Source organism: Schaedlerella sp. (assembly GCF_056796775.1).
Genome location: NZ_JBQIKP010000001.1, coordinates 115,343 through 173,013, shown reverse-complemented (window position 1 = coordinate 173,013; position 57,671 = coordinate 115,343). Strand labels below are relative to the sequence as shown.

Annotated in this window: 44 protein-coding genes, 1 pseudogene and 1 other annotated feature (2 of these 46 running past the window's edge); of the genes and pseudogenes, 38 read left to right on the top strand and 7 right to left on the bottom strand. The window is 50.6% G+C overall.

The annotated features are described in order from the left end of the window. From recN to ACTOY7_RS00700, 4 genes are all read left to right on the top strand, one after another. On the top strand, positions 1-1,205 hold the 3' portion of the coding sequence (gene recN, locus ACTOY7_RS00715; RefSeq protein WP_300884439.1) for a DNA repair protein RecN. It extends 454 nt beyond the left edge of the window; 1,205 of the gene's 1,659 nt are visible here — the last part of the coding sequence; its start codon lies beyond the left edge, outside the window; its stop codon occupies positions 1,203-1,205. Between the two features lies 1 nt (position 1,206). Then, on the top strand, positions 1,207-2,565 hold the full coding sequence (gene trkA / locus ACTOY7_RS00710) for a Trk system potassium transporter TrkA (protein WP_160281444.1): 1,359 nt from the start codon (positions 1,207-1,209) through the stop codon (positions 2,563-2,565). An 8-nt stretch (positions 2,566-2,573) separates the two neighbouring features. Further along, entirely contained in the window at positions 2,574-4,019 is a 1,446-nt protein-coding gene (locus tag ACTOY7_RS00705; RefSeq protein WP_300884438.1) for a TrkH family potassium uptake protein, read from the top strand. A 90-nt stretch (positions 4,020-4,109) separates the two neighbouring features. Then, positions 4,110-5,759, top strand: a complete 1,650-nt coding sequence (locus ACTOY7_RS00700; protein ID WP_482671372.1) for a CvpA family protein — start codon at positions 4,110-4,112, stop codon at positions 5,757-5,759. A gap of 172 nt (positions 5,760-5,931) precedes the next feature. Here ACTOY7_RS00700 and ACTOY7_RS00695 read toward each other — a convergent pair whose 3' ends face one another. Beyond that, complete coding sequence (locus tag ACTOY7_RS00695; protein WP_160281447.1) at positions 5,932-6,354, bottom strand: hypothetical protein; 423 nt, start codon at positions 6,352-6,354, stop codon at positions 5,932-5,934. 285 nt (positions 6,355-6,639) lie between these two features. Here ACTOY7_RS00695 and ACTOY7_RS00690 point away from each other — a divergent pair, with 285 nt between their 5' ends. From ACTOY7_RS00690 to ACTOY7_RS00640, 11 genes are all read left to right on the top strand, one after another. After that, complete coding sequence (locus tag ACTOY7_RS00690) at positions 6,640-7,239, top strand: DUF3793 family protein (RefSeq protein ID WP_160281495.1); 600 nt, start codon at positions 6,640-6,642, stop codon at positions 7,237-7,239. 88 nt (positions 7,240-7,327) lie between these two features. Further along, positions 7,328-8,146 (top strand): ZIP family metal transporter, encoded by an 819-nt coding sequence (locus tag ACTOY7_RS00685; RefSeq protein WP_160281448.1) that lies wholly within the window; start codon positions 7,328-7,330, stop codon positions 8,144-8,146. Positions 8,147-8,230: 84 nt separating this feature from the next. Beyond that, positions 8,231-8,573 (top strand) — a binding site (T-box leader). Between the two features lie 127 nt (positions 8,574-8,700). Continuing rightward, on the top strand, positions 8,701-11,133 hold the full coding sequence (leuS, locus tag ACTOY7_RS00680) for a leucine--tRNA ligase (RefSeq protein ID WP_160281449.1): 2,433 nt from the start codon (positions 8,701-8,703) through the stop codon (positions 11,131-11,133). Between the two features lie 540 nt (positions 11,134-11,673). After that, positions 11,674-13,005, top strand: a complete 1,332-nt coding sequence (locus tag ACTOY7_RS00675; RefSeq protein ID WP_482672409.1) for a putative DNA modification/repair radical SAM protein — start codon at positions 11,674-11,676, stop codon at positions 13,003-13,005. Between the two features lie 63 nt (positions 13,006-13,068). Continuing rightward, complete coding sequence (locus tag ACTOY7_RS00670) at positions 13,069-13,851, top strand: TIGR03915 family putative DNA repair protein (protein ID WP_160281450.1); 783 nt, start codon at positions 13,069-13,071, stop codon at positions 13,849-13,851. A 201-nt stretch (positions 13,852-14,052) separates the two neighbouring features. After that, positions 14,053-14,496, top strand: a complete 444-nt coding sequence (locus ACTOY7_RS00665; protein WP_160281451.1) for an NfeD family protein — start codon at positions 14,053-14,055, stop codon at positions 14,494-14,496. A 3-nt stretch (positions 14,497-14,499) separates the two neighbouring features. Continuing rightward, entirely contained in the window at positions 14,500-15,444 is a 945-nt protein-coding gene (locus ACTOY7_RS00660) for an SPFH domain-containing protein (RefSeq protein ID WP_160281452.1), read from the top strand. 8 nt (positions 15,445-15,452) lie between these two features. Next, positions 15,453-16,187, top strand: coding sequence for a LytR/AlgR family response regulator transcription factor (locus ACTOY7_RS00655; protein ID WP_160281453.1), 735 nt, complete (start codon positions 15,453-15,455; stop codon positions 16,185-16,187). Then, positions 16,168-17,019 carry a sensor histidine kinase gene (locus ACTOY7_RS00650; protein ID WP_160281454.1) on the top strand — a complete coding sequence of 284 codons (852 nt, stop codon included), beginning with the start codon at positions 16,168-16,170 and terminating at the stop codon, positions 17,017-17,019. Before ACTOY7_RS00655 ends, ACTOY7_RS00650 begins: the two co-directional genes overlap by 20 nt. Before the next feature lie 14 nt (positions 17,020-17,033). Next, positions 17,034-19,445, top strand: a complete 2,412-nt coding sequence (locus ACTOY7_RS00645) for an ATP-dependent DNA helicase (RefSeq protein ID WP_300884432.1) — start codon at positions 17,034-17,036, stop codon at positions 19,443-19,445. A gap of 101 nt (positions 19,446-19,546) precedes the next feature. Then, positions 19,547-20,182 carry a hypothetical protein gene (locus ACTOY7_RS00640; protein WP_160281456.1) on the top strand — a complete coding sequence of 212 codons (636 nt, stop codon included), beginning with the start codon at positions 19,547-19,549 and terminating at the stop codon, positions 20,180-20,182. Between the two features lie 265 nt (positions 20,183-20,447). On the opposite strand, the gene ACTOY7_RS00635 is transcribed toward ACTOY7_RS00640, so the two are convergent. Beyond that, positions 20,448-20,867, bottom strand: coding sequence for an Hsp20/alpha crystallin family protein (locus ACTOY7_RS00635; RefSeq protein ID WP_160281457.1), 420 nt, complete (start codon positions 20,865-20,867; stop codon positions 20,448-20,450). A 253-nt stretch (positions 20,868-21,120) separates the two neighbouring features. Between ACTOY7_RS00635 and ACTOY7_RS00630 the strand changes: the two genes are divergently transcribed. Next, positions 21,121-21,624: a GreA/GreB family elongation factor gene (locus tag ACTOY7_RS00630; protein ID WP_160281458.1), complete on the top strand. Its 504-nt coding sequence runs from the start codon at positions 21,121-21,123 to the stop codon at positions 21,622-21,624. A gap of 188 nt (positions 21,625-21,812) precedes the next feature. Here ACTOY7_RS00630 and ACTOY7_RS00625 read toward each other — a convergent pair whose 3' ends face one another. Next, positions 21,813-26,150, bottom strand: a complete 4,338-nt coding sequence (locus ACTOY7_RS00625) for an acyl-CoA dehydratase activase-related protein (RefSeq protein ID WP_482671870.1) — start codon at positions 26,148-26,150, stop codon at positions 21,813-21,815. A gap of 1,061 nt (positions 26,151-27,211) precedes the next feature. Here ACTOY7_RS00625 and ACTOY7_RS00620 point away from each other — a divergent pair. From ACTOY7_RS00620 to ACTOY7_RS00575, 10 genes are all read left to right on the top strand, one after another. Next, positions 27,212-28,369 (top strand): transposase, encoded by a 1,158-nt coding sequence (locus ACTOY7_RS00620; RefSeq protein WP_016298688.1) that lies wholly within the window; start codon positions 27,212-27,214, stop codon positions 28,367-28,369. Positions 28,370-28,690: 321 nt separating this feature from the next. Continuing rightward, positions 28,691-30,139, top strand: a complete 1,449-nt coding sequence (locus ACTOY7_RS00615) for a GBS Bsp-like repeat-containing protein (RefSeq protein ID WP_394682793.1) — start codon at positions 28,691-28,693, stop codon at positions 30,137-30,139. A gap of 38 nt (positions 30,140-30,177) precedes the next feature. Continuing rightward, positions 30,178-30,825: a hypothetical protein gene (locus tag ACTOY7_RS00610; RefSeq protein ID WP_482671081.1), complete on the top strand. Its 648-nt coding sequence runs from the start codon at positions 30,178-30,180 to the stop codon at positions 30,823-30,825. A gap of 157 nt (positions 30,826-30,982) precedes the next feature. Next, complete coding sequence (locus ACTOY7_RS00605) at positions 30,983-31,813, top strand: DUF1751 domain-containing protein (protein WP_160281462.1); 831 nt, start codon at positions 30,983-30,985, stop codon at positions 31,811-31,813. Between the two features lie 80 nt (positions 31,814-31,893). Further along, positions 31,894-33,297, top strand: a complete 1,404-nt coding sequence (locus tag ACTOY7_RS00600; RefSeq protein ID WP_160281463.1) for an MBOAT family O-acyltransferase — start codon at positions 31,894-31,896, stop codon at positions 33,295-33,297. A 24-nt stretch (positions 33,298-33,321) separates the two neighbouring features. Beyond that, complete coding sequence (locus ACTOY7_RS00595; protein ID WP_482671080.1) at positions 33,322-34,725, top strand: alginate O-acetyltransferase AlgX-related protein; 1,404 nt, start codon at positions 33,322-33,324, stop codon at positions 34,723-34,725. 64 nt (positions 34,726-34,789) lie between these two features. After that, positions 34,790-35,674, top strand: coding sequence for a hypothetical protein (locus tag ACTOY7_RS00590; protein ID WP_482671079.1), 885 nt, complete (start codon positions 34,790-34,792; stop codon positions 35,672-35,674). 149 nt (positions 35,675-35,823) lie between these two features. After that, complete coding sequence (gene pyk / locus ACTOY7_RS00585; RefSeq protein ID WP_160281466.1) at positions 35,824-37,260, top strand: pyruvate kinase; 1,437 nt, start codon at positions 35,824-35,826, stop codon at positions 37,258-37,260. Between the two features lie 164 nt (positions 37,261-37,424). Next, positions 37,425-38,162: a TIGR01906 family membrane protein gene (locus ACTOY7_RS00580; protein WP_160281467.1), complete on the top strand. Its 738-nt coding sequence runs from the start codon at positions 37,425-37,427 to the stop codon at positions 38,160-38,162. A 57-nt stretch (positions 38,163-38,219) separates the two neighbouring features. Beyond that, positions 38,220-41,978: a phosphoribosylformylglycinamidine synthase gene (locus ACTOY7_RS00575; protein ID WP_394684683.1), complete on the top strand. Its 3,759-nt coding sequence runs from the start codon at positions 38,220-38,222 to the stop codon at positions 41,976-41,978. Positions 41,979-42,106: 128 nt separating this feature from the next. On the opposite strand, the gene ACTOY7_RS00570 is transcribed toward ACTOY7_RS00575, so the two are convergent. From ACTOY7_RS00570 to ACTOY7_RS00560, 3 genes are all read right to left on the bottom strand, one after another. Continuing rightward, complete coding sequence (locus tag ACTOY7_RS00570) at positions 42,107-42,364, bottom strand: spore coat protein (RefSeq protein WP_160281469.1); 258 nt, start codon at positions 42,362-42,364, stop codon at positions 42,107-42,109. 80 nt (positions 42,365-42,444) lie between these two features. Then, complete coding sequence (locus tag ACTOY7_RS00565; protein ID WP_160281470.1) at positions 42,445-42,627, bottom strand: hypothetical protein; 183 nt, start codon at positions 42,625-42,627, stop codon at positions 42,445-42,447. A 132-nt stretch (positions 42,628-42,759) separates the two neighbouring features. Then, the gene (locus ACTOY7_RS00560) at positions 42,760-43,482 is read right to left on the bottom strand and encodes a gamma-glutamyl-gamma-aminobutyrate hydrolase family protein (RefSeq protein WP_160281471.1); all 723 of its coding nucleotides are present in this window, start codon (positions 43,480-43,482) and stop codon (positions 42,760-42,762) included. Positions 43,483-43,747: 265 nt separating this feature from the next. Here ACTOY7_RS00560 and ACTOY7_RS00555 point away from each other — a divergent pair, with 265 nt between their 5' ends. Then, positions 43,748-44,752 (top strand): dipeptidase, encoded by a 1,005-nt coding sequence (locus ACTOY7_RS00555; protein ID WP_160281497.1) that lies wholly within the window; start codon positions 43,748-43,750, stop codon positions 44,750-44,752. Positions 44,753-44,801: 49 nt separating this feature from the next. On the opposite strand, the gene ACTOY7_RS00550 is transcribed toward ACTOY7_RS00555, so the two are convergent. Beyond that, positions 44,802-46,022 carry an argininosuccinate synthase gene (locus tag ACTOY7_RS00550; RefSeq protein ID WP_482671078.1) on the bottom strand — a complete coding sequence of 407 codons (1,221 nt, stop codon included), beginning with the start codon at positions 46,020-46,022 and terminating at the stop codon, positions 44,802-44,804. 492 nt (positions 46,023-46,514) lie between these two features. Here ACTOY7_RS00550 and ACTOY7_RS00545 point away from each other — a divergent pair, with 492 nt between their 5' ends. From ACTOY7_RS00545 to ACTOY7_RS00495, 11 genes and pseudogenes are all read left to right on the top strand, one after another. Then, entirely contained in the window at positions 46,515-49,319 is a 2,805-nt protein-coding gene (locus tag ACTOY7_RS00545) for an NYN domain-containing protein (RefSeq protein ID WP_482671077.1), read from the top strand. 52 nt (positions 49,320-49,371) lie between these two features. Next, complete coding sequence (locus ACTOY7_RS00540) at positions 49,372-49,890, top strand: cysteine hydrolase family protein (protein ID WP_160281474.1); 519 nt, start codon at positions 49,372-49,374, stop codon at positions 49,888-49,890. A gap of 89 nt (positions 49,891-49,979) precedes the next feature. Further along, the gene (locus ACTOY7_RS00535; protein WP_300884423.1) at positions 49,980-51,158 is read left to right on the top strand and encodes an iron-containing alcohol dehydrogenase; all 1,179 of its coding nucleotides are present in this window, start codon (positions 49,980-49,982) and stop codon (positions 51,156-51,158) included. Positions 51,159-51,250: 92 nt separating this feature from the next. Continuing rightward, entirely contained in the window at positions 51,251-52,153 is a 903-nt protein-coding gene (gene proB / locus ACTOY7_RS00530) for a glutamate 5-kinase (protein ID WP_394684688.1), read from the top strand. Positions 52,154-52,251: 98 nt separating this feature from the next. Continuing rightward, positions 52,252-53,502: a glutamate-5-semialdehyde dehydrogenase gene (locus ACTOY7_RS00525; RefSeq protein WP_394684689.1), complete on the top strand. Its 1,251-nt coding sequence runs from the start codon at positions 52,252-52,254 to the stop codon at positions 53,500-53,502. A 116-nt stretch (positions 53,503-53,618) separates the two neighbouring features. Beyond that, entirely contained in the window at positions 53,619-54,974 is a 1,356-nt protein-coding gene (locus ACTOY7_RS00520; protein ID WP_482671076.1) for an ATP-binding protein, read from the top strand. An 83-nt stretch (positions 54,975-55,057) separates the two neighbouring features. Next, positions 55,058-55,189, top strand: a pseudogene (locus ACTOY7_RS00515) (helix-turn-helix domain-containing protein); the annotation flags it as partial. A 43-nt stretch (positions 55,190-55,232) separates the two neighbouring features. Continuing rightward, positions 55,233-55,622, top strand: coding sequence for a hypothetical protein (locus ACTOY7_RS00510; protein WP_482671075.1), 390 nt, complete (start codon positions 55,233-55,235; stop codon positions 55,620-55,622). Next, on the top strand, positions 55,588-56,721 hold the full coding sequence (locus ACTOY7_RS00505) for a zinc ribbon domain-containing protein (RefSeq protein ID WP_251494791.1): 1,134 nt from the start codon (positions 55,588-55,590) through the stop codon (positions 56,719-56,721). The genes ACTOY7_RS00510 and ACTOY7_RS00505 overlap by 35 nt, the downstream gene beginning before the upstream one ends. Further along, positions 56,705-56,929 (top strand): hypothetical protein, encoded by a 225-nt coding sequence (locus ACTOY7_RS00500; RefSeq protein WP_482671074.1) that lies wholly within the window; start codon positions 56,705-56,707, stop codon positions 56,927-56,929. Before ACTOY7_RS00505 ends, ACTOY7_RS00500 begins: the two co-directional genes overlap by 17 nt. 538 nt (positions 56,930-57,467) lie before the next feature. After that, a protein-coding gene (locus ACTOY7_RS00495; protein ID WP_300884421.1) for an MFS transporter crosses the window boundary here: on the top strand, positions 57,468-57,671 show its beginning. Its footprint extends 1,194 nt past the window's final position; 204 of the gene's 1,398 nt are visible here — the first part of the coding sequence; its start codon is at positions 57,468-57,470; the stop codon falls past the right edge of the window.

Here is a 57,671-nt window from a genome sequence, read left to right as displayed (position 1 = left end):
AGGTGGAAACACTAAAAAAAGAGACTGCAAAGGCATTCCGTACCTACCATGCATGTAGAAAAAAGCTGGATGAATCGGGGATGGATGAACGGGAGCGCCAGAAGGAGATCTCCCTGGCGGAATTCGAGGTGAATGAGATTGAGGAAGCGGGCCTGTCCGAGGGAGAGGATGAAGAGGTGGAGGCGCTTTACCGGAGGATGTCCGTCGGCAAAAAGGTGACGGAGCGGATCGCGGAGGCGTACCACTACACCAGCGAGGACGAGAGCGGCAATGCCAGCGAATTATTAAGCCGCGCCATCCATGCGCTCTCAGACGTAGAATCCGTGGATGAAGAGGGGGCCGGATTGTACAGCCAGCTGATCGAGATCGACAGCCTGCTCAACGATTTTAACCGGGAGCTGTCCGAGTATGCGAAGAGCCTGGAATTTTCCGAGGAAGAATTTTATGAGACGGAAAACCGGCTGAATGAACTGAACCATCTGAAAACAAAATACGGCAATACGATCACGGAAGTCGTGGAATATTGTGAAGAGAGAAAGCAAAGACTAAAGGAACTGGAAGATTATGAGCAGTATATGCAGGAATTGGAGGAGAACCTGAAACAATCCAGGCAGAATTATGAGAAGCAAGCCCTCTCCCTTAGAAAGGCAAGGAAAAAAGCGGCGGCTTCCTTTGTAAAGGAGATCAAAGAAGGACTTTCGGACATGAATTTCCTGGATGTCCGTTTTGAAATGCGGTTTGCAGAGCTGGAGGACTATACCGCAGACGGCATGGATGAAGCGGAATTTTATATTTCCACCAATCCGGGGGAGGCCCTGCGGCCCATGGGAAATGTGGCATCCGGGGGAGAACTTTCCAGGATCATGCTGGCCATCAAGACCGTGCTGGCCGACCAGGAGGATACGCCCACGCTGATCTTTGACGAGATTGATACGGGGATCAGCGGCATCACGGCAGGAAAGGTGGCCGAAAAGATGCATATCATCGGAGAATCCAGACAGGTTCTGTGCATCACTCATCTGGCCCAGATTGCAGCCCAGGCCGATGCGCATTATCTGATCCGGAAAAGCGCGAAGACAGGCGGAGCCCAGACGGAGATATTCAGCCTGGAGGAGGAGGCATCCGTGCAGGAGCTGGCAAGGCTTCTGGGCGGGGCGAAAGTGACTGCAAGTATATTAGAAAGTGCGAGGGAAATGAAGAGATAAAATGAAGATCGTGATTATTGGAGACGGCAAAGTCGGTTATAAGCTGACCAGACAGCTCTCCGCGGAAGATTATGATGTTGTTTTAATCGATAATAATGAGGAAAAGCTGAGAGACGCCATGAACCGCATGGACATTATCGGTGTGCACGGGGAGGGCGGCAATGTAGAGGTGCAGAAAAGCGCGGGGGTGCCGGAGGCGGATCTGGTCATCGCCTGCACCTCCACGGACGAATGCAATATGCTGAGCTGCCTGATTGCGAAACGGATCGGGGCGCTTCATACCATCGCCCGGGTACGGAACCCGATCTACTACAGGCAGATCGACATTTTAAAGGAGGATCTGCGCCTGAGTATGGCGGTCAATCCGGAGCTGACCATGGCGGAGGAGATCTCCCGGCTGGTTCTCTTTCCCAATGCAAGTAAGATCGAAACCTTTGTCAAGGGCAGGGTGGAGCTGATCGAATTTCCGGTATCAGGCGAGAGCAAGCTGCAGGGCATGTCGCTGGCTGAGATGTATAACCGCTTTCAGATCAAGGTTCTGGTCTGTGCCGCGGAACGGGGGGAAGACGTGGTAATCCCGGACGGGGATTACACCATACAGGCCGGGGACCGGCTGCACGTGGCGGCCTCCCACCAGGATATCAGCCGTTTTTTCAAGCTGCTGGGCTACCGGAAGATCAAGATGAAGAATGTGATGATCTGCGGCGGCGGGAGATCCAGCTTTTATCTGGCCCTCCAGCTGACGAACATCGGGATGCAGGTCAAGATCATTGAGAAGAATAAAGAAAAATGCGAAGGTCTCTGTGAGATGCTTCCCAAAGCAACGGTGATCAACGGCGACGCCACCAATCATGATCTGCTCATAGAAGAAGGGATCCAGGACGCGGATGCGTTTATCGCGCTGACGGGGATGGATGAAGAGAATATTATCATGTCCCTGTTCGCGAAAAGCCAGGGAGTATCCAAGATCATCCTGAAGGTGAATGAGGACCAGAGAGTGCGGATGATCGAGGACTTCGGCCTGGACAGTGTGGTGTCGGCAAAAACCGTCACTGCGGACGCCATATTGAGCTATGTGCGGGCGAGAAAAAATTCCCAGGGCAGCGCCAATGTGGAGACCATGTACCAGCTGGTGGACGAGCAGGTGGAAGCACTGGAATTTATTGTCAAAGCAAAGACAAGATATACGGATATCCCATTGAAGGAGTTGTCCCTGAAACCGAATAACCTGATCGCGTGTATCGCCAGGAAATGGCGGATCATCATTCCAAACGGGGATGACAGGATCCAGGTGGGGGATAATGTAATTGTGATCACAATGAAAAAACAGATTCAGGATATAGAGGATATTTTGTTGTAGGTGCGGACATGAATAATAGGATGACAGTGTTTATCATAAGTAAGATGCTGGGGGTAGAGGGCGTGCTTCTTTTGATCCCGGCTTTCGTGGCATTGCTTTATAAAGAAGAAAGCGCGCTGCATTTTGTGGTGGTCAGCGGGGTCCTTTTTCTGATTTTTCTGCTGGCGGGCAGAAAAAAGCCGGGAAACCGGAGGATCTATAAAAAAGAAGGGCTGCTCATTGTAGGCTCGGCCTGGATTTTGTGGTCTTTGTTCGGGGCGCTCCCGTTCTTCCTTTCGGGCAGTATCCCCAGCTATCTGGATGCTTTTTTCGAGACCGTATCCGGTTTTACGACCACCGGGTCTACGATCCTGACGGACATTGAGGCCCTGCCAAGGGGGATGGCCTTCTGGCGGAGCCTGACGCACTGGATCGGCGGAATGGGGGTGCTGGTATTTGTCATGATGCTGACATCCCTGGACGATGAAAACTCCATGCATCTGATGCGCGCGGAGGTACCCGGGCCGGAGGCGGACAAGCTGGTACCCCGTGCCAGGACTACGGCTCAGATCCTGTATGCCATGTATTTTGTACTGACGGCCGTGGAAGTGGTGCTGCTGCTGTTCGGAGGGATGAATTTTTATGACGCTCTCCTCCATGCGTTCAGTACGGCGGGAACCGGAGGCTTCTCCAATATGAATGCCAGTGTGGCACACTACGACAGTGCTTATATTGACGGCGTGATCACGGTATTTATGATTCTGTTCGGGGTGAACTTCAACCTGTATTTCCTGATCTGTCTGCGGAAATGGAAGGAAGCCTTCCAAAATGAGGAGCTGCATATCTACCTGGGGATTATCGCCGGGGCAGTGGCTGTGATCACCATAGATATCCTGCATCAGTACGGCAATGTGATGCGCGCCTTCCGATATGCCTCCTTCCAGGTGGCTGCCATCATTACCACCACGGGATTCTGTACGGCAGACTGGAACCTGTGGCCGGAGCTCTCCAAGACGGTCCTGCTCTCGCTGATGGTCGTAGGAGCCTGCGCAGGCTCCACCGGGGGCGGGATCAAGGTTTCCCGGCTGATGATCCTGCTCAAGAGCATCAAGCAGGAGACCAAGCGGATGCTGCACCCCAAGGCAGTGACGATCGTCAGGGTGAACGGGAGAAAGGTCAGCGGGGAGACCATGAACGGCGTCTACATTTATTTTATCTGCTATATCATGATCCTGCTGGGTTCGGTGCTCTTGGTGGCTTTCAACAATTTTGACTTCGGGACTACGTTCAGCGCGGTACTGACGACCTTGAACAATGTGGGGCCCGGGATCTCGCTGGTAGGGCCGGTGGAGAACTTTTCCCAGTTCTCGGGGCTGTCGAAGGCGGTCTTTTGCGTGGACATGCTGGTAGGCAGGCTGGAGATCTTCCCCTACCTGATGTTATTATCTCCGGAGCTGTGGCGGAGAAGGTTTTGAGGGGGATGCAGAAACGGATGACTATGACAGAGGTTCTGCATACGATAGTATAAACAGCCGCCGGAGACCGGCGGCGGATTGGAGAGATTTATGAAAAAAGCGAAACTGAAAGTGATGGCGGTCCTGGCCGTGCTGATCCTGGCGGCGGCGTATTATTATGCGGCGCTGCCTGCTCTGAACCTGCATTCCGCGGATATGTGGATGTTTCTGATCATGCTGGTGCTGGCCGCGGGCGCCGCCTATATCCTGAAAAAGCGGCCGACGCGCTTTGAGCTGAAAAAGCTGAAAGGCTTTAAGATCATTGAGGTGATCCTGCTGCTTCTGGTGGGTGCCTATGTGATCGGCTCCCTACTGTCCTCGCCCATCGTGAACGCAAAGAAGTACCAAAAGCTTCTGGACGTGCAGGACGGGGAGTTCATCAAGGATATCGAGGAACTTTCCTTTGACCAGATTCCCCTTCTGGACCGGGATTCCGCCCAGATCCTGGGGAATCGGAAGATGGGGAGCATGGTGGATATGGTGTCCCAGTTTGAGGTGGATGATCTGTACAGCCAGATCAATTACCAGGACCGGCCGGTTCGGGTGTCCCCGCTGCGCTATGCAAGCCTGATCAAATGGTTTACCAACCTGCGGGAGGGCATCCCGGCTTATATCAAGATCGATATGGCTACGCAGAACACGGAGCTTGTGAAATTAAGCGAAGGGATGAAGTATACCACCAGCGACCATTTTAACCGGAATATCTACCGGCATCTGCGTTTCCGGTATCCCACGTATATCTTCAATGAGCTGAGTTTTGAGATTGATGATGACGGGGTTCCCTACTGGATCTGCCCGGTGCGCAAGTACAATATCGGCCTGTTCGGCGGCATCACCGTGGGCAGAGTGATATTGTGCAACGCTATCACCGGCGAGACGCGGGACTATGCAATCGAAGAGGTGCCAGAGTGGATCGACCGGGCCTATTCCGCGGACCTGCTGGTAGAATTATATGATTATTACGGTACGCTCAAGCATGGATATTTCAACAGTGTGCTGGGACAAAAGGACTGCCTGATCACCACCAACGGCTATAACTATCTGGCCATCGACGACGATGTCTGGGTGTATACCGGCGTGACCTCGGTCAGCGGCGACCAGTCTAATGTGGGCTTTGTGCTGATGAACCAGAGGACCATGGAGACAAAATTTTATGCCATTGAGGGGGCAACTGAGACCTCGGCCATGTCCTCAGCGGAAGGACAGGTGCAGAACCTGAAATACCAGGCGACGTTCCCACTGCTCTTGAATATATCCGGGGAGCCCACGTATTTTATCGCATTGAAGGACGATGCCGGACTGGTGAAAAAATATGCCATGGTCAATGTACAGAAGTACCAGATCGTTGCCATCGGTGATACGGTCAGCTCCTGCGAGGCGTCCTATACGGATCTCATGTATGAGAACGGCATTAAGGCCGTGGCTGAGGATACCCGGGAGATCGAGACGGTGACCGCAAATATCAGCAGGATCGTCCAGGGTGTCATCGACGGAAATTCTCACTATTTCGTGATGCTCGAAGGCTCCGACGATATCTTTGATATTTCCATTGCGGAGTATATCAGCATCATCGGATTTGATGTGGGAGACAAAGTGACCATTGAATATAAGGCGGGAGAGGAGACCAACACGGTCCTTTCGCTGAACGGGAAAGAGAAGTCCCGCGTTCAAAAAGACGCGGACGACGGGACAGAAGAATAAATCCGTGAAAATAAGGAACTGCCATTTGCGTCCGGGGAGGCCGTGAATGGCAGTAATAGAAAGCAAAAAAGAAAACCTGCGGACTGCGGGTTTTCTTTTTTAAAAATACCAATGATGAAGCAACCGCGGGAACAGTCCCGAAAGAATCTGCAAACAGTCCGCAGGGCTTTTCTCAGTTGAGAACCTTGTAATCCGGGTTGTCGATATCCGGAATCTTCTCCTTCTCTAAGCTTACGCTGATATAAAATTCTATATTGTTATCCTTGGAGATTTTGTTGATCTTCTGCAAAAATACAGGCAGATTATCGACGGAAATATCAACCTGCTTCAATACGCCGTCTATGAAGATGGTCTCAATGTCGTGATTGCCTGCTACCATGCCGTATAAGAATCCGACCAGTTCCTCTAAAGTTGTGATATCGCTGTAATCAGCCATACAGATTGCGCGGATGTTAAAGTTGACGCTGGATGTGTCGCGGTGGCTTTTCTTGATCAGTACAACGTTTCCGTTGGTAGTCTTTACCTTTTCATTTGCAAGTTCAATGATCTGCTGAGTCTTTCCGCTGCCTTTCGGGCCTGTGATTAAGTATACCATGACGAATCTCTCCTTTATGTAGATGTATTTTTGAGTAATTGTCACTGCTCAAATGTCTTATACCCATTATACACTAAAGTAGGGAAAGGGACAACTAAAAAAAGGGTAAAAAAGCAAGAAAGCCAAAAAAGGGAAACTATGGGGGAGATCTGCCGCGTTTCCGGTGTATTTGCGTGATGTATAATGTGAAGAAAAACGAAAAAAATAGATACTGCGTGAGTATTGCGTCAGGCGGAATGAAAGAGTTTCCGAAAGTTTCTTAAATGTCGGGAGGTATGGAAAGTGATGATGCCTGCGGAGGTTGCGGCCTATTTTTTAAAGCACCAGAATTTGCGTCTGCGCCTGGAATTTCAGATCGTGCTCCAGTGCGCGCCGTTTCTGAAGGGCTTAAGGGCGGCAAGCCTGATCGCAATAGAGGAAAGGCTGTGTGCGGAGCTTCCGGAATTCTTCCGGGGGACGAAGGTGGTATGGAGGATCCTGGAAGTCAGAAAAGAGAAAGCGCTGGTTTTCTTTTACCGAAGGGAAGCGCTGGAGGAATCTGTGAACCGCCCCGGGATCCGGAGGATACTGGGCCGCTTCGGATACCGTGGGATGGGGCTGGAGGAGATGCTGGACACTCTGGCGGAGCGGATGGACGCGCCGGGTCGGGAGGAAAAGAGCTTCCCTCATGAGATCGGCGTGTTTCTGGGATATCCGGCCAGGGATGTGGAGGGCTTTATCCGGACAGGGGGCAGGCAGTACCTGGCGGTCGGCTATTGGAAGGTCTATCAGGATGCCATTTGCGCCGCAAGGACATTTCGGAGTTTTGATGACGCAAAAATATACGCGGTCAATGAATTTTTGTCCGGAAAATCTCTGCGGGAGATCGTGAGTGAGGGGGAGTAAGGAAGCAGGCCGGCCAGGTGGCAAAACCGCCGTTCGTGCATATCATAAAATGACGACAGATAGATACGAATGGGGGAAATATTCTGATATGGATTGTAATATACTGCTTGGAACGCTGATTCCGTTTGCCGGGACAACGCTGGGGGCAGCCATGGTCTTTTTTCTGCGGGGAGAAATGAATGAGCGCCTGCAAAAAGCTTTGCTTGGATTTGCGTCCGGAGTGATGATCGCGGCTTCGGTCTGGTCCCTTCTGATCCCGGCCATCGAGATGTCCGGGGAGCAGGGCGGGATCGCATGGGTTCCGGCAACAGTCGGATTTTTACTGGGAATGGGATTTTTACTTTTGCTGGATGCGCTGACACCGCATATCTACCAGGCGGAAGAAGAGGTCGAGGACGGATGCCGCTGTCCTGATCTGTGCAATCCCTGTGTCCGCGGCGGATGCCAAAAAAAAACAAACATGCTCGTCCTCGCTGTCACCCTGCATAATATCCCTGAGGGGATGGCGGTGGGAGTGACCTTCGCCGGCGTGCTCAATGAGAATGCGATGATCTCACTGGCAGGGGCACTGGTACTGGCCATTGGGATCGCGGTACAGAATTTTCCGGAGGGTGCTATCATCTCCATGCCTCTGCGGGCAGGAGGGATGTCAAGAAGGCGGGCATTTCTGTACGGAACCGCATCTGGGGCCGTGGAGCCGATCGCGGCGTGGATCACCATTTTGCTCACCCGCCTGGTGCTTCCGGTGTTGCCTTACCTGCTGGCATTTGCGGCAGGAGCCATGATCTATGTGGTGGTGGAAGAGCTGGTGCCCGAATCCCAGACAGGAAAGCATTCCAGCATCGGAACCATCGGGGTGGCCGCCGGGTTTGCGCTGATGATGATATTGGACGTGGCGTTGGGGTAAAAAGTTATGTTTCAAAGCCGCATAAAATAGGGAAAAGAGAAAAAATGACTTGACTTATTTTAACATTCTTCTTATAATAACATGGAAAAAGCGTTGAAGAGGAATAGTAAGAAACGGAAGCTTTTCAGAGAACTGCCGGCAGGTGCGAGGCAGGAAGCGGATCTTTCTGAACTCGCCTTGGAGTTCTTCTGCCGAAGCGCGGAATGAGGTACGATTGACACCCGGACGGCGTGGGCCGTGTGTCCGGATTCGGTTTATTGCTGAATCAATGTGCAAAGAGGGTGTCTGCAGTGATTGAGTACATGATTCCGTGTCAGTAAGCAGAAGCGGGTCTTCCCGTTACAGAAGCAATGAGTGCATCCGGCAGACTGTCTGCGGGGTGAATAAGAGTGGTACCACGGAAATTCAAAGCCCTTTCGTCTCTTAGGAGCTGTAGTAGTTATTTTCCTACAGATCTTTAGTGAAGATGAAAGGGCTTTTTTAGGGAGCTGTCAGGGAATGCCGTTGGATTCCGTGTCCGCCCCGGGTATTTCAAGGAAAGGAAGGAATTTTAAATGGCACAGAAAATTGTCTACAACCATAAGGCAATCGAAAAGAAATGGCAGGAAAAATGGGAAAAGGATCCGGTGAATCCGAAGATGGATGCTTCCGGCAATCCGAAGCAGAAGTATTACTGCCTGGACATGTTCCCCTATCCGTCCGGAAACGGGCTTCACGTAGGGCATTGGAGAGGCTATGTGATCTCTGACGTATGGAGCCGTTATAAGCTGCAGCAGGGACACTACATCGTACACCCTATGGGATGGGACGCATTCGGACTTCCGGCGGAGAACTATGCCATCAAGATGGGAATCCATCCAGCGGTGTCCACGGCGGAAAATGTGGCGAACATCAAGAAGCAGATCAACCAGATCGCAGCCCTCTATGACTGGGATATGGAGGTCAATACCACGGATCCGGACTTTTACAAATGGACCCAGTGGATCTTCGTAAAAATGTTCAAGGAAGGGTTGGCCTATGAGAAGGAATTTCCCATCAACTGGTGTCCGTCCTGCAAGACCGGCCTTGCCAACGAGGAAGTGGTGAACGGAAAATGCGAGCGCTGCGGCGCGGAGGTGACGAAGAAGAACCTGCGCCAGTGGATGCTTAAGATCACGGCCTATGCGGACCGCCTTTTGAATGACCTGGACAAGCTGGACTGGCCGGAAAAGGTTAAGAAGATGCAGAGCGACTGGATCGGAAAGTCCTACGGCGCGGAAGTGGATTTCCCGGTGGACGGACGGGAGGAAAAGATCACGGTCTATACCACGCGTCCGGATACCCTCTACGGAGCGACTTTTATGGTACTGGCGCCGGAGCACGCCCTGGCGGCGGAGCTTGCTACACCGGAGACGAAGGAAGCGGTGGAAAAATACATTTACGACGCGTCCATGAAGTCCAATGTGGACCGTCTGCAGGATAAGGAGAAAACCGGTGTGTTTACCGGGAGTTATGCCATCAATCCGCTGAACGGGGCAAAGACACCGATCTGGCTCTCCGATTATGTACTGGCGGATTATGGTACGGGAGCCATTATGTGTGTACCGGCCCACGACGACCGCGACTTTGAATTTGCGAAGAAATTTGACATCCCGATCGTCCAGGTCATTGCGAAGGACGGAAAAGAAATTGAAAATATGACTGAGGCTTATACCGAGGCTGCCGGAACTATGATCAATTCCGGGGAATGGAACGGCATGGAGTCTGCGGTGCTGAAAAAGGAAGCTCCCCATATCATCGAGAAGAGGGGCATCGGGAAGGCGACCGTGAACTTCAAGCTGCGTGACTGGGTATTCTCCCGTCAGCGTTACTGGGGCGAGCCGATCCCGATCATCCACTGTCCGGACTGCGGAAATGTGCCGGTGCCGGAGGAAGAGCTTCCGCTGACTCTGCCCGAGGTGGAATCCTACGAACCCACAGGAACCGGAGAATCCCCGCTTGCAGGCATTGAGGAATGGGTGAACTGCACCTGCCCGGTCTGCGGAAAGGCAGCGAAGCGGGAGACCAACACCATGCCTCAGTGGGCAGGCTCCTCTTGGTATTTCCTGCGCTATGTGGACAATCACAACGATCAGGAGCTGGTATCCAGGGAGAAGGCGGACGAGATGCTTCCGGTGGATATGTATATCGGTGGTGTGGAGCATGCTGTACTGCATCTGTTGTATTCCCGGTTCTATACCAAGTTCCTGCATGATATCGGAGTGGTGGACTTTGACGAGCCGTTTCAGAAGCTGTTCAACCAGGGGATGATCACCGGAAAGAACGGGATCAAGATGAGCAAGTCCAAGGGAAATGTGGTATCACCGGACGATTTGGTGCGGGATTACGGCTGTGATTCCCTGCGGATGTACGAGTTGTTCGTAGGACCTCCGGAGCTGGATGCGGAGTGGGACGACCGTGGGATTGACGGGGTAAACCGTTACTTAAAGCGTCTCTGGAATCTGGTGATGGACAGCAAGGATGCGGATGTCAAGCCGACGAAGGAAATGCTCAAGCTGCGGAATAGGATGGTGTATGACATCACCACGCGTCTGGAGAGTTTCAGCCTGAATACGGTGATCTCCGGTTTCATGGAGTACAACAACAAGTTTATCGAGCTGGCAAAGAAAAACGGCGGGATCGACAAGGAGACCTTGGAGGCAGTTGCGGTACTCTTATCTCCGTTTGCGCCGCATTTTGCGGAAGAGATGTGGGAGCAGCTGGGGCACAGTGAGACCGTGTTTACGGCGGGCTGGCCGAGCTACGATGAGTCACAGATGAAGGACGACGAGATTGAGATCCCGGTTCAGGTGAACGGGAAGACGAAGGTGGTTGTGTCCATTCCGGCGGATGCGGATAAGGACGCTGCCATTGCGGCAGGGAAGGAAGCTCTGGGAGATAAACTGAGCGGGAATATTGTGAAGGAGATTTATGTTCCGGGGAAGATCATTAATATTGTAGCGAAGTGATCGGAAAAAGTTGATATAAAGAATATTGTGTTTGGAGATATGGAAAAGTTCGCTGTAGATTGCGGAATACGACCATAAAAAGGGGCTGCCGGAAAATGGCATTTCTGCACAATACTTTGCTGTGATATGGAATCAGTCACAGCATAGATTGCGGAAAACCAGTCATTTCCCGACGGCCCCTGTGTCTATGTGTCCGGATCCTTATAGCTTCTGATAAATCTGCATTGCCTTTTTATGCCTTTCTGCATCCGCATATCGTATTTGGCTGGCTTTACTGATTCGTAACAATTCATTTTTAAAAGGGACTGTAACATTCTCATAATCTCCAGCTATCAATCCTTCTCTTTGGATGTTACTGTTCACACCCTGACCGGGCGCTCACAGTAACCTTTGGATCCAGGAAAAGAACATTAGTTCGGAAAATGCTTGCAATCATAACTTGGATGTGCTATCATAGTAAAAGAACAAATGTTTTGGATAGTGTATCATTCGGTTGGAAAAGAAGGTGTGAGGAAGTTGTTGGAGAAGATTCAGGTTCAGATGTCCGTGTATGACAAGCTGCAGATTTTATCGGACGCGGCGAAGTATGATGTGGCCTGTACGTCCAGCGGGGTGGACCGCAAGGGGGATGGAACGGGGATGGGGAACTGCCGGGCGGCAGGGCTCTGCCACAGCTTTTCTTCGGACGGCAGGTGTATTTGTCTGCTGAAGATCCTGTTTACCAATGAGTGCATTTACGACTGCAAGTACTGTATCAACCGTTCGTCTAATGATGTAGTCAGAACCTCTTTTACTCCGGAGGAGGTCTGTACGCTGACGATGGAGTTTTATCGGAGGAATTATATCGAAGGTCTGTTTTTGAGCTCGGGGATTTTGAAGAGCCCGAATTATACGATGGAGCTGATCTATGCGACGCTTTACAGACTGCGTAAGGTTTGTAATTTTCAGGGGTATATCCATGTGAAGGCGATTCCGGGTACGGATGCAGAGCTGCTTGAGAGAGTCGGGTTTCTGGCGGACCGGATGAGCGTAAACTTAGAGCTGCCTACTGCCGAAGGGCTGCGCCTTCTGGCACCCCATAAGAACCGGAAGAATATACTGGCGCCGATGCGTATGGTCCAGAACCGGATGCGGGAGAATAAGCAAGAGATCGTCCTGTATAAGAATGCGCCCCGGTTCGTGCCGGCCGGACAGAGTACCCAGATGATCATCGGGGCAACGCCGGAGACGGACTATCAGATCTTGAATGTGGCAGAAGCTCTGTATCAGAAGTTTGGATTGAAACGGGTGTTTTATTCCGCTTTTGTGGCTGTGAATCAGGATTCGGAACTTCCTGCCAGGACAGGGGAAGGGCCGCCGCTTCTGCGGGAGCATCGTTTGTATCAGGCGGACTGGCTGCTTCGGTTTTACCGATTTGAGGCAAAGGAACTGTTGGATGAGGAGCATCCGAATTTTAATATTTTTCTGGATCCCAAGTGCAACTGGGCCTTGAAGCATCTGGAGCAGTTCCCGGTGGAGGTGAACCGGGCGGATTACAATATGCTGCTTCGTGTTCCGGGAATCGGGGTCAAGTCTGCCATGCGGATCGTGAAGGCAAGGCAGATGGGGAATCTGAAGTTTGAGGATCTGAAAAAAATGGGCGTGGTCTTAAAGCGCGCGCTGTATTTTCTGACCTGCGGCGGGAAGATGATGTACCGTACCAGGCTGGATGAGGACTACATCACCAGAAACCTTCTCAATACGAAGGAGAGACTTCCGGACACGGTGTCCGGAATGACTTACCGACAGCTTTCCTTATTTGATGATATGAATTATGATTATTCTTCACATGATGCTGTGCGCTCTGTACATGGCATCCGTCCAATGCAGTGATATAATACTGCCTGATATTAATCAGAATATTTTGGCGAAAACCTGAAACGGGGGTGGGTTTGTATGAAAAAAGTATATATCTGCAGTGACACGATCACTGGGATATTTTCTGCGATTTATGATGCGTGGAAGGAGAGCAGGGACGGTGAAGCGGGGATTGAACTGCGCGGGATGCTGGATACACAGCTGTTCTGTGAATATACGGAGGTCACGGAGGAGGAGCGCAAAGCAGCGGCAGTGGAAAAGCTGATCCAGAACCACCTTGGATATAACACATACTGGGACATATATCATGCGCTCCTGTCCACGCATCCGAAAAAGGCGGAAGCCGTGTTCCACGTCATGCAGGCCGCGCGGACGGTGGGCAACAGCAAGCGTATCATGGAGCATCTGTCCGATCCGGATGTGGCCTGCGTGTTTGAGCTGAGCAGAAAGGTCGCCAACGAAGCACACCAGTTCATGGAATTTATCCGTTTCCGGGAGTTGGAAAACGGCGTCCTTTTTTCTGAGATTACACCGAAGAACCGGGTGCTGACATGCATTGCGGATCATTTTGCGGACCGTTTCCCACTGGAAAACTGGATGATCTATGATAAGACCTTTCAGGAATTTCTCGTACACCGTATGAGAAGCCAGTGGGTTCTCGTGAGCGGAGAATGCCTGAACCGGGAAGAGGCGGAGAAGGTTTCGAAAGCGGAAGCGGAGTTCGAAAGGCTGTGGCAGGGATTTTTCCAGTCCATTGCCATCAAGGAACGGGAGAACCCCATCTGCCAGAGAACCCATCTGCCGATTCATTTCCGCCAGGATATGACCGAGTTCCTTCCGATCAGAGAGGCGGTCCATTGAAGCAGCAGTTGATACGATGCCGTGACTGTTACACCTGGTCCGGATTTCACAGTTATTCATTGAGACACGAAAACACTGCATTCACGCAAAAGGTATTGCGTAATCTGAGGAAGCGGTTTAAGATAGAATCAACATCAGGAAGTAATGGACCCCATCCATTACAGCACACCAGATGAAATCTAATAGAAAGAAGGAGGTCACATGGAGAGAGAGGTTTTTATTTGGCTTGGATTGCTGATCATGTTTCTTGCCGTTGAGATCGCGACGGTCGGACTGACATCAATCTGGCTGGCCGGAGGCGCAGTGGCCGCATTGCTTTTTACCATAGCGGGACTGAATATCTGGTGGCAGGCAGGTGCTTTTCTGGCCGTATCATTCTTACTGCTTATTTTTACCCGCCCATTTGCGGTAAAATACATAAATTCCCATCATGAAAAAACAAATTATGAGGGAATTATCGGAAAAGTGGTTAGAATAACAGAGACGGTCAACAACCTGCAGGAGATGGGAACCGCAGTTGTGAACGGACTGGAATGGACGGCACGAACAGAGGAGGACGGGGTGATCTTGAATCCGGGGGATCTGGCAAAGGTCGTCAACATCTCAGGGGTAAAGCTTATTGTAAAAAAGTATGAGGAGGAATAGAGTATGAATCTCGGAATTATTATCATCATTGTCATTTTAGTCATTTTACTTTTGATCATCATTTCCAACATCAAGATTGTACCCCAGGCACATGCGTATATACTGGAACGCCTGGGCGGTTACAAGGAGACCTGGAGCGTAGGGCTGCATTTCAAGATGCCGATCCTAGATAAGGTGGCGAAAAGAGTCTCTTTGAAGGAACAGGTTGTAGACTTTGATCCGCAGGCCGTGATCACAAAGGATAACGTAACCATGCAGATTGATACGGTGGTATTTTTCCAGATTACAGACCCGAAGAAGTATGCATACGGTGTAGAGAGCCCGATCGCCGCAATTGAAAACCTGACGGCAACAACTCTGCGTAATATTATCGGCGACCTGGAATTGGATGAGACATTGACCTCCAGGGAGACCATCAACACTAAGATGCGGACGATCCTGGACATTGCCACTGATGAATGGGGAATCAAGGTCAACCGTGTAGAACTGAAGAACATTATGCCTCCGAAAGCCATTCAGGACGCCATGGAAAAGCAGATGAAGGCGGAGCGTGAACGAAGAGAAGCCATCCTTCGCGCGGAAGGTGAGAAGAAATCTACCATCCTTGTAGCGGAAGGTGAGAAGGAATCCTTGATTCTGGAAGCAGAGGCTTCCAAGGAAGCTGCGATTCTGAAGGCAGAAGCGGAGAAGCAGAAACGGATCCGGGAGGCCGAAGGTCAGGCAGAAGCCATCCGTACGGTGCAGAAAGCGACCGCGGAAGGTATCGAGTTTGTAAAGGCAGCGGGTGCGGATCAGGCAGTGCTGACGCTCAAGAGCCTGGAGGCATTTGTGAAGGCGGCTGACGGCCAGGCTACGAAGATCATCATCCCGTCCGAGCTGCAGGGGATCGCAGGGCTGACGAAAACCATTGCGGAAGTTGCCCACATCGATGACGCAAAATCGGAGTGACCGGAAGTATGGCGAGAATACTGATACTGGAAGATGAAAACACTAGCCGGACGGCGTTGGTAAAAATGGTGAAAAACATATCTGCGGAAATCACGGTGGATGCGGCGGCAGACCTGGCGAAAGCCAGGCTGCTGCTCGGCAGCACCGTTTCTTTTGATTTATTCTTTTTGGATGTGAACTTAAAGCCCGGGGAAGAGGGGGATATATCCGGTATCCAATTTGCGGAAGAGATCCGAAGCATTCGGAAGTACGAATTTACGCCTCTGGTCATGATTACTTCTGTAGCCGGACTGGAGATGGAAGCATATCGAAGGCTGCACTGCTATCAATACGTAGTGAAGCCCTATATTCAGTCGGAAGTGGGGGAGATCGTCAGGAAAGTGCTGTTCCATCTTCATGCGGGAACCCGGCCTTCGATTATGGTAAAGAAAAATGGCGTCAACTATAAGATCTTCTGCGATGAGATCATGTTCTGCCGGGCAATCCCGCGGGGGGTCTGCCTGCAGCTTAAAAGCGAGCAGATCGAAGTGCCGTATCTTTCGATCCATAAGCTGCTGGAAAAGCTTCCGGAGGGGATGTTTTTCCAATGTCACAGGACATTTGTCGTTAACCGCAATGCTGTTAAATATTATGATCTGGTCAATCAGGTGATTCAGGTAGAAGGCTCCTCGGAATGGATCGATATCGGAGTGACCTTCAAGCCGGAAGTCAGGAGGATCTTATATGGTGAAAAGCAGAACTAAGCTCCTGTACAGAATTTTATGTACTATATCCCTTGTGATTGGCCTGTATCTGGTGACAGACCTGATGTTCAGCGGTACTCTGAATGTGAAAATGATCATCGTATTTATCCTGGTCATGACATGGATCATCTGGGGAGCCGTAGACTGGAAGCTGAGCAGCGATCTGATCCGGAATCAGGAAAAGGAGCTGAAAATGTACCGGCTCTATATCCAGCCTCTGGAAGAGCTGGTAAAGGAAATCCGGGTCAGGCAGCATGAATTTGACAATCATATCAACGCGATCCTGAATATGCATCTGACGGTAGACAACTATGAGGAACTGGTGGAAAAGCAGTCGCGGTACATCCTGGAGATCCGCCGTGACAGCGCCGGCAAGTTCCTGCCGCTTCTACGGATCAGCGACAAGGTGCTGGCGGGTTTTCTGTACAGCAAGATCGTCAGTTCTCCGGAAAATGCGGATACAGACGTTGAGGTGCGCAACTGGCAGATTTTATCCAGGACATCGGAACACAGCCTGATCGAGATCGTAGGGGTACTGGTGGACAATGCTTATGAGGCAGTCTCGGAGAAAGGCGGCCGGGTCAGGATCTTCCTGGATTCCCGGGAGGATCAGATGGTATTCGAGATTCTGAATGAATATCGAAGGATTCCTTTTGAAGAGCTGGAGAAGTTTTTTGAAAACGGGTACACGACTAAGGATTCAAAAACCGGAAGACGGGGAGTCGGACTTGCGAGGGTCAAGTCTTTGATCCAAAAGGCGGACGGAGAGATCACGATTGCCCAGGAAGTGATTGAAGAGAAAAATTATATCCATATTACAGTTGTTATATGATGTGGGACGGAACAATGGAAACGGAACAGACAGTAGTGAAAATCTCAGTCCGTAATCTGGTAGAATTTATTCTGCGGGAAGGGGACATTGACAATCGTACGGCAGGCAGCATGGAGCGTGACGCCATGCTGCAGGGGAGCAGGATCCACCGCAAGATCCAGAGGCGGATGGGTTCTGCTTACTGTGCTGAGGTTCTGCTGAAAATACAGTGTCCCTGCGACGGTTTTACTCTCCAGGTGGAGGGGCGGGCGGACGGAATCATGGCGGAAGAGGGCAAGACAGTCATTGACGAGATCAAAGGAGTCATGCGGGAGCTGGAGCAGGTTCGGGAGCCTGTGGGCGTCCATCTGGCTCAGGCCAAGTGCTATGCTTACATATACGCCTCCCAGAATGGGCTGGAAGAGATCGATGTGCAGATGACCTACTGCAATCTGGAGACCGAAGAGATCAAGCGGTTCCGTCAGCAATATCAGCTGGAAGAACTGGAACACTGGTTCATGGATCTGGTGCATGCTTATGAGAAATGGGCCGGATTCCAGATTGTATGGAAAAAAGAGCGGAACGCGTCCATCCGCAGAACAGAATTTCCATTTCCCTACCGTGAGGGACAGAGGGATCTGGCGGCTTCTGTTTATCGTACGATCCTGCGCCGAAAAAAGCTATTTATCCAGGCACCTACCGGGGTGGGGAAAACGATGGCGACCGTATTTCCCACAGTACGGGCCATGGGAGAGGAGTTGGGGGAGAAGCTGTTTTACCTGACGGCAAAGACTATCACCAGAACCGTTGCGGAACAGGCATTTCAGACACTTCGTAGCCAGGGGCTGCTGTTTAAGACCATCACCCTGACTGCCAAGGAAAAAATCTGCTTTTGTGAGGAAACGGAGTGTAATCCGGATGCCTGCCCCTATGCAAAGGGGCACTATGACCGGGTCAATGACGCAGTGTTCGACTTGATCACAAACGGCTGTGATCTGACACGCAATGTACTGGAAGCCCAGGCGGAGAAGTATCAGGTCTGTCCCTTTGAGATGGCGCTGGATGTTTCGATATGGGTAGATGGTGTGATCTGCGATTATAATTACGTATTTGACCCGAATGCCCATTTGAAACGGTTTTTCTCAGAGGGGAACAAGGGGGGCTATCTGTTCCTGATTGATGAGGCGCACAATCTGGTGGAGCGTGGACGGGAGATGTACAGCGCGGAGATATATAAAGAAGAGATCCTGAAGATGAAACGTCTTGTGAAAGCAGAGGATCCCAGGCTGGCAAAACGGCTGGAGGAGTGCAACAGGCTGCTTTTGGAGATGAAGCGGGAATGTGAAAATTATACCGTATTGGACGAAGTACGCCCTGCAGAAGAGGATGCGGGATATCAAGTCGTGGAAAGTGTTTCCCATGTTGCTCTGAAATTGATGAATGTATTCGGTGAACTGGAACGCTTCCTGGAGGAATGCCAGGATCCGAAGAAACGGGAGGAGATTCTGGAGTTTTATTTCCAGGTCCGGGATTTTTTGAATATTTATGACATCCTGGATGAAAATTATACGATTTATACGGAACTGGAACGGCAGGGACGTTTTAAACTGAAGCTGCTGTGCGTAAATCCTGCGGCAAACCTGCAGAAGTATCTGGAACGGGGGAACAGCACCGTATTTTTTTCTGCTACGCTGCTGCCCATCCATTATTATAAAACGCTTTTGAGCGTGGAAACAGAGGATTACGCCGTTTATGCCAGATCCACCTTTCCAATGGAAAACAGGCTGCTCCTTCTCGGGACGGACGTGAGCACCAGATATACCCTGCGGGGGAAGGAAATGTACCGCAGGATCGCACTCTATATTCTGGAGACAATCCGGGCAAAGCGGGGCAATTATATGATCTTTTTTCCATCCTACCGTTTCATGGAAGATGTATATGAATTTTTCCAGATCGAGAGAAAAGAGGAAGACAAGATTGAATGTGTCCTGCAGTCGCAGTATATGGGGGAGGAGGCGAGAGAGATTTTTCTGGAAACCTTTGAGGAGGCCCGGGAGGATTCTCTGGCGGGCTTCTGCGTGATGGGCGGCATATTCTCGGAGGGAATCGACCTGACAAGGGACCGTCTGATCGGAGCCGTGATTGTGGGGACAGGGCTGCCCCAGGTCTGCAATGACCGGGAAATCCTGCGTTCCTACTTTGACGGCAGGAAACTGTCCGGCTTTGACTATGCCTATCTGTATCCCGGCATGAATAAGGTCCTGCAGTCTGCCGGGCGTGTGATCCGCACGGAGGAGGACCGGGGCGTGATTCTTCTGCTGGATGAGCGGTTTTTAGGAGCCAGGTACCAGGGCACATTTCCAAGGGAATGGAGCGGCATACAAACCTGCAGACTGGGGGATTTGAGTGAGAAACTAAAAAATTTCTGGGGAAACGGAAGGATTTAGCCGAAATCCCATATTTTTCTTAACTTTTTAGGCAATGGGCCGATATAACTAACAGAGGATAATAATTGGTTTTCCTAATGAAAAGAAAAGGAGGAAATGAAGTGAAAATCGGTGATAATTATCAAAATATCCAGAACAATTATGCTTATGTTAATGCGAATAATGTAGCGGCAGCTTCCAAGGTTGCCGCGGAGAAGAAGGATGGATCAGCGGATGCGGCGGCAGTGGGTGCGGCAACCCCGAATACAGACCGTGCGGAATTCAGCGCTGATACAAAGGTTACAAACAAGATGAGTGATTCCGAGAGGGCGGCTCTGGTAGAAAGCCTGAAGTCAGACCTGGACAACCAGATGTCACGCTTCACCAACATGATGATGCAGACATTCAACAAGCAGGGAATCACAGGCCTTACAGCAGGCAGCGACGCATTCTGGCGTCAGATCGCAAGCGGCAACTTTACCGTAGATGCTCAGACCAAGGCAGAGGCTCAGCAGGCTATTTCCGAAGACGGATACTGGGGAGTAAAGCAGACCTCACAGAGAATCTTCGACATGGCGAAGGCGCTTGCAGGAGACGATCCCGCTAAGATGAAAAAGATGCAGGACGCGGTGGAAAAAGGTTTCGAGCAGGCAACTGCTTCTTGGGGCAAGGCCCTTCCGGGTATCTGCGATGATACGCACAGCGCAATCAATGGAATGTTTGAAGAATATTATAAGAACGCAGGTGTGGAAAAATAAAGTACATACGAAAAAGAGAAAGCATAGTAAAAGATACTGCGAAAGGAATGGAGAAACAGCGCTCCATTCCTTTTTTGAGCTGCGGGATATGTACAGCGTCTTTTAGAATATTATATTCGGAATGAGCATATTTGTAGAGAGAGCATCAAAGAACTGGAGGCGTTAGAATAATTGAGAAAAAGAAAGAAGTGTTACTATGAGGGCATTTATTGCCGTTGAAAACAGACCGGCGCATATACTTACGCCGGTCTGTCAAGATTCGTGATCATTCGATTGCAATATATCTTGGCTGTTCTTCGATTGCCTTCGGTACTTCCTTCGGAATACTCAGCCGCAGGATTCCATCGGAGAATGCTGCCTTGATGTCATCCTGGGTCAGTTCCTTGCCCACATAAAAGCTTCGGTTGCAGGAGCCAGTATAGCGCTCCTTACGGATGCATTTTCCCTTAGAATCATGTTCTTCCTTCGCCTCATTTCTTGAAGCGGTGATGGTGAGATAGCCGTCCTTCAAATCTGCCTTGATATCTTCCTTCTTGTATCCTGGAAGCTCCATCTCTACCAGATAGTTGGCATCATTTTCATGAATATCTGTCTTCATGATCTGCGATGAGGCACTTCCAAAGGGCCTCTCGAAAAATGGATCGTTGAAAAAGTTGTCGATAAAATTTCTGTTTGATAGTAACATATGTCATCCCTCCATGTGTGATTTGAAAAAGTATTGTTATCTTTGTTCTATAAGAACTATAGCACAAATTATTAGCACTGTCAACTGATGAGTGCTAATAATTTGTGAAGATTCTATGAAATCATGATCAGGATTCCCAGGTAACAGGCTTTTTATGCAATTTTATAATAGAACTTGCCCGGAACGGTTCTTTTGCGTTATACTTAGAAGGCAGTGCAATAAAATATTTCAGTGATATAGAATGGAGAAAAAAGTGAAGGACAAACTGACGAAAAGTGATGTAAAGAAGATTGAAGAGGAGATAGAGCACCGGAAGCTGGTAGTCAGAAAGACGGCAATTGAGGCGGTGAAGGAAGCCAGGGCGCACGGCGACCTGAGCGAGAATTTTGAGTACCATGCGGCCAAGAAGGATAAAAACCAGAATGAGAGCCGGATCCGGTATCTGGAGCGGATGCTGAAAAATGCGGTGATCGTGGATGACAGCTCAGCGGAGGATGAGGTTGGGATCAACAATACGGTAGAGCTCTATATTGAGGAGGATGACGAGACAGAAGTTTATCGGCTGGTGACCTCCATCCGGGGCAGCTCCCTGAACGGGCTGATCAGTATTGAGTCGCCGCTGGGAAAGGCGATCATCGGACATAAGGTGAATGACAGAGTATATATTAAGGTCAATGACGATTTCGGTTATTACGCCGTGATCAAAAAGATTGAGAATACGCAGGAGGAAGAAACAGATCATATACGCAGCTATTAACTATTTCATTCAGGAGTTTTAAAAGCTGCCTGCCGGGAAATGGCTGCATCCATACAGCATAGGTCATGTGGATGCAGTCATTTCCCGGCAGGCAGCTTTTTATATCATACCAACCTATGTAGAAAGTCTGCCAGCGGCAGGCTTTCTACATGCGGGAATGCTGTAACAGACAGAGATTTTTGTTTTCTTTACAGCCTTCCATAATTATAATTCTTTTTTAGCGGAAAAGCAGTGCGGTCAATATCTTCCGCATATCGGTCTCTCTCACCCTGTTTTTCGGAGTCGATCTCCAGGTTTTTATTCGCTGTAGACAGCATCAGCTTGATTCGGTTGAGCTGGTTTACTTCGCTTGCGCCCGGGTCAAAATCAATGGCAACCACGTTGGACTGGGGATACAGACGGCGCAGCTCCTTGATGACGCCTTTTCCCACCACATGGTTGGGCAGGCAGGCAAAGGGCTGGGTACATACGATATTTTCCGTACCGCTATGTATCAGCTCCAGCATTTCCCCGGTCAAAAACCATCCTTCCCCGGTCTGGTTGCCCAGGGATACGATTCCCGAGGCCATCTCCGCCAGCTTTTCGATCGGGGTGGGAGGAGCAAAATGCCGACTCGATTCAAATGCCTTTGTGGCAGGAGCGCGGAACCATTCCAGCGCCCGGATCCCGAGATTCCCGATTTTCGCTTTGGACTTTTCCATCCCCAGATGGGATACCTTGAAATTCTGGTTATAGAAGCAGTACATCAGAAAATCCAGCAGATCCGGGACAACCGCCTCGGCGCCTTCGCTTTCCAGAAGCTCCACCAGGTAATTATTCGCGGCGGGAAGGAATTTCACCAGGATTTCGCCCACTACGCCGACTTTTGGTTTCTTGACCTCCCGGATTTCCAGGCGGTCAAAATCCCGGATAATATCCCGGCAGAGCTTTTTGAACCCGCTCCGGGACGGATAGGCCTGGGCCAAAAACTGCTTGGCGATCTCAGCCCATTTCCGGTACATGGCGTTGGCGCTTCCCGGAACAGCCTCATAGGGGCGCATCCGGTAGACACATTTCATGAAGATATCCCCAAGCACCAGTGCGTAGATTCCACGCAGCACCAGGACCGGGGTCAGCTTGAAGCCAGGATTCTCCTCCAATCCGCTTAAGTTCAGGGAGATCACGGGGATATGCGCGTACCCGGCCTTTTTCAGCGCCCTGCGGATAAATCCGATATAATTGGATGCACGGCATCCGCCGCCGGTCTGGGTAATGATCACGGCCAGACGGTCGGTGTCATAATCTCCGGACAGGATGGCCTCCATGATCTGGCCCACCACCATCAGGGAGGGGTAGCATGCATCGTTGTTTACATATTTTAATCCCACGTCCACGGCCTGCTTGTTGTCGTTGGGCAGCACTGCGATGTTGTAGCCGGAAGCACGGAACGCAGGCTCCAGCAGCTCAAAATGCATGGGCGACATCTGGGGGCAGAGTATCGTATAGGTCCTGCGCATCTCCTTGGTGAAGGAGATCTTCTCGATCGAAGCCGGACAGATATTCCGCTTTGCGTTGCGCTGCTCCCGAACGCGGATCGCGGCTAACAGGGAGCGGACACGGATTCTGGCAGCTCCCAGGTTGTTGACCTCATCAATCTTCAATGAGGTATAGATCTTGTCGGAATTGGTCAGGATTTCCGCCACCTGGTCCGTGGTGACCGCATCCAGGCCGCATCCGAAGGAATTGAGCTGGATGAGATCCAGGAAGTCTACAGTCTTTACATAATTTGCCGCTGCGTACAGGCGGGAGTGGTACATCCACTGGTCCATCACATTTAAGGGGCGTTCGACCTCGTGCAGGTGTGACACGGAATCCTCGGTCAGCACCGCGATGTTGTAGGAAGTGATCAGCTCCGGCAGCCCATGGTTGACCTCCGGGTCAATGTGATAGGGCCGGCCGGCAAGCACGATCCCCCGATTTCCGGTATCCTTGAGGAACTGGATCGTCTCCTCACCCTTTCGGCGCATATCATTCCGGCACGCCGAGAGTTCCTTCCATGCGTCATGTACGGCAGAGCGGATCTCCTCCTCTGAAATGGAGAACTTCTTCGACAGCTCTTCCGTCAGACGGTAGGCGATGGTCTCCTCACTTTTCAAACTGAGGAAAGGATGGATAAAATCCACCTCGCCCTTTACAATGGGATCCATATTATTCTTAATATTCTCCGGGTAGGAGGTTACGATGGGGCAGTTGTAGTGGTTGTTGGCCTCCTCAAATTCATTCCGTTCAAAGGGGACGGAAGGATAGAAGATATGCCGCGCCTCCTGGTTGATCAGCCATTGGACATGCCCGTGGGCCAGCTTTGCCGGATAACATTCGGACTCGCTGGGAATGGATTCGATCCCCAATTCATAGATCTTTCTGGTAGAAGCCGGGGAAAGGAGCACCCGGAACTTCAGCTTTGTAAAAAATGTAAACCAGAAGGGATAGTTTTCATACATGTTCAGCACCCGCGGAATGCCGATGGTGCCGCGCAGAGCCTCCTCTTTTTCCAGCGGAGTATATCCGAAATACCGCTTCATCTTATAGTCAAACAGGTTGGGCATCTGATTGACAGACTTTTCCTTGCCAAGTCCGCGTTCACAGCGGTTTCCTGTGATAAACCGTCTTCCGCCGCTGAAATGGCTGACGGTCAGACGGCAGTTGTTGGTACAGCCCTTACATTTGGTCATGGTGGTGGAATACTCCAGCGCCTGGATGTCCTCAATGGAGAGCATGGTGGTGCCTTCGCATTCCGTATAACGCTCCCGGGCGATCAGGGCGGCGCCGAAGGCGCCCATGATCCCGGCGATATCCGGACGGATGGCCTCGCAGTCCGCAATCTTCTCGAAGCTCCGAAGCACCGCATTGTTGTAAAAGGTTCCGCCCTGTACCACGATGTGGGATCCCAGCTCGGACGCGTCGGACACCTTGATGACCTTGAACAGTGCGTTCTTGATGACAGAGTAGGCAAGGCCGGCGGAAATATCCGCGACCTCGGCCCCTTCCTTCTGGGCCTGCTTGACCTTGGAATTCATAAATACGGTGCAGCGGGTTCCCAGGTCGATGGGATTGCGGGCGTAGAGCGCCTCATGGGCAAAATCCTCTACCGAATAGTTGAGAGATTTCGCAAAGGTTTCGATAAAGGAACCGCAGCCGGAGGAGCAGGCTTCGTTGAGCTGGACGCTGTCTACGGTCTGGTTCTTGATCTTGATGCACTTCATATCCTGTCCGCCGATGTCCAGGATGCAGTCCACGTCCGGCTCAAAGAACGAAGCGGCGTAGTAATGGGACACGGTCTCCACCTCTCCTTCATCCAGCAGGAGGGCAGCCTTGATCAGCGCCTCCCCGTAGCCGGTGGAGCAGGAATGGACGATCTCCACACCCTCCGGAAGCTGGCTGTAGATGTCCTTGATGGCCCGGATGGTGGTGCCCAGGGGATCCCCTTCATTGTTATGGTAAAAAGAGTACAGCAGTGTTCCGTCTTCGCCCACCAGTGCGGCTTTCGTGGTGGTGGAGCCGGCATCGATGCCCAGAAAGGCTTTTCCCTGATAGGAGGAAAGGTCCTTCATGGGAACCTGGTGCCGGTTATGGCGGCTGATAAATGTCTCGTATTCTTTGGTAGACGCGAACAGCGGTTCCATCCGGTCCACTTCAAATTCCATCCGGATCTTGCCGGCCAGCCGTTCCTGCAGCTCACGAAGGGGCACCTTTGCAGACTCCGGCTTTGCATTGAGTGCGGAGCCGATGGCGGCAAACAGATGGGACTGGTACGGGACGATGGTATGCTCGTCGTCCAGCTTCAGGGTGCGGACAAAAGCCTCACGCAGCTCGGATAAAAAGTGCAGCGGTCCGCCCAGGAAGGCCACGTGTCCCCGGATCGGCTTGCCGCAGGCCAGGCCGCTGATGGTCTGGTTGACCACTGCCTGGAAAATGGAAGCGGCCAGGTCTTCCTTGGATGCGCCTTCGTTGATCAGCGGCTGGATGTCTGATTTGGCAAACACCCCGCAGCGGGCCGCAATGGAGTAAAGGGCCTTGTAATTTTTGGCATAGGTATTGAGGCCGGAAGCATCCGTCTGCAGAAGGGACGCCATCTGGTCGATGAAGGAACCCGTCCCTCCGGCACAGACGCCATTCATGCGCTGCTCCACATTGCCGCCCTCAAAATAGATAATCTTCGCGTCTTCCCCGCCCAGCTCGATGGCCACATCTGTCTGGGGCGCATAGTCCTGCAACGCAGAAGAGACTGCGATCACTTCCTGTACAAAAGGCACCTCAAGATGGGTGGCAAGGGTCAGTCCCCCGCTCCCGGTAATGACCGGAGACACCCGGATGGGGCCTAAGGCATACAGGGCCCGGCCGAGCAGGTCGGAGAGAGTCTCCTGGATATTGGCAAAATGCCGTTCATAATCAGAAAATAATACCTCACGGCTGCTGTTAAGTACTGCGATCTTAACCGTGGTGGAACCGATATCGATTCCCAGGCTGTATAAGTCATTCAAATTCATATGATTTCCACATCCTCTTTATAAAGATTTTATGTCAGTTATTTCCTATTAAATGTTGACTTTCACTCGACAACAAGATACATTATACGACAAGATTAAAAAAAAGACAATCGGAAATGTGATGAACGTTTTTGGCAGGAATTGATTTTTTTGGGAAAATCATATAATTGGATGAAGTTTTTAGAAAGGACAGCTGGAAATTTTTTTGGAGCCGCAATAAAATCAGCTCCGACGCTTAAATATTTTTTGTTTTGAAATCATACGTAATTTAAAGACATTAAGACGGTTTGGTAAAGAGGCGGGAAATTTTTTCTTCGCACTCAGGGTAAAAGAGCTGTTGGATGGAACAAAAAGATGAGCCATGAAACACCAGGGTCTGTTTCATATGTTGCTCACTTAAAAAGCATCTGTTCCGGCAAGGGAGATCAAACATGGGACAAATCATTCATCTGGATAAAGGGAATCCCCATTTTCATTTAGGATAGCATTCGAAACAGGGGATATGGTCTGCTACTGTCATTGATTGTCAGACATTCCCAAATGATCTATGGAAAAGTTTCTTTACGGATCAGGCGTACTTTAAGTTTTAATGAGATATCCGTCTGACGCGCAATTCCGGAAAAAAGAAATCTGAATCGGGTGGTTTTCGGCCCCAATACCAGAGTGTTCTATGGGTATTGCGTATATTATAATAGAAGAAACGCAGAAATTATCTGATGACTTTGGCTAAAATCGCAAAAAGGTAGGAAATCATAAAAAAACCTCCCATTTTATGGAAAAATGAGAGATAATGTAATTAACCCAACAACATATCTTCACCCATAAAAGAAGGAGGTTTTTTACATGAAAAGAGAATAGCGGTTACGAGAAAAGAAACCCGGGAAAACTTACAGAAACTCCAGCTTGCATGTGAACTCTCAAAACTGATCCGGCACTACTTCCCGGATCTGGTGCCACTGCTGAAAAAACTGCCGGATCCCAGAAACCAAAGCTATATTACCTATCCGTCTGCCGTGCTCCTAATGACCCGTATCCTTTCTTCTATATTTTACATCAGCAGTATGAGAAAAACAAGTGAAGAATTCAATTCGGATCTCATGATTGAAAATATCTGGGAACTATGCGCAGAGGAAGAAACCGTCCGCGAGCTCCCTTACTGGGAGACCATCAACCGGTATCTGGAAAAATTGGAGCCGGAATCTCTGCAGGAAGTCATTTGGAAACTGGTGTACCGCCTGCTGCGGAGCAAGGCGTTCCAAGGGGCGCGAATTGGAGAGAAACACTGGCAGATCATTTTAGACGGGACCCAGTTACACAGCAGCCGTAAGCCGCTGGATCCGAAATGCATGTACCGGATCCATCACAAAGGCAAGCCGGAAGAATACCGCGAGAATTATTACTATGTCCTGGAGGCAAAGTTGGTATTGCATCCCAAGATTGTAGTAAGTATTATGACCGAATTTGTGGAAAATGATGGGAAAGAGATGGACAAGCAGGACTGCGAAAGGAAAGCAGGCGTGAGACTGATGGAAAAGCTGAAGAAGCAGTTTCCAAGATTAAATATCTGCCTATGTGCGGACAGCCTGTATGCATGTGAGCCATTTTTCCGGAAATGCGGGGAATACCGGTGGCAGTATCTGATCCGATTTAAGGAGGGAAGTATCCCGACAGTAGGAAAGGAATATAGAAAACTGAAAGACTTGGAAAAGAACCGAAAGGAAACGAAAATAAAAAATGGCCGATACTGGTATGATTATGTAAATGAGATTGACTATAACGGATGTAAAATCAATTTGATGGAGTATGGTGAGGAACTGAAACGGACCATAAAAAGAGGGATGTGCAAAATCGAACGTGAGGAAAAAAAGTCGTTCTGTTTTTTGACAAGTCTGCCGGTGAGAAAAAAGAACGTATGCGATCTGGTGGAGAAGGGGCGGATGCGCTGGAAAATAGAAAATGAAGGGTTTAATACGCAAAAGAATCAGGGATATTATTTGAAGCACTTGTTCAGTAAAAACTACCAGGGGATCAAAAACCATTATTACCTGATCCAGATCGGGCACATGATTGCACAGATAATGGAGACATGGGGAAGATTATGGGAAGGGATGCATCTGAGTATGGAACAAAAGCATCAGAAGATACTGGAATCCTTTCAGGCTGTCAGGTTGAAAGAATACATTGGAATAAAAAAGAACATACAGATCCGATTACAATAGACAGGTCTCGAAGGAAGGGGGGATTCAAAAGGAAGCTGGAAATTGAATAGAGGAAACCAAGGGAATACTGTTTCCTGGAATCCATAATACTAAGAAAAGGCTGTGGAAGATATGAAATTTTCATAGCCTGGAAGAAAAAAATAAATTTAAGCGTCAGAGCTGCAATAAAATGGATAATATTGACAAATTCTGTGCCAGATGGTATCTTAAAATAGGGTAAAATTACGTAGGGGAAGGAGGAGCGTGCCGCAGAGTTCTGCGGAGGATACGCTTTTCCTGTATTAATGAACAGGGGAAATTCAGATAAAAAGGAGTGAGAACATGAACAGAAAACTAAAACGGTTCATCCCTGTATTTTTTTGGATGCTGGTGTGTATTGGTATTTCGATCTGCAATCCGATCGAAGCTTCAGCGGCAGATTTCTATCTGAGCGCAACGGACGTTGACCAGACACAGCGGATGTTCAGGATCGCAATGAACCAGTCTGAATTCACGAATGTGTACCAGACGCTCTTTGCGGTATGGGGAGATCAGAATGGTCAGAATGACATACAATGGTACCGGGCCGATGAGATGAGCGACGGGACTTATCTGTGCGATGTGCCGGTGAGCAATCATGGAGAGACAGGCAGCTATACGGTGCATGCGTATGTAGAGACCACGGACGGCTATCTGTATCTGATGGGGTATACCGGTTTCCAGGTGACAGCCGTATCTCAACCCTATTATGAGACTTATGCCGGCGATCTGACTGTAGCTGAGTTGAACGGCGGGGCTTCTTATCAGATTGATCTGTACAATGCCAAGCTTCAGGGGCTGAGCGGCGTGCAGTTTGCGGTGTGGGCTGACCAGGGGGGACAGGATGACCTGTGGTGGTATCAGGGAACCAGATATACGGACGGGAGTTTTTCCTGTACGGTTCCGATCAGCAGCCACGGACAGACAGGGAATTATAACGTACATGCTTATGCCGTGCTGTCCGACGGCTCCATGCAGTTCCTGACAGGAGGCACATTTTATGTTGAAAATAATATGACCGCAAGTATCCAGACGGCCAGGATCAGCGACTCGCAGTATCAGGTTCAGGTTGTAGCGCCCTGGGTTGACGGATACAGTTCCAGAGTCCTGTTCCCTACATGGAGCGAGGTGAACGGGCAGGATGACCTGGTCTGGTATGAGGGGATCCGTTCCAGCGATGGCATCTGGTATGTCAATGTGGACGGGACAAGCCATGGAAGTACGGGCACCTATATCACGCATGCATATATACAGATGAATGGGCAGAACAGTTTTGTGGGCGGAGTCAGCTATACGCTGAATTTTGCCACGCAGCCGAGAGCAGCAAGGGATGCCAGCGCAGTGATCGGAAGCATTACCAACGGATCCATGGATTCAGGGACAAAGCTGCTTACCTGCTATAACTGGGTTGTCAATAATATTTCTTACCAGACACTGCCGATTCCTCTGCAGCCAGAGGCCGGCTATTCCCAAGAAGATTGGTATGCTATCTATGGGCTGGAGCAGAGAAGCGGGAACTGCTATTGCTATGCGGCAGCCTTTGCGGCGATGGCGCGCCAGCTGGGATACAGCGCGACGATGGTGTACGGTTCCGTGCCGCTGTATTCCGGCGGATGGGGCCCCCATGCATGGGTGGAGATTTATATGAACGGCGCCACCTATATCTGCGATCCGGAATCCCAGTATGAAAATCCGGGCTATGGATTTTATATGACGACATATGCGACCGCTCCTTATGCATATCAGAAATAATGTGGCGGCAGTTTGAGAAAGATATGGGGAGGGGATTTATGAAACATGTGATTTTGACAGGCCTTCTGGTGATCGGGGCGGCATGTCTGATCTTGGGCTGCGGCAAAAAAGAAAGCGGCCCGACGGAGGACCGGGCAGTGACCGAACAAACCGAAGGCAGGGAAGAAGAGAACGAGCCGGAGGAACAGGAAGAACCGAAGGATCAGGAAGAGGATACTCAGGATGGGGCGGCGCAGGAGGATGCCCCGGAAGCAGACGAAGCGGAGACCGGACAGAAGACGATCGGGAGCGAGTCTGCGGATGCGCATCGGGTACTGCTGACCAATCATACCGGAGAAGCAATAACGGCGTTTTCGGTCAAAGCATCCTCTGACGCGGAATTTCCGGAGAACATGATGGAGGCGGATCAGAAGATCGGGAACGAGGAGACAGTCTGCCTGTATTACGCTCCATCTCAGGCGGAGGGGGCCCAGACCAGCTCCGGGAAGATGCTCAGAACGACCTATGAATTCAGCGTTGCCAACGAGAGCGGACGGGAGATCCGGATCGCCGGGCTGATGTTTGATGACATACAGGAGGCAGAGCTTTGCTTTGAGGATGGAGTCGGATTTATCAAATATGTCAGCGTGAATTCCGGAGAAGAGATCAGCACGAAGGAGATGGCATTGTCATTACAGGCTCAGTAGGCCGAAGCGGATATACGTGCAGGAGGTGTGAAAGCATCTCCTGCGCTTTTTATGGAAAATTCACAAAAAAATATAACATATATTTGACAAAAACGTCTCCTGACGGTAGAATTATACATGATAGAATCGAAGAAAAGAAAAGAGGAGACGAAGACTTTTGAACTGGTTGGATCAATTAGAAAAAAAATTCGGCAGATATGCAATTCCAAACCTGACTATGTACCTGATCGGGGGCTATGTGATCGGATATATGGTCTCACTCATGCAGCCCGCCCTGCTTTCTTGGCTGACCCTGGAGCCGGCATATATTCTAAGAGGACAGGTCTGGCGGCTTTTGTCCTGGGTGTTGGTGCCGCCCAGCGGAAGTCTTCTGACGATCGTGATCATGATGCTGCTTTACTATCAGCTGGGCACGGCGCTGGAGAGGACATGGGGGGCCTTTCGTTATAATGTCTATATTTTTTCCGGGGTTTTATTTACCGTGCTGGGTGCTTTCATCCTGGCCGTGTTTTTCGGCACGGATATGGTGGGATACGGCAGATTTTTCAGCACGTACTATATTAATATGTCTATTTTTCTTGCGTTTGCGGCCAGTTATCCGGATATGGAGCTTCTGCTGTATTTTGTGCTGCCCATCAAGATCAAGTGGATGGCTTATGTCTATGTGGCCTATATCCTGTATGACCTGGTCAGGGGAAACTGGATGACAAGGACGGCCATCGTGGCTTCCCTTTTGAATTTTATTTTGTTTTTTCTGTCCGGCAGGAATATGCGGCCCTATACACCGAAGGAGCAGGCGAGAAAGCGGAAGTTTAAGAAACAGTCGCGTCCGCATATGACCTATGCGAACGGCGCCATGCACCGATGCGCGGTGTGCGGGAGGACGGAACTGGACGACCCCTCCCTGGAATTCAGATTCTGTTCCAAATGTAACGGCAATTATGAGTATTGTCAGGATCATCTATTTACACATGAGCACGTAAAGTAACGTGTGTGAAAACAACTTATGAGGACGGAGATTCTTCCGGGAACATGGAATCTCCGCAGGGGACTTTTGGAGAAGCAGCTATGGTTTTTAGTTCAATGACATTTCTCTGCGTATTTTTTCCGGCGGTATTTTTATTGTATCATGTGATACCGTCCATGCGCGCAAAGAATGTTCTGCTGATCATCAGCAGTTTATTATTTTATTCATACGGCGAGCCTGTCTATGTACTCCTGATGGCAGGCAGCGCAAGCCTGAATTATCTGTATGGCCTGCTGATGGAATGGTCCGGAAGGCGTAAGCCGGTTCTGATCCTGGCCGTATGTACCAATTTTCTGATACTTGGAATTTTTAAATATGCGGATATGCTGATCGGGACATGCAATGGACTGACCGGGGCGCGGATCCCGCCCTTAAAGGTCAGCCTGCCGATCGGAATCTCGTTTTTTACGTTCCAGGCATTGTCTTATGTCATAGATGTATACCGGGGCCAGGTGAAGGCGCAGAAAAATTATGGAAGTATGCTGCTTTATATTTCGTTTTTTCCGCAGCTGATCGCCGGACCGATCGTAAAATATCATGATATCGAACAGCAGATCTCAAACAGAACAACCGATGTGAAAGAGATCGCGGCCGGATTCCGCAGATTTATCGTCGGCTTGTCCAAGAAGGTTCTGCTTTCCAATACGGCTGCGCTGGCAGCGGACGCAGTGTTTGCCGCAGAACTGTCCCAAGTCAATATTCTGTCTGCGTGGATCGGGGCGGTATCCTACCTGTTCCAGATCTATTTTGATTTTTCCGGCTACAGCGACATGGCCATCGGACTGGGGCATATGTTTGGCTTTACCTTTCAGGAAAATTTTAACTACCCGTATATTTCCGGCAGTGTACAGGAATTCTGGCGCAGATGGCATATCTCACTGTCTACCTGGTTTAAGGAGTATCTGTATATCCCACTCGGAGGAAATAGAAAGGGCGCCGCGCGTACATACATGAATAAGCTGATCGTGTTTTTCTGCACCGGGCTGTGGCATGGGGCAAACTGGACATTTGTAGTGTGGGGGCTGTATCATGGTCTGTTTTTATTGCTGGAGGGAATCCTTCCGGTGAAAAAACTGCCCAGAGTGCTGGGGCATCTTTATACCATGCTTGCCGTGTGCACAGGATTTGTGATCTTTCGGGCAGATACGCTGTTCCAGGGAGTTTCCCTGATCGGGAAGATGTTTGCCGGGATGTCCTTCGGGCCGGAGGCCATGAGCTTTGCCCTGCGGCAGATGAACCCTCTGCTGGTGCTTACCCTGGCAGTCTGTGTCTTTGCGTCCTGCCCGGTCAGACAATGGGGAAGCCGGCTGGCAGAGAGATCAGGAGGCGCCGCGGAGCTGATTTTCAGACCAGGCTCCTATGTGTGCACGGTCGTGCTCCTGGTATTGTGTATGCTGAGTCTGTCCGGGGGGACCTATAATCCGTTTATCTACTTCCGGTTTTAGAAAAGGAATGAAGTGAATGAGACGATGAAAAAGAAAATCTGGTACCTGATCTATATAGCGGCTGTCCTGGTCCTCGTTCTGGTTCCGTTTGCGGGAATGAGCGTGGCAGCGACCAATGAAACAACAGAAAACAAAGAACTGGCAGCATTTCCAAAGCTTCGGACTGACGGGATATGGAATCCCCGGTTTCTGGGAGAACTGGGTACGTATTTTGAAGAGCATTTTGCGTTTCGGCAGGAATTGGTGGCGGCCAACGCGCTGCTCAGGGGGCGCCTTCTTGGCGTGTCGGCCTCGGACCAGGTGCTGGTGGGGAAGGACGGCTGGCTCTATTTTACGGGGACTTTGGATGACTATCTGGGAGAGAACCAGATGTCGGACAAGGGACTCCGGAACGCAGTCAGCAACCTCTCTCTGATGCAGCAGCACATTGAGGAGAGGGGGAGCAGATTTGTGCTTACCATAGCTCCCAATAAAAATTCCCTGTATGACGGTAATATGCCGTCCAATTATCTGCGGGGAAGGGACAATAACCGGGTCCGCATCAATGCCCTCCTCAAAGAGGCGGGGATCCATTATGTGGATCTGTATGAGGCCTTTGAAGAATCGGAGGAATGCCTGTATCTGCAGGAGGATTCCCACTGGAACAACAAGGGAGCGCTTCTGGCATGCAGCAGGCTGCTGGAGGGACTTGACAGGGAATTGGACGCATCTTCCTATTCCTCCTGCGAGGTCAGGAAGGAACAGACCGGAGATCTAGCAGAGATGCTTTATTCCGTGGCTGCGGAGCCGGAGGATAATATTTATTATGACCGGATCCCGATCTATGCATATGTCAATGACGTAAAAAGCACAGAGGAGGATTGGATCGAGACCATCAATCCAAACGGACAGGGAACGCTTCTCATGTTCCGGGATTCCTTCGGAAATTCCATGCTTCCTTTTCTGGCAAATGAATTTGAGCATGGGTATTTTTCCCGTCTGGTGCCTTACAATCTGGGAAATCTGGATCAGTATCGTCCGGAGTATGTGATCGTGGAACGGGTGGAGAGGAGAATTTCCTTTTTTGCGGAGCAGCCCCCTGTCATGGAGGGGCCGGTACGGGTGCCGGAGAATCTGACTGCGGCGGCAACCGATACCACATTTTCCATCAGAGAGGACGGCTCCTGGTATGTGGTTGAGGGGAGACTGGATCCGGATTTTGTAAAAATGGATTCGCAGATCTATGTATCGGTCCGGACAGAGGACGGGGAAGCCGTTACGCGTGAGGCGTTCTGCACTTCGTCAATGGACGAAGAGGGGTGGAATGATGACGGATATCAGCTCTATCTGAAAAAGTCGTCCCTCCCGGAGGGGAAGGTGCGTATGGATATCATTCTCGTAAACGGCGATATCCAGACGATCGTACGGACAGAAGAGCTGAAAAGATAAAATACGGACCGGACGGTCCCGGTGAAAGCAGAAAAAGAATGAGAGTTACGGAGGATACGATCAGATGAAAAAGAGAACTTTTACAAGAATTTTGGTGATTGGGACAGCCTGCCTGGTTCTTGGATGCGGAAAAAAAGAAGAAAGCACACAGGAAGCGAAAGAACCGGAAACAAAGATCAGTGAAGAAAAGGAGGTGGAAAAGGAAGAAGAGACAGAGTACAAAACCATAGGAGAGGAATCCAGGGATGCCCTCAGGATTTTGCTGACCAACCAGATGGGAGGAGATATCATCGGCCTGTCGGTGAAGGAATCAGCCGCGAAGGAGGCATCGGACAATCTGCTGGACGAGGGAATGCGGATCAAGGAAGAGGAAACGTTATGCTTGTATTATACACCGGAGGAAGGCGATTCGGCAGAAGATTCAAAGACCCCGGTCACATATGACCTCAGCCTGGCATATGAGGATGAACATGTGGTTGAGATTACGGGGCTTGAACTGGATGATATGGAAGAGGCAGAGCTGCATTTTGAAGATGAGGTTGGATATGTAACATATAAGAGTGCGGATTCAGGAAAAGAAGTCAGCACAAAAGAGACGGCGCTTGCGCTGAAGGCACAGAGAGAGGCCCAGGCTGCTGCGGAGAAGGCAAAGAAGGAAGAGGCCAAAAAAGAAGAGGAACGCAAAGCAGCCGAGCAGGCCAAAAAAGAAGCGGAGGCGGCTGCTGCGGCGCAGGCGGAGGCACAGGCTCAGACGCAGTATGAACAGCAGTACTATGAGGAGCCGACTTATCAGGAGCCGGTCTATGAGGAGCCGGTTTATCAGGAGCCGGTCTATGAAGAACCGGTTTATCAGGAGCCGGTTTACGAACAGCCGGCTGATTCCGGCGGACAGGATGTCAGCCAATCCGGGGAAAGCTGTCTTGGCGGACAGGGAGTACTGCGGTATTAAGGGTATGAAAACAGGATACGGGAATTGCCCGCATTAAAAATCTGCTTCGCGGATGGCGGGCGCGCAATCACTTGCTATGCAAGTGGTTACATTCAGCAGGCAATTAATTTGCTGTGCGAATTGGTTACAAATAAAGGGAGAATATAAAAATGAAAAAGACAAAGATTGTATGTACGATGGGTCCGAGTACGGACGACAAAGAAGTATTGCGCAGTATCATCCGGGGCGGGATGGATGTGGCACGTTTTAATTTTTCCCATGGCACCCATCCGGAGCAGAAGGCAAGGATGGACATGCTCAAGCTGATCCGGGAGGAGGAGCATGCCAATACGGCGATCCTGCTCGATACGAAGGGACCAGAGATCCGTACCGGTGTATTAAAGGACGGCAAAAAGGTAAAACTGGAGGCAGGGGCTATGATCACGCTGACTCCGGAAGAGGTTGCGGGGGATGCGCAGAGGGTATCCATCACATATGACGGTCTGGCGGAGGATGTGGATCGGGGGAAGAAGATCTTGATTGATGACGGCCTGATCGAACTGGAAGTGGTGAAAAAGGACGGTAAGGATATCCAGTGCCGGATTATCAACGGAGGCGAGCTGGGTGAGCGCAAGGGGATCAATGTACCCAATGTTCCGGTACGGCTCCCGGCCATTACGGAAAAGGACAAGGAAGACATCAAGTTCGGGGTGGAGCAGGACATTGACTTTATCGCGGCTTCCTTTGTACGGAACGCGGAATGCATCCTGGAGATCAAGGCATACCTGAAATCCCTGCATGCGCAGTATATCCCGATCATCGCCAAGATCGAGAATGCGGAAGGCATCCGCAACATTGACGAGATTATCCGCGCGGCGGACGGGATCATGGTAGCCAGAGGAGATCTGGGCGTGGAGATTCCGGCGGAAGAGCTGCCCTACCTGCAGAAGATGCTGATCCAGAAATGCAACAGTAATTTTAAGACAGTCATTACGGCGACCCAGATGCTGGATTCCATGATCCGCAATCCCCGTCCCACCCGTGCGGAGGTGACGGATGTGGCCAATGCGGTCTATGACGGCACGGCTGCGGTGATGCTGTCTGGTGAGACGGCTGCAGGAAAGTATCCGCTGGAGGCATTGAAGATGATGGTCCATATCGTGGAGAACGCGGAGGAGCATCTGGATTATGACAGACTGCTCTCCCAGGCCGGCGATCATCTGAAATCCAGTGTGTCCACGGCAATCGGATATTCTTCCGTGCTGGCGGCATCCAATCTGAATGCAAAATGTATCATCACGCCGTCGGTGTCCGGCGCGACCACACGGTATGTATCGAATATGAAACCGCGGCAGGAAATCCTCGGCGTAACGCCCAGTGACCGGGCGCTCCGCAGGATGTCCATTTACTGGGGCGTCACTCCGCTGAAATCTCTGGAATTCAGCACAACGGATGATGTCTGCAACGGCGCTATTGAGCTTGCGCAGGTAAAACAATTTGTGGACACGGGAGATATCGTTGTCCTTACGGCAGGGATGCCGTCACCGAATGTACGGGAAGAGATCGGCGGGGTGAGCAATATGATGCGGATTGCCACGATAGAGTAAGGAACTGTAGGAAAATCCTCTGAATTCCCCGTTTGGCGGGGGAGTCAGAGGATTTTATGTGACACATGTGTTACAGGGGTGACTGCGGATTGCCGCAAAGCAGAATGTATCATTTTGTACTGTGGCAGTTTCCGGGAGTGCTTTTGGATGAAATGAGGTGAAACATGAAGGGACTGCGGTGGATCGCAGGCGGAGCGTCCTCCATTGCGGTGGTTGTCATTCTGCTGATCTCCGGCTTTCAGGCGGCAATGTATGCCGATTTCGGCGTTTATGAGCGGGAATATATAAAATATCAGGTGCTGCGGGAGTTGGATATGGAGATGGAGGACGCAATGTATGTGACCCGGGAGATGATGGCATATCTGAAAGGGGACAGAGAGCGTTTGAGCGTGGTAACTACGGTAGAAGGCACAGAGCAGGATTTTTTCAATGAGCAGGACCGCCTGCACATGGATGACGTGCAGGGGCTCTTTCTCGGCGGCCTTGCCCTGCGAAGATGGGCGTTCGCTGTCCTTGCGGCAGCCCTTGTATTTTTGGCGGCAGCATGCAGGAAGGAGATATGGAGGACTTTGGCCCGAAGCTTTCAGGTAGTGCTGGGGATCCTGGCGGCTTTGATCCTGTTTCTGGGAATTGCCATGGCGAGGAATTTCAATGCGGTGTTTACGAAATTCCACGAGATCTTTTTTGACAATGACCTCTGGATCTTTGACCCCGCGGAAGATTATATGATCCGGATGCTTCCGGAAGGACTGTTTTTTGATATGGTGATCCGGATCGGAGGATTTTTTCTGACAGGACTGACCGTGCTTCTGATCCTCAGCATCGTATATTCGGTCAGGAGCTGGAAGGCCGGAAGCGGCAGCAACAGGGAGGAAAAGGCAGAAGAGGAAAGGCTCAGATAGATTTCCCGGAACTGTTCAGAGCAGATGGGATTTCTAAATTAAAGGAGGAGAACTGATATGGGTAATGTAAAGCGGGTATATGTGGAGAAAAAGGCAGACTTTGCCGTACAGGCGAAGGAGTTGAGGCATGAGATCAGACATTATCTTGGAATCGGGACAGTGACAGGGGTACGGGTGCTGATTCGCTATGATGTGGAAAATGTTTCCGATGCTTCTTTTGAGAAAGCGTGCAGCGGCGTATTTGTAGAGCCTCCGGTGGATCTCTTATACCGGGAGGAGGTTCCGGTGCAGGAAGGGGACAAAGTCTTTTCCGTAGAATTCCTTCCGGGACAGTTCGATCAGAGGGCGGATTCCGCGGAGCAGTGTATTCAGTTTATCAAGGAAGATGAAAAGCCGGTCATCCGTACGGCAACCACCTATGTGATCCAGGGGACGGTGACAGAAGAGGAATTTGCAGCCATCAAGAACCACTGCATCAACCCGGTGGATTCCCGGGAGACCGGGCTGGAGAAGCCGGATACGCTGGTGGCGGTATTCGAGGAGCCGGAGGATGTGAAGATCTTTGAAGGATTCCAGGATATGCCGGAGGAAGAGCTTAAGGCATTGTATGATTCTCTGGGACTGGCCATGACGTTTCAGGACTTCCTCCATATCCAGAATTATTTTCATGGGGAGGAGCACCGGGATCCGTCTATGACGGAGATCCGTGTGCTGGATACCTACTGGTCTGATCACTGCCGCCATACTACGTTCTCAACGGAATTAAAGAATGTGTCCTTCGGCGAAGGGGATTACAGGGAACCGATCGAGAGTACCTACAGACAATACTTAAAGGATCACAGTGAGATCTTTGCCGGCAGGGAGGACAAGTTTGTCTGCCTGATGGATCTGGCGCTGATGGCCATGCGGAAGCTGAAAAAGGAAGGGAAGCTTGCGGATCAGGAGGAGTCCGACGAGATCAATGCCTGCAGTATCGTGGTTCCCATCAAGGTGGACGGCGCGGAGGAGGAGTGGCTCATCAATTTTAAAAATGAGACGCACAACCATCCCACGGAGATCGAGCCCTTCGGAGGCGCGGCCACTTGTCTGGGCGGCGCCATCCGTGATCCGCTGTCCGGACGGACCTATGTATACCAGGCCATGCGCGTGACCGGGGCGGCCGATCCTACGGTGCCGGTCCAGGATACCCTGAAAGGAAAGCTGCCTCAGAAAAAACTGGTCCGCGGGGCGGCGAAGGGATACAGTTCTTACGGAAATCAGATCGGCCTGGCGACAGGAACAGTAAAGGAGATCTATCATCCCAATTATGTGGCGAAGCGTATGGAAATCGGTGCGGTTCTGGGGGCGGCTCCCAGACGCGCGGTAATCCGGGAGACATCAGATCCGGGAGACATTATCATCCTTCTGGGCGGACGGACCGGGCGGGACGGCTGCGGCGGCGCCACTGGGTCTTCCAAGGTACACACCGAGGAATCCATTGAGACCTGCGGCGCGGAGGTACAGAAGGGAAATCCTCCGACAGAGCGGAAGATCCAGCGCCTTTTCCGCAGGGAGGAGGTCAGCCGTCTGATCAAGAAGTGCAATGATTTCGGCGCGGGCGGTGTGTCGGTTGCCATCGGGGAGCTGGCGGAAGGCCTGCGGGTGGATCTGGATAAGGTTCCGAAAAAATATGCGGGCCTGGACGGGACGGAGATCGCCATCTCCGAATCCCAGGAGCGTATGGCTGTGGTGGTCGATCCAAAGGATGTGGAGCAGTTCTTGTCCTATGCAGGGGAAGAAAACCTGGAGGCAACCGAGGTGGCTGTGGTGACGGAGTCTCCCCGTCTGGTTCTGATCTGGAGGGGAAAGGAGATCGTCAATATTTCCCGTGCGTTTCTGGACACCAACGGGGCTCATCAGGAGACCGATGTGGAAGTGGAGATCCCGGGAAAGGAAGGCTCTCTCTTCGTTCGGGAGGACGTGGCGGATGTCCGGGAAAAATGGCTGTCCATGCTCTCTGACCTGAATGTGTGCTCCCAGAAAGGACTGGTGGAAATGTTCGACGGTTCCATCGGCGCGGCTTCGGTGTTCATGCCCCATGGCGGAAAATACCAGATGACCGAGACCCAGGCCATGGCGGCAAAGGTGCCGGTCCAGAACGGAACCACGGACAGTGTGTCCATGATGAGCTATGGCTTTGATCCCTATCTGTCCAGCTGGAGCCCTTACCACGGCGCGATCTACGCGGTGACGGAATCCGTTGCGAAGATCGTGGCGTCCGGCGGGGATCACCGGAAGATCCGGTTCACCTTCCAGGAATATTTCCGCAGGATGACAGAAGATCCGAAGCGGTGGAGCCAGCCCTTTGCGGCCCTCCTTGGCGCTTATCACGCACAGCTTGGCTTCGGGCTGCCGTCCATCGGAGGAAAGGACAGCATGTCCGGCACTTTCCAGGATATTGATGTGCCGCCGACGCTGGTGTCCTTTGCGGTGGATATGGCAGTGGAAGGGGACATGATCACACCGGAGCTGAAAAGCCCTGGAAATAAGCTGGTCTGGCTGCGGATCGAGAGAGACTCCTACGATCTTCCGGTCTATGGACAGGTGATGGAGCAGTACGGGAAGTTTACGGAGGATATCCGCGGCGGCAGGATCCTGTCCGCCTATGCACTGGACCGCCACGGAATCCTGGCGGCACTCAGCAAGATGGCATTCGGAAATAAGCTGGGCGTAAAAGTCGAGCATAACCTGGATCCAAGGGATGCCTTCGCTCCGGCCTTTGGCGATCTGATCGCAGAGGTTCCGGCAGACCAGGTGGGCAATCTGCAGATCACCTATACGGTCATCGGTGAGGTCACCGGGGGAGATGGATTCTCTTATGGAAATACGGAGATTTCCATGGACGAGGCAATCCGGGCATGGACAGGAACATTGGAACCGGTGTTTGCGACGAAATCGGCGGCATCCGCAGAGACAGTACTGGAAGAAAAGCTGTATGACGGCACAGGAAAGGTTCATGTATGTACCCATAAAATCGGGCAGCCTACGGTATTTATTCCGGTATTTCCGGGGACCAACTGTGAATATGACAGCAGGAAGGCATTTGAGCGCGCAGGCGCGAAGGTGATCACAAGAGTGTTCCGGAATCTGGATGCCGCAGGAATCCGGGAATCTGTGGAAGAATTTGAGAAGGCTATCGGCCAGTCCCAGATGATCATGTTCCCGGGCGGATTCAGTGCCGGGGATGAGCCGGACGGCTCCGCAAAATTCTTTGCCACCGCATTTATGAATGAGAAGATCAAGGAAGCGGTGGAGAAACTGCTAGGCGACCGGGACGGTCTTGCGCTGGGAATCTGCAACGGTTTTCAGGCACTGATCAAGCTGGGGCTGGTGCCCTATGGAAAGATCGCCGGCCAGACGGAGGATTCCCCCACCCTGACCTATAACACGATCGGACGGCACATTTCCAAAATGGTCTATACCAAGGTGGTGAGCAATCGGTCTCCGTGGCTTGCGCAGGCACAGCTTGGCAGCGTATATACGATTCCGGCATCCCATGGGGAAGGCAGGTTTGTGGCAAATCCAGGATGGCTGGAGAAGCTGTTTGAAAACGGCCAGGTGGCGACACAGTACTGCGATCCGGAGGGTGTGATCAGCATGGACGAGGAGTGGAATATCAACGGATCTTATCTGGCAATCGAAGGGATCACAAGCCCGGACGGAAGGGTGCTGGGCAAGATGGCGCATTCCGAGCGGAGAGACAGGTCTGTGGCGGTCAATATTTACGGTGAACAGGATATGAAGATATTTGAATCCGGAGTGGAGTATTTCCGGTAGGATCCGGATGAAAATACAGAAGATCGGACGATTTTCGTATATGAAAAAGAAGAGGGCTGTCTGAAAATGCATGTCTGTCGGCAGGAACGTATGGTTCTGCCGACAGACCACATGTTCAGACAGCCTGTTTAGCTCATCCTGGGCTGGGTCAGGATGGACTTTACGTGCTCGATCTCTTCCCTTGTGGCCTTGGCCGCGGGAACATAATAATGCTTCTCCCGTGCTGCCTGGTACAGCTTTTCCTGGGACATCTCGCACTGGCTGCGCATCTGTTTCAGGCATTGTTTGAGTTCCTTGTTTTCTGTCTGGGGAATGATGTCGCCGAACGTTTTCAGCTCCCCGTTTACTCCGACCAGAGCGTCGGAAACCATTGTCTTTTCATTCATGTGGGTTACCTCCTTCATAAGACCACTTGCCCGGCAAGTGATCGCCTGTCATTTGTTCTGATTTCAAACAGCAGTGATCTTTATAAAAATTTCATCAGCTCCTGCTTGTTTTTCATGGCGGAATCCGCGGCATCCTGGAACAGCTTTTTGATCTCCGGGTCTTCGGCCTGGGATGCATAGTCTGTCATTTTACAGTGGGATGTGTCATAGCCGCCGATCAGATGGCGCAGGTTCTGCAGATCAAGTACGGATAAATCGGACATGTTGAAACCCTCCTTTTGATAAAAATATATTCCGTGATTACAGGAGATAGTATGTCCGCGATATCAAAAAGTATGTGGCAGATTTTTTTAGGGAGCCGCATGCTCTGATGATATCAAAAGAAAAAGTTTTTGTCATTTTGCAGAAGCTTTTCCGCTGTGGGTGGAAGATAAGATAAATCCTCCGAACAGCTCCCGCATCTCGGCGGAGCTGCGGTACATGCATTCCGGATGCCACTGGACGCCAATGGCAAAGGGGTGGGAAGGCATTTCAACGGCCTCGACCGTCTGGTCGGAAGCTGTCGCGGACACGGCCAGATTCTTCCCGATCCGGTCCAGGGTCTGATGGTGGTAGCTGTTCACATATAAAAGGCTTCCTACATATTTTTTGAGCTGTGTCCCCTGCTTCACATGGATCTTGTGACTGACCTCGTTCCGTGTATCGGACTGCTGCATGTGGTCGAGATGCTTTCCGGGCTGCAGGGAGATGTCCTGGAAGATCGTGCCCCCGCAGGCCACGTTGAATACCTGCATCCCGCGGCAGATAGAAAATACCGGTTTATTGGTCTTCAGGACTTCTTTCATGAGCCGGATCTGGAAGAGATCCAGAGAAATATTGGTCTGCCCGTTTCCTTTTTGAGGCTCTTGTCCGAACAGCAGAGGCGTGATGTCATTTCCACCGCAGAACAGGAAGCCGTCGCAGAGGCTGACATATTCATTTAAGACCGGGCCGGAGCGGATGAGGGGCAGGATCAGGGGGATACCGCCGGAATACCGGACGGACTGGATGTAAGCATTGGTCACAAACTGTTTGTTTTCAATAAAGCCGCAGACGATCACGCCGATTTTAGGTTTCATAAGGTCTCCTTTTTGTGGTATACTGGTTGATAGAATTATTTTGTATTTCAGCGTATGTAGTTTTTGAAAAAAATATACGCAGGGTTCGGAACAAGTACGTTGTATCTGGTTCGAAATTTCACAGATACGATATTTTTACGTTTGGCGGCATAAAATAAAGGAAGGCGGCTGGAACGCTGTTTAGGCAATTAATAATGAAATTTTGCGCATTCTGGTTCCGGCTTGTCCGGGTCAGGATAGAAACAGGAAAGGAAGCAGGAGGATGATGAAAAGGTTGATTGATCTGCACTGTGATACGATCAGTGAGCTGCAGAAAAGGGGTGATGAAGAAACCCTGTTAGAAAATCAGTTGTGTGTACATATGGAAGCACTGAAACGTGCCGGAACTATGGTTCAGTTTTTCGCGTGCTTTGCGGATGGAAAGGAATATGAGGACGGGAAGCCTGTCTGGAACGGCAGACACCGGCAGATCGGGCCGGAAGCATGGGACCGGGCATACAAGGCGGTGCTGGATATGATCCGGCGGATCCGTAAGGAAGAGCAGGAAGGGCTTGTGGTTGTCGAAAGCTATGATGAGATCCTGGAAAATGACAGGCAGCATCGGATCACCGCGGTTGCCACGGTGGAAGAGGGCGGTGTGTTAAACGAGAAGCAGGAGCGGCTGGAGGAGCTGTACCGGCTGGGAATCCGCCTGATCACGCTGACATGGAATTATGAGAACTGCCTGGGGTATCCCAACAGCCGGGACGGTGAGGTGATGAACCGGGGATTGAAAGCATTTGGCCTGGAAATAGTGGAGCGGATGAATGCGCTGGGGATGCTGGTGGATGTCTCCCACCTGTCGGACGGGGGATTCTGGGACTGCATCCGGGTCAGCAGGGCTCCGATCATAGCATCGCATTCCAATGCCCGCGCTCTGTGCGGCGTCCCCCGGAATCTGACGGATGATATGCTGAGGGCATTGGCGGAAAAAGGGGGCGCGGCAGGACTGAATTTTTATCCCGTATTTCTGCGGGAGGAGGTTTCGGAGGTTACGGTACAGGACATTGCCAGACACGCGGCCCATATGATCGCGGCGGCAGGGGAGGATCTGCCTGCCATTGGGACGGATTTTGACGGGTTTGTGTGCAGGGATGTAACAGGATATATTTCCGGGCCGGGAGAGATGGAGAGAGTATGGGAAGCCATGAAACAGCAGGGGATCACGGAGCGGCAGCTGGATAAGATCTGGTTCGGGAACGCGCTCAGGGTTCTGAAAGCAGTAATCTGAAAATACGAAAAAGCTACCCGAACCGGCAGCTTTTTCATGATAGATTGTTTTATTTTTCCACTTCCTGCATCTTCATTGCGCGGACCTTCAGCGGAAGTCCGAACAGATTGATAAATCCGTCTGCGTCGTGGTGGTCATACAGGTCGCCGGTGGTAAAGCTTGCAAGGGATTCGCTGTATAAGGAATAGGGGGAGGTCTCGCCTGCCTTGATGATGTTGCCCTTGTACAGCTTGAACTTCACTTCTCCGGTCACATATTGCTGTGTCACGTCAACGAATGCCTGGATCGCTTCCCGCAGAGGGGTAAACCACTTTCCCTCGTATACGATCTGCGCGAATTTATTTCCCAGATCCTTCTTTGTCTCATAGGTGGCGCGGTCAAGCACCAGCTCTTCCAGCTGCTGATGCGCTTCCATAAGGATAGTTCCGCCGGGTGTCTCATAGACGCCCCGGGACTTCATGCCTACTACACGGTTTTCCACGATATCCACGATTCCGATGCCGTGCTTTCCGCCCAGGGCATTCAGCTCGGTGATGATCTCGGATACCTTCATTTCTTTTCCGTTCAGGCTCTTCGGAACACCTGCTTCAAAGGCCATGGTCACATATTCGCCTTCATCCGGAGCTTTTTCCGGGGATACGCCGAGGACAAGCAGGTCATCGTAATTGGGTTCATTTGCCGGGTCTTCCAGTTCCAGTCCTTCGTGGCTGATGTGCCACAGGTTGCGGTCACGGCTGTAGCTGTGCTTTGCGTCGAAGGGAAGGTCGATCCCGTGCTGCTTGCAGTATTCGATCTCATCTTCCCGGGACTGCATGGTCCATACATCGGTCATACGCCATGGAGCGATGATCTTGAGGTCCGGAGCCAGTGCCTTGATCCCCAGTTCAAAACGGATCTGGTCATTTCCTTTGCCGGTGGCACCGTGGCAGATGGCGGACGCGTTTTCCTTGCGCGCGATCTCTACCAGACGCTTTGCAATGACCGGGCGGGCCATAGAGGTTCCCAGCAGATATTTATTTTCGTAAACAGCGCCTGCCTTAACACAGGGCATGATGTACTCGTCGCAGAATTCGTCAATGATATTTTCGATATATAATTTGGACGCGCCGGACAGCTTCGCGCGCTCTTCCAGTCCGTCCAGTTCCTCTCCCTGCCCGCAGTCGATACAGCAGCAGATGACCTCATAATCGAAGTTTTCCTTTAACCAAGGGATGATCGCGGTGGTGTCAAGACCTCCGGAATACGCCAGTACCACTTTTTCTTTGCTCATGTTGATTGCCTCCTGATCCTTTTTATCGTTTAAGCGAATTTTGGGCTACATGCCATACTCCGGCCGATCACCACGATTGATTGGCCGGGAGGATGCACATAGAACCTGTAACAATTTTTAATAACATCCAATACTATACACCACGAATTATAATTATGCAAGAGAAAATGTAATAAAAATGAAAATATACATAATTTGTGTAAGATGATGAATAAATATACGTCATATACAATAAAAATGCATAAAATAAAACTTCAGACCAGTGAATGAGATTCTAGCTGGATAGCGTGAAAACGCTTGACATTTTTATCTTGACATGTGTATAATGAAAACGCAAAAGAAATGGGCGTAGTCCTGCTTAGTGGACGACTCAAAATAGGTGTTTCCCTACCAAGTGGGACAGAAATAGCCGCTGAAAAGCGGCTATTTTCAAAGGAGATAGAAGATTTAAAATGTATGTATTACAATAAACGATAGAAAGGGGCATTTTCGATGGAAGAAACATCGGAAAATAGACCAAAAAAACCTATATGCATCGCCTTGCTGGCCCATGTGGACGCAGGGAAGACGACCCTGTCAGAGGGGCTTCTTTATACAAGCGGAGCCATACGGAAGCTGGGGCGGGTAGACAATAAGAACGCGTTTTTGGATACCTTCGAGCTGGAACGGGAAAGAGGGATCACGATCTTCTCCAAGCAGGCGGTCTTTCCAGTGGAGAATCTGGAGGTGACGTTGCTGGACACCCCGGGGCATGTGGATTTTTCCGCGGAGATGGAACGTACCCTGCAGGTATTGGACGCGGCGGTTCTGGTGGTCAGCGGGGCGGATGGCGTACAGGGCCACACGGAGACCTTGTGGCACCTGCTTTCCAGATACCAGGTGCCGGTCTTTTTGTTTGTCAATAAGATGGATCAGGAAGGAACAGACGCCGCGAAGCTGATGGAGGAGCTGAAAAAGAGGCTGGATGAAAACTGCGTGGATTTCAGCGGCTGCCCGGAAGCATTTTTTGAAAATATCGCCATGTGTGATGAATCGGTACTGGATGCGTTTCTGGAAACCGGAACCGTATCCGACAGGGAGATTCGGAAGCTGATCTTAGAAAGAAAATTATTTCCCTGCTTTTTTGGCTCCGCATTGAAGCTGTCCGGGGTGGAGGCATTTTTAAAAGCACTTTCTCGATATGCTCCCATCCGGTCTTATCCGGAAGCGTTCGGCGCAAAGGTTTATAAAATATCCAGGGACGACCAGGGAAACCGCCTGACTTACCTGAAAGTTACGGGAGGCAGGCTGCGGGTGAAGGATTTGCTGACCAACCGGAGAATGGCAGGGGCAGACGCTTCCGGCGAGGAAAAGAATGCGAAGAGGGCGAAAGAAGCGCATCCGGAGATCCACGGCTCAGAGGGCGAAAAAGACATCTGGGAGGAAAAGGTGAACCAGATCCGCATCTATTCCGGCGCGAAGTTTGAGACTGCGGAGGAGGTCCGCGCGGGAACGGTCTGCGCCGTGACCGGGCTGACGAAAACATTTCCCGGGGAGGGTTTAGGGATTGAGGCGGAGTCGGGAATGCCCGTTCTGGAGCCCGTTTTGACCTACCAGATCCAGCTTCCGCCAGACTGCGACGTTCCTGTGATGCTGAGACATCTCCGGCAGCTGGAAGAAGAGGAGCCTCTGCTGCACATCGTATGGAATGAAGCTCTGGGAGAGATCCATGCCCAGCTTATGGGGGAAGTGCAGATTGAGATCTTGAAGCGCCTGATCCTGGAACGGTTCCATGTATCGGTGGAATTTGGGGCGGGAAACATTGTATACAAAGAAACAATCTCAGATACGGCGGAAGGCGTGGGGCATTTTGAACCGCTGCGGCACTATGCGGAGGTGCATCTGCTGCTGGAATCGGGAGAGCCGGGGAGCGGCCTGCAGTTCACATCTGCCTGCAGCGAGGATGTGCTGGATCGGAACTGGCAGCGGCTGATCCTGACCCATCTGGAAGAAAAGGAACATGTGGGCGTGCTGACCGGCTCGGCCATCACGGATATACGGATCACATTGGCGTCCGGACGGGCTCATTTAAAGCATACGGAGGGCGGGGATTTCCGCCAGGCCACTTACCGGGCGGTGCGGCAGGGACTCAAAAAGGCACAGAGCATTTTACTGGAGCCGTATTACGATTACCGGCTGGAGGTGCCCCGGGATACGGTGGGACGTGCCCTGTCGGATCTTCAGCGGATGCATGGAACCTTCGGCACGCCGGAGCAGGATGGGGATACGGCGGTCCTGGAGGGTGCGGTTCCGGTCGTGAATATGCGAGATTACCAGACCGAGCTGGCCGCCTATACGAAGGGCAGAGGAAGATTGTCCTGCAGTTTGAAAGGATATTTGCCCTGCCACAATGCGGAAGAGGTGATCGAGAACATCGGATACGATCCGGAGCGGGATCTGGAAAATCCGACAGGCTCCGTCTTTTGTGCTCATGGAGCCGGATTTGTGGTACCATGGGACCAGGTGGAGGAGCATATGCATCTGGAGAGCGTACTGCAGAAAAAAGAAGCGCCCGAAGGAGCGCAGGTGGAGGTGGTTCCCAGACGGCAGCCGGTGAGGGAGTATACTCTGTCCCCGGAGGAGGAGAGGGAGCTGGACCGGATGGCCGAGGCTTCCAGGAGAAGGGCGGCGCAGGCACAGAAAAAAGTTTCTTATGCCGGAAAAACATTTACCTGTTCGAAAACAAATGCGCCGGGAACGCAAAGAGACAGGACGGCGGAGAAGAAATCGGAGAAACGAAAAGAATATCTGCTGGTTGACGGATACAATATTATTTTTGCGTGGGAAGAGCTTCGGGAGCTTGCGGAAATCAACATCGACGGGGCCAGAGGAAAGCTGATGGACATTCTGTCCAATTACCAGGGGATAAAAAAATGTACGGTGATCCTGGTGTTTGACGCCTATAAGCTGGAAGGATTTCCGGGAGAGGTTCAGCGGTACCATAATATTTATGTGGTCTATACGAAGGAAGCGGAGACCGCGGATCAGTATATCGAGAAGACGGCCCATGAGATCGGGAGAAAATATCATGTGACGGTTGCTACCTCGGACGGCACGGAGCAGGTGATCATCCGGGGACAGGGATGCAGCCTTCTTTCCGCCAAGGAGCTGCGGGAAGAGGTGGAGTTTGTGAACCGGGAGCTTCGGAAAGAGTACTTAAACCGGCCGGGGCATGACAGAAATTATCTGTTTGACTGGCTGGATGAGGGGACTGCCAGGAAGATGGAAGAGGTCCGGCTTGGAAAAAAGGAGACATAAAGCGAGAATAAGGAATCGCGCGGCTTGCCCATAGGCGAAGAGGAGGATGATTATGAAGGTACTGGTAGTGGTAGACATGCAGAAAGATTTTATTGACGGCGCGCTGGGAACGCCGGAGGCGGTGGGGATCGTGCCCCGGGTGATCCAAAAGATCCGGGAGTTTGACGGATTGGTGATCGCCACTAGGGACACCCACGAGGAGGATTACCTGGATACCCAGGAGGGGAAAAAGCTCCCGGTCAGACACTGCATCCGGGGGACAGACGGGTGGGAGATCCACCCGGAGATTCAGATGCTGCTTACGGAAGAACCCATTGACAAGCCTACCTTTGGAAGTGCGGAGCTGGGACAGATGCTGAAAGCACGTCAGGATACCGGGGAGACTATAGAGGATATTACTCTGATCGGGCTGTGTACGGATATCTGTGTGATCTCCAACGCACTGCTTTTGAAGGCTTATCTGCCGGAGACACAGGTTTCTGTGGATGCTTCCTGCTGCGCCGGAGTGACGCGGGAGAGCCATGAGCAGGCGCTGAATGCCATGAAAATGTGTCAGGTGGAAATTGTCTGAAGAAGCAGGCAGGCTTGATTGCTTCTTCAAAATAAATGCTGAAGACGGAACTTCTATATTGAAAGAGAGAATGAACAGGAGAGAAACAAATGGAAAATTTTAATTATTACACACCTACAAAAGTGGTATTCGGAAAAGAAACGGAGCAGCAGACCGGACAGCTCGTGAGGGAATGCGGATGCCGGAAGGTGCTGGTCCACTACGGAAGCGGCAGCGTGAAAAAAAGTGGTCTGCTGGATCGGATCTGCAGGTCTCTGGATGAGACGGGGGTGGATTATGTGACTCTGGGAGGCGTGGTCCCCAATCCCAGGCTTTCCCTTGTCTATGAGGGGATCGGTCTGTGCCGAAAGGAAAACGTAGACTTTATCCTTGCGGTGGGCGGGGGCAGCGTCATTGACTCTGCGAAGGCCATCGGGTACGGTATGGCAAATGAAGGAGACGTGTGGGATTTTTATGCCAAGAAACGGATGCCGCAGGGATGCCTGCCTCTCGGCGTGGTCCTGACCATTGCCGCGGCCGGTTCCGAGATGAGCAATTCCTCCGTCATTACAAAGGAAGAGGGATGGGTCAAACGGGGCTGCAACAGTGATTTCGCGCGGCCGAGGTTTGCGGTCATGAACCCGGAGCTGACCATGACGCTGCCGGCTTACCAGACCGAAAGCGGCTGTGTGGATATCATGATGCATACCATGGAGCGTTATCTGAATCAGTCGGAGAACATGGAGCTCACAGATGGGATCAGCGAATGCCTGATCCGTACGGTCATGAAGAATGCCAGGATCCTGCTGGAAGATCCACGGAATTACGAAGCGAGAGCGGAAGTGATGTGGGCGGGAAGCCTGTCCCACAATGGACTGACCGGCTGCGGCACGGATGGAGGAGACTGGGCTTCCCACCAGCTGGAGCATGAGCTGGGCGGCATGTATGACGTGGCTCACGGAGCAGGTCTGGCTGCCGTATGGGGGAGTTGGGCAAGATACGTGATGAACGCAAGGCCGGACCGGTTCGCGCGGTTCGCGGTGCGGGTGATGGGCGTAAAAGACACCGGAGATGCGATGGAGACTGCGGAAAAGGGCGTTCAGGCGATGGAGGAATTTTATCGTTCCATACAGATGCCCACCAGCCTGAGAGAGCTTGGGGTGGATCCTGCGGAAGAAGAGCTGCGGGAGCTGGCAAGAAAATGCAGCTTCGACGGCGGCAGGACCATCGGCTGTGTGAAGAAGCTGAATCAGGAGGATATCTACCGAATCTATCAAAACGCGCGGTAGGTGGTTCGGTACAGGGGTGTATATTTCCTGTGCCGTCTATCAAAGATACCAGCTGCACGGTTGGAAAAAATAGGGGAACCATTGGAGAAATCATGGACAGAAAAGAAATCTTACGGCAAAAGAAACGGATCGTGATCAAGGTAGGCACCACGACGATCACGTATGAAGAAACGGGAAACATCAATCTGGAGAAGCTGGAAAAATTTGTGCGGATCCTGATCAACCTGAGGAACAAGGGGAAGGAAGTGATTGTCGTCTCTTCCGGCGCGGTGGGGGTCGGCAGGGCGGCTCTGGGGCTTGACAAGCGGCCGGATACGGAGGCGGCCAAGCAGGCCTGCGCGGCGGTGGGCCAGGCCAGGCTGATGATGATCTATGAAAAGCTGTTTAATGAATACAGCCAGCTTACGGCACAGGTCCTGCTGACGAAGGAATCGGTCACCAATGAGGAATGCCGCAAAAACGCGAAGCGTACCTTTGACGAGCTGTTCCGCATGAATGTAGTGCCCATCGTCAATGAGAACGACGCCATTTCCGTGGATGAGCTGGCGTATGGAAACTTCGGGGATAACGATACGCTGGCGGCCAATGTGGCGGAGCTTGTGAAGGCGGACCTGCTGATCCTGATGTCGGATATCGAGGGGCTGTATACGGACGATCCGAGGCAGAATCCCCATGCCCGCTTTATCCATACCGTAGTGAAGATCGATGAAAAGCTGGAGAATATGGCCAAGGGCTCTTCCAGCGATTTCGGGACCGGAGGGATGTCTACCAAGGTCAACGCGGCCAAGATCGTGACCGGTTCCGGGGCGGATATGGTGATCGCCAGCGGGGACAATATATATGCCATCAATGATATTATGGCGGGAAAAAAGATCGGAACCTTATTTTTGTCGAGGGAGCATGGAAAAGCCGTGGAGGATGAGCTGTCACCGGAGCGGCCGCAGTTTCGGCGGAAGTCGAAGAAGGCCCGTAAAGCGGAACTGACAGATTCCTGAAAGTAACATCAAACAGAAACTGCCGCGGAATTTTCAGCACAGGCTGCAGATTTCGTGATTTTCTGTTGTTTCATCATGAAGAAAGAAGGATGCAGAAAATGGAAAGCTATATTCAGACACTGGGAATTCGTGCGAAGGATGCCTCACGGCTCTGCGCGAAGCTGGGGACAAAGGAAAAGAACAGAGGACTCCTGGCGGTGGCCGGGGAGCTGTGTGCCAGGAGCACATATCTTTTGGAAGAAAATGAAAAGGACTTAAGGGCAGCGGAAGAAAAAGGGGTGAAGCAGTCCCTGATCGACCGTCTCAGACTAACCGAACAGCGGATCCGGGACATGGCCGAGGGACTGAAACAGGTTGCGGCGCTGGAGGATCCCATCGGGGAGGTTTTAAGCATGAAGAACCGTCCAAACGGCCTGCGGATCGGCAAGAGGCGGGTGCCTCTGGGGGTGGTGGGCATCATCTATGAATCCCGTCCCAATGTGACGGCAGACGCCTTCGGTCTCTGCTTCAAGACCGGAAACGCTGTGATCCTGCGGGGCGGAAGCGATGCCATCCATTCCAACCTGGCGATCACGGAGGTCATCAGGGCGGGCCTTAAAAAGGAAAATCTGCCCCAGGATGCCATTCTTCTGGTGGAAGACACCAGCAGGGCAACGGTGGGGGAGATGATGAAGCTGCATGACTACATCGACGTTCTGATCCCACGGGGCGGTGCCGGACTGATCGCGAATGTGGTGGAGAACAGCACCGTGCCGGTGATCGAGACGGGCACAGGGAACTGCCATATTTTTGTAGATGCCAGTGCGGATATCGACAGGGCGGCGGATATCATTGAAAATGCAAAGACCCAGCGCATGGGCGTGTGCAACGCCTGCGAATCCCTGGTGATCCATGAGGTTGCCGCGAAGGAGGCGCTGCCTCTGATCGCAGAACGGCTGAGAGCGCGCCAGGTAGAGATCCGGGGAGATGAACGGGCCAGGGCGATCGTGCCGGAGATCCTTCCGGCATCGGAAGAGGACTGGGGAACCGAGTATCTGGACGCTGTGATCTCCGTGAAGATCGTAGATTCCGCAGAAGAAGCGATCGCTCATATTAACCGCTACAATACCGGGCATTCCGAGTCCATCCTCACAAAGGATTATGACAACGCATTGAAATTCCTGGATGAGGTGGATGCGGCCGCAGTCTATGTGAACGCCTCCACACGGTTTACGGACGGATTCGAGTTTGGCTTCGGCGCGGAGATCGGGATCAGTACGCAGAAGCTTCACGCAAGAGGACCTATGGGGCTGGAAGCGCTCACGTCCACGAAATATATGATCTTTGGAAATGGACAGATCCGGGAGTAAGGGATGTCATTCCAATTCCTTTACAAGGAGAGCCTGGCCCTTGGACTTGTAGAAGATTTTGTTATGATATGAATTGGGTAGATGTTATCTACCCAATTTGACTTGGAGGTGCTTTCATGGCAGAGAGTCAGAATATTGAATGGAAAGAATCATGGCGGGATGAATATCTCAAATGGATATGCGGTTTTGCCAATGCGCAGGGTGGAAAGATTTATATCGGCACAAATGATAATGGTACTGTCATTGGTATCCAAGACAGTAAGAAGCTTATGGAAGACATTCCCAATAAAGTAAGGGATATTCTGGGAATTATCGTAGATGTGAATTTGTTATCTGAAGACGGAAAAGAATACATTGAAATTTGTGTCAGTTCAAATACTTATCCTGTGAATTACAGGGGAGAGTATCATTATCGGAGCGGAAGCACAAAACAGTTGCTTAAAGGACAGGCATTGAATCAGTTCCTCTTAAAAAAGACTGGCATTACCTGGGATAGTGTTCCCATACAGGATGTTGCAGTAAGGGATTTGCGGAATGATAGTTTTGATATTTTTCGTGAACAGGCCGTTCTTAGCAAAAGAATGGACAAAAAAGATGTCGATTCTTCCAATGAGCAATTGCTGGATAGTTTAAATCTGCTTGACCATGGTATGCTCAAGCGGGCGGCGATTTTACTATTTCATCATAATCCGGAGAAATGGATACCAGGTTCTTATGTAAAAATTGGCTATTTTGAAACAGATTCAGAATTGCGGTACCAGGATGAAATACATGGGTCACTGATTTCGCAGGCTGATAGAGTTGTGGATTTGATTTTTACCAAATACCTGAAAGCAGAAATCTCTTATCAGGGAGTTACAAGGGTAGAAACTTATCCTTTTCCAAAGGAGGCGATTAGAGAAGCCGTTTTTAATGCCATCGCCCACAAATTCTATGGAACTTTGATACCGATTCAAATCAGGGTATATGCGGATAAAATCATGATTGCAAACGATTGCGTGTTTCCTGATGATTGGACGGTTGATGATTTGATGGGAAGTCATCGTTCCAGACCATATAATCCGCTCATTGCGAATACTTTCTTTCGTGCAGGCTTTATCGAAGCATGGGGTCGGGGAATTGAGAAAATTAAGGACAGCTGTGCGCAGGCCGGGAATCCCATGCCAGAGTATATGGTGAAAAAAGAGGACATTATGGTGACGTTTAAAGGTTTGATGACTGACACTACCCAAGATACTACCCAAGCTGTTACCCAAGGTACTACCCAAGTTGGTTCTCAAAATATTGAGAATTCGATTCCTATGCGGATTATAAAAGTTATCAAAGATAATCCAGCATTATCACAAAGCCAGATTGCAGAAATGCTTGGTGAAAAACATGATACGATTAAATATCATATGCGGAAAATGCGTTTGTCTGGGGTGATCGAAAGAGAAGGAAGCAGTCAAAAGGGAAAGTGGATTATAAAATAAAGTGTTGTTACCTTAATCAAGTGCTAATAGAACATTAAAAACTATATGAGTGGAATCGTACAAAACCGAAGGAGGAAAGTGAAATCAGTACAGCTTCACTGGCGAAGCTTGGCAAGAATGCCAATATCACGACAGATGTTTTGGTGAAGATCTCCAATGCTTTGGAATGCGATTTTTCTGACATCATGGAGATGGTTCCAGTAGAAGAAAAGGCTGATTTTTCCCAAAAAGCGCGGAAGATTGAAAGGATAAATTGTTATGGTAGATTACGCACCGGGGATGAGAACCATCATTCGAGATGAGGAATGGATGGTCAAGAAGGTCGAAAAGAACAACATGGGGAATAATGCCCTGTACTGTGTAGGTGTATCGCCTCTGGTAAAGGACAAAGAGGCAGTTTTTCTGACTGATCTGGAAGAGATTGCTGTGGTGGATCCAAAGGATGTAAAGCTTGTCATTGATGGGTCATCCTTTTTCCGAAGGACGCAGCTGTATCTGGTGTCTGCTATATGTAGCACTGACAAGAGCTCAAAAGGGTGCTTATGTCAGTGGATATGGCAAGATGTCGGAGTTTCTGCAAGGAAAGTAACTATCGTTAAGGAGTATCAGAATTATGAGTTTGATTCTATGCCCAGAATGTGGAACTAAAATCTCTGATAGGGCGACAAAGTGTCCTCATTGCGGTTTCCAGAGCGCGGATGCTGAACGGCCCATTAGCGAACAAGATAAATACGAGATTGTTCCAATCTTTGAATATGATATTGAGGAGTGGAAACCTAATAGGGGAGATCTGAGTGTGATTTCCTATGAGGACAATAAAACCCTTATCGAATATTTTGGTAGTTGGAAAACGATACAGGTTAAGCTTCCGGCTATTGCTGAAGTCATTGGGGCTATGGCAAATAAAAAGCATGTGATGATTGCCAAAATGGATAGCTATGTTAAAGACTTGATCGATAAAGGAATATACCGCTTTACGATTGATAAACAGGGAGAAATTCTTCCGACAATCAGAGATGCTGACGGTTTTGTAAAGCAAGTCCGGTTGGAAGACATGTCCCTTACGCCAAACCTGACACAGTCGCTGAATAATCTCTCTACGCATGTTGTTATGGCACAGATATTAGATGAGATTGAGTATGTCGGAGACGCCATTAGAGAGATACATATTGAACTACAGAATGATCGGCTGGCTATGGCCGAAAGTTCCCGTGATAAATTGAAGCAGGCACGGATGATACAGGATGCAAAGCTGAGAGAAATTGCTTTAATAGGAGTTGTAAACAGCGCGACAGATGCGAAGAGAACCCTTATGCGAAATTTCTCTCAGAATATAAGTCATATTATTGAACATTCTCATAAGAGCGATCTTCAGCTGATACTCTCCCCAAAGGGTGAGAGAGATATCAGCCAAAAAGCTATTGATTCCTTCCAAGCCCTTGTGTATATAACGAATGCTGTTCAAATAGAATGCGAAGGTTATGCAATGCTTGGGGAGTATGAGCCGTGTCGCGAATGTTTAAGTGAGTTCAAAACATTTATTGAAGACAATGGTCTTAATAAGAGAGATACATTGCTTCTGCTCAATGAAAATTCTTCACAGAAAAGAATTGAGATTGTAGATGAGTTTTCAGATATAGCTACAAGAATATCGTCGTTTGATATATCTTCAGGGCAGATAGAGTTTCAGATGCGGGATTTGCTGACAGCAACAGATGACGGAGGTGAAAATGATGACCAAGAATAAGGTTGCTGATAATAGTGAAATAATGTATTGTAAGAAGTGCGGATGCGAGCTTTCGAGTACAAATAAGCATAAGATCTGTGATAACTGCAGGAGAGAACGCGCGGTAAAAATCAGAAATGGTGCGCTTGGTGCAGTTGTAACCGTGAGCAGCATCGCACTCTCCGTCATAACCAGAGGAAAACATGGTGGCAGAGGAACAAAGGCATAATAATTATAAATAATGATTTCAGCGGATCGCCGGTGACAAACTGGGAGATGCTATTTTTTATGTCAGTCTTTTTTATAAAAAAGTCATGTATTTTCTTCAAAAAGGGGTTAGGGGAATATATCCCTTAGCAACCAAACGGGTTTAGTATGCATAGGCAGACTGTTACAAAACCAATACAGGCGTTACCGCCCATACTGATTGAAAAAATTCTGAAAAGTTTTTGAAATAGGAAGGATATAATCAAGATGATAAAAATACTCTTTATTTGCCACGATAACATTTGCGGAAGGAATCAGCAAATTCCAGATTAAAAAAATTGAATCATACAGATATGGAAGGGACTGTCGAAAAATGGCTTTTCTACACAATATCTTGCTGTGATATCCAATCAGTCACAGCATATATTGTGGGGAACCAGTCATTTTCCGGCAGCTCTTTTTTTGCGTTTGTATTCGTGAGATGTATATCCCTGCATATTCTGCACAGAATATATGAAATAAACATAAAATCGATCGTTTGCGAGAAAAGGGGAAAAGCTATGGAGAATGAAAATTCGGCTATGGAACCATTTGATATGAAGGATAAGCTGGGGTATATGTTTGGAGATTTCGGAAATGATTTTACCTTCATCCTGTCCTCCTCCTTTATGCTGAAATTCTACACGGATGTGATGGGAGTGCCTGCCGCGGTGGTAGGGCTCCTGATGATGGCCGCCCGTTTTGTGGATGCGGTGACGGATGTG

What these genes read in the sequence shown, in the direction of transcription:
- trkA (WP_160281444.1), top strand. Translation starts at nt 1,207, where the DNA reads ATGAAGATCGTGATTATTGGAGACGGCAAAGTCGGTTATAAGCTGACC.
- ACTOY7_RS00705 (WP_300884438.1), top strand. Translation starts at nt 2,574, where the DNA reads ATGAATAATAGGATGACAGTGTTTATCATAAGTAAGATGCTGGGGGTA.
- ACTOY7_RS00700 (WP_482671372.1), top strand. Translation starts at nt 4,110, where the DNA reads ATGAAAAAAGCGAAACTGAAAGTGATGGCGGTCCTGGCCGTGCTGATC.
- ACTOY7_RS00695 (WP_160281447.1), bottom strand. Translation starts at nt 6,354, where the DNA reads ATGGTATACTTAATCACAGGCCCGAAAGGCAGCGGAAAGACTCAGCAG.
- ACTOY7_RS00690 (WP_160281495.1), top strand. Translation starts at nt 6,640, where the DNA reads ATGATGCCTGCGGAGGTTGCGGCCTATTTTTTAAAGCACCAGAATTTG.
- ACTOY7_RS00685 (WP_160281448.1), top strand. Translation starts at nt 7,328, where the DNA reads ATGGATTGTAATATACTGCTTGGAACGCTGATTCCGTTTGCCGGGACA.
- leuS (WP_160281449.1), top strand. Translation starts at nt 8,701, where the DNA reads ATGGCACAGAAAATTGTCTACAACCATAAGGCAATCGAAAAGAAATGG.
- ACTOY7_RS00675 (WP_482672409.1), top strand. Translation starts at nt 11,674, where the DNA reads ATGTCCGTGTATGACAAGCTGCAGATTTTATCGGACGCGGCGAAGTAT.
- ACTOY7_RS00670 (WP_160281450.1), top strand. Translation starts at nt 13,069, where the DNA reads ATGAAAAAAGTATATATCTGCAGTGACACGATCACTGGGATATTTTCT.
- ACTOY7_RS00665 (WP_160281451.1), top strand. Translation starts at nt 14,053, where the DNA reads ATGGAGAGAGAGGTTTTTATTTGGCTTGGATTGCTGATCATGTTTCTT.
- ACTOY7_RS00660 (WP_160281452.1), top strand. Translation starts at nt 14,500, where the DNA reads ATGAATCTCGGAATTATTATCATCATTGTCATTTTAGTCATTTTACTT.
- ACTOY7_RS00655 (WP_160281453.1), top strand. Translation starts at nt 15,453, where the DNA reads ATGGCGAGAATACTGATACTGGAAGATGAAAACACTAGCCGGACGGCG.
- ACTOY7_RS00650 (WP_160281454.1), top strand. Translation starts at nt 16,168, where the DNA reads ATGGTGAAAAGCAGAACTAAGCTCCTGTACAGAATTTTATGTACTATA.
- ACTOY7_RS00645 (WP_300884432.1), top strand. Translation starts at nt 17,034, where the DNA reads ATGGAAACGGAACAGACAGTAGTGAAAATCTCAGTCCGTAATCTGGTA.
- ACTOY7_RS00635 (WP_160281457.1), bottom strand. Translation starts at nt 20,867, where the DNA reads ATGTTACTATCAAACAGAAATTTTATCGACAACTTTTTCAACGATCCA.
- ACTOY7_RS00625 (WP_482671870.1), bottom strand. Translation starts at nt 26,150, where the DNA reads ATGAATTTGAATGACTTATACAGCCTGGGAATCGATATCGGTTCCACC.
- ACTOY7_RS00620 (WP_016298688.1), top strand. Translation starts at nt 27,212, where the DNA reads ATGAGAAAAACAAGTGAAGAATTCAATTCGGATCTCATGATTGAAAAT.
- ACTOY7_RS00615 (WP_394682793.1), top strand. Translation starts at nt 28,691, where the DNA reads ATGAACAGAAAACTAAAACGGTTCATCCCTGTATTTTTTTGGATGCTG.
- ACTOY7_RS00610 (WP_482671081.1), top strand. Translation starts at nt 30,178, where the DNA reads ATGAAACATGTGATTTTGACAGGCCTTCTGGTGATCGGGGCGGCATGT.
- ACTOY7_RS00600 (WP_160281463.1), top strand. Translation starts at nt 31,894, where the DNA reads ATGGTTTTTAGTTCAATGACATTTCTCTGCGTATTTTTTCCGGCGGTA.
- ACTOY7_RS00595 (WP_482671080.1), top strand. Translation starts at nt 33,322, where the DNA reads ATGAAAAAGAAAATCTGGTACCTGATCTATATAGCGGCTGTCCTGGTC.
- ACTOY7_RS00590 (WP_482671079.1), top strand. Translation starts at nt 34,790, where the DNA reads ATGAAAAAGAGAACTTTTACAAGAATTTTGGTGATTGGGACAGCCTGC.
- pyk (WP_160281466.1), top strand. Translation starts at nt 35,824, where the DNA reads ATGAAAAAGACAAAGATTGTATGTACGATGGGTCCGAGTACGGACGAC.
- ACTOY7_RS00580 (WP_160281467.1), top strand. Translation starts at nt 37,425, where the DNA reads ATGAAGGGACTGCGGTGGATCGCAGGCGGAGCGTCCTCCATTGCGGTG.
- ACTOY7_RS00575 (WP_394684683.1), top strand. Translation starts at nt 38,220, where the DNA reads ATGGGTAATGTAAAGCGGGTATATGTGGAGAAAAAGGCAGACTTTGCC.
- ACTOY7_RS00570 (WP_160281469.1), bottom strand. Translation starts at nt 42,364, where the DNA reads ATGAATGAAAAGACAATGGTTTCCGACGCTCTGGTCGGAGTAAACGGG.
- ACTOY7_RS00565 (WP_160281470.1), bottom strand. Translation starts at nt 42,627, where the DNA reads ATGTCCGATTTATCCGTACTTGATCTGCAGAACCTGCGCCATCTGATC.
- ACTOY7_RS00560 (WP_160281471.1), bottom strand. Translation starts at nt 43,482, where the DNA reads ATGAAACCTAAAATCGGCGTGATCGTCTGCGGCTTTATTGAAAACAAA.
- ACTOY7_RS00555 (WP_160281497.1), top strand. Translation starts at nt 43,748, where the DNA reads ATGAAAAGGTTGATTGATCTGCACTGTGATACGATCAGTGAGCTGCAG.
- ACTOY7_RS00550 (WP_482671078.1), bottom strand. Translation starts at nt 46,022, where the DNA reads ATGAGCAAAGAAAAAGTGGTACTGGCGTATTCCGGAGGTCTTGACACC.
- ACTOY7_RS00545 (WP_482671077.1), top strand. Translation starts at nt 46,515, where the DNA reads ATGGAAGAAACATCGGAAAATAGACCAAAAAAACCTATATGCATCGCC.
- ACTOY7_RS00540 (WP_160281474.1), top strand. Translation starts at nt 49,372, where the DNA reads ATGAAGGTACTGGTAGTGGTAGACATGCAGAAAGATTTTATTGACGGC.
- ACTOY7_RS00535 (WP_300884423.1), top strand. Translation starts at nt 49,980, where the DNA reads ATGGAAAATTTTAATTATTACACACCTACAAAAGTGGTATTCGGAAAA.
- proB (WP_394684688.1), top strand. Translation starts at nt 51,251, where the DNA reads ATGGACAGAAAAGAAATCTTACGGCAAAAGAAACGGATCGTGATCAAG.
- ACTOY7_RS00525 (WP_394684689.1), top strand. Translation starts at nt 52,252, where the DNA reads ATGGAAAGCTATATTCAGACACTGGGAATTCGTGCGAAGGATGCCTCA.
- ACTOY7_RS00520 (WP_482671076.1), top strand. Translation starts at nt 53,619, where the DNA reads ATGGCAGAGAGTCAGAATATTGAATGGAAAGAATCATGGCGGGATGAA.
- ACTOY7_RS00510 (WP_482671075.1), top strand. Translation starts at nt 55,233, where the DNA reads ATGGTAGATTACGCACCGGGGATGAGAACCATCATTCGAGATGAGGAA.
- ACTOY7_RS00505 (WP_251494791.1), top strand. Translation starts at nt 55,588, where the DNA reads ATGAGTTTGATTCTATGCCCAGAATGTGGAACTAAAATCTCTGATAGG.
- ACTOY7_RS00500 (WP_482671074.1), top strand. Translation starts at nt 56,705, where the DNA reads ATGATGACCAAGAATAAGGTTGCTGATAATAGTGAAATAATGTATTGT.